This is a genomic window from Paenarthrobacter sp. NPDC089322, from assembly GCF_040684895.1.
Classification (GTDB): Bacteria; Actinomycetota; Actinomycetes; order Actinomycetales; family Micrococcaceae; genus Arthrobacter.
Genome location: NZ_JBFBGW010000005.1, coordinates 1 through 56,787, shown reverse-complemented (window position 1 = coordinate 56,787; position 56,787 = coordinate 1). Strand labels below are relative to the sequence as shown.

Below are 56,787 nucleotides of genomic sequence, written 5' to 3'. Positions count from 1 at the left end.
AGATTGCAGGAGGCGTTCAAGGCGAGTCTGGCCGAAGCCGGGATCGTCGACGTCCGGATCCTGGCGCAGGACCCCGTGTTTGGAGTGCCCCGCCTTGTGGCCGAGCAGCGGGCTTAGCCCCGCGTCCGCGGACGCAGTTTGACGCCGGGCAGCGGCGGAGCCGGAATGCGCCCGGCTTCCGGTCCCGCGTCCGGCCCGTGGCCGTGGACGTAGCCGAAGCGTGAGTTGGCGGCAGCGTCGTCGTCGAGCAGGCCTTCCGCCTCCCACTCCTCACGTGCCTGTTCGACTTCCTCATGCGTACGGCCCACGAAGTTCCACCACATCAGGAGGTCCTCCCCGAAGGGTTCGCCGCCCAGGAGCATGAAACGTGTGTCGGGTTGCGCCTCGACAGACAGGGTTGGCCTCCCGGCACCAAGGTAGGCGAGAGGTCCGGGCTCGATGTCTTCACCGTCGATGACCAGATGGCCGTCCAGAACCAGCACCGCGTGTTCGAAGTCCGGCCGCAAGGGGAGCTGCAGCGCACCGGAACCGGTGATGTCTGCTCCGACGATCGGGCTGAACATCGTTGCCGGGGAGCGCCTACCCGCAAACTCACCCACCATGACGGTTGCTGTGTAGCCTTCGCCAACGGCCACCGGCAGTTCCCGATGCTGTTCGAAGGACGGCTCCCGATGCCGGTGTTCGTCGGGGAGGGCTACCCACAGTTGGAGTCCGCGGGAGAGGGGAATTTCCGGCTCCGCCGTACGGGACCCATCCGTGCCCGCGGTGGCAGAGGCAGCGGGGATGACCGAAAATTCAGAATGCGAGATACCGTTGCCCGCGGTCATGATGTTCAGTTCGCCAGGCCTGACAATGACGTCGCTGCCCACGCTGTCCCGGTGCCGGACGGCTCCTTCCAGCGGCCAGGTCACGGTCTGGAGGCCGCAGTGCGGGTGGGGGAGGACGCTCATGGCCACACGGTCCGGACCAAAGCTGTCCAGGAAGCACCAGGCACCAACCGTCGGCAAGCCGCGCTGAGGCAAGGTGCGGAACACATTCATCGCACGGACGCCGCCCAGCGGCACTTCCCGCTCCGGCCATAATTGGACGCACGGTCCCTGTCCTTCGGGGGCGGCAGGACAGACCTGTTCGGCAGGAGCTGTATCCAGATTGGTCATGTGTTCGTCACCTGTGCATAAATGTTGGAAATTGAGCTAATCTGTTCCGTGTGAACAACGCCCTCTTGAGCTACCACGACGCCGTCCTCTACCGTTCGGGTGAACCGTACCGCATCCTCGCCGGAGCCATCCACTACTTCCGTGTCCACCCGGAGTTGTGGCAGGACCGGCTGCGTCGGCTCAAGGCCATGGGGGCCAACACTGTGGACACCTACGTCGCGTGGAACTTCCACCAGCCTAAGCGTGATGAGGCGCCGGACTTCACAGGATGGCGGGATCTTGGCCGCTTCATCGATCTCGCCGCCGAAGAGGGGCTGGACGTCATTGTCCGGCCCGGCCCCTATGTTTGCGCAGAGTGGGATAACGGAGGCTTTCCGTCGTGGCTCACGGGAATCCCCGGCATCGGTTTGCGCTGCATGGACCCGTTATTCACCTCCGCCATCGAGCAATGGTTCGATCAGTTGCTTCCCATCGTCGCTGCCCGGCAGGCATCCACCGGTGGCCCCGTCGTAGCCGTCCAGATCGAGAACGAATACGGCAGCTACGGGGACGACCACGACTACATCCGCTGGAACCGCCGGGTCTTGGAGGAGCGTGGAATCACGGAATTGCTCTTCACTGCCGACGGCGGAACCGACTACTTCCTTGACGGCGGCTCCGTCGAAGGCACGTGGGCCACCGCAACACTTGGCAGCCGTGGCGACGAAGCCATTGCCACGTGGCAGAGGCGCCGCCCGGGCGAGCCATTCTTCAACGTGGAATTCTGGGGTGGCTGGTTTGACCACTGGGGCGAGCATCACCACCGCCGCGATGCAGAGGATGCCGCCGCAGAGGCACGCAAGATGCTGGATTTGGGCGGGTCCCTCTGCGTGTACATGGCGCACGGCGGGACGAACTTTGGCCTCGGATCAGGAAGCAACCACGACGGCGCCGTGCTCCAGCCAACAGTGACGAGCTATGACTCCGATGCGCCCATTGCCGAGAATGGTGCCCTCACGCCCAAATTCCATGCGCTGCGCCGGGAGTTCTTCCGTGCCCAGGGCATCGATGAACTACCCGAGCTCCCTGCCGGGTTGCTGGCTGAGCCACCGGTTCTCCCGGCGGCGTCCCTCAAGCTCACGCCAGGGCGCGAACTCCTGGACCTCGTGCGGGAAGCAGGCAAACCGGTCGCCAGCGTGAAGCCGCTCACCTTCGAGCAGTTGGGGCTCGACGGCGGTATGGTCCTCTATGCATCCGAGGCCATCCTGCCGGGACGCGCTGATGCACCTGCCGAAAGCCGCCTCAAAATCGCCGGACTTAATGACCGCGCCTATGTGTGGGTCGATGGCGACTACCGTGGAGTGCTGGACGACGTGAACGCGGCGGAGGGGCTGGCCGTCACCGGAACAGGCGTGCCCGCCAGGGTGGAGATCCTGGTGGAGAACCTGGGTCGCATCAACTATGGGCCGCTGACCGGACATGGCAAGGGAATACTGGGCGGCGTCCTCATCAACCAGCGCTACACCTTCCACTGGACGCAAACACCCGTCGCCCTGGCCGAATGGACCCCGGATGACCTCGACGGCTTGGCCGGCGCGGAATTCGATGCAGCCGCACCAGCGGATACGTACATTGCCCTCCCCGATTCGGGCAAGGGATTCGTCTGGCTCAACGGCTTCCTCCTGGGACGGTACTGGGACAGGGGTCCGCAAGTGACCTTGTACGCTCCGGCGCCCCTGGTAAACGCCGGCCGCAACAGCATCAAGGTGCTGGAACTTGGCAAGGCGGGGACCGTCGTCGAGCTTCGCCAACAGCCGGACCTTGGTCCGGCGGAGGCCGGCCATATAGCTGCAGCTGATCTTCAGTAGTGGCTGTGCGCGCCAAGCAGCGAACTAAGCTGGCACCATGAGCCTCCAATTCGATACGCGCCCCGCTGCCTACGCCGTCATCATCGAGGAAGGCCGGATACTGCTCGCCTATTGGAAGCAGGACGGCAAGGAAGGGTGGACCCTGCCGGGCGGCGGACTGGATTTGGCAGAGCACCCGGTGGACGGGTGTCGACGCGAAGTGTTCGAGGAAACCGGTTACGTGGCCCGCATCGAGCGCATGTTGGGCATCGACGTCGGCCACTGGCCCAACGAGGAGCGCGCGGACGGCACGGTCCGGGACTTCCAGGCCCTCCGATTGGTGTACGAAGCCACCATCGTTGGCGGGGAACTGACGCACGAGGTGGATGGCAGCACCACCCACGCGGCATGGATCTCCTTGGACGACATTGAAAAGCTCAACCGGGTCTCCCTGGTGGATGTCGCGCTACGGCTGCACCACGAACGTCCCGCGGACGGGAAACTCACGGAGGAACACGCCCCAACGCCCTAGCCAAGGCCACAGCGTTTGGCTACGCTGTAAACCGTTGCCGGCTCATTTCGTTGCCGGCCCGGATGCCAAGGAGGTGGATTTGATGATTGTCAGGATTTCGCGCGCCCTGCACGCAGTTGCGGCGCACCGTCAGCTCATCACCATCCCCGTCCCGGCATCCGCCTGCCACAGCTAGGCGGCCGGGCCTCAGCAGAGGCTACCCCTTGAATACTTCCGCCGCTTCAGGCAACTCTTCACTTACTTCCACCTCCGCAAGCACCCTCAACGGGCCATCGGAGTACGGCTTCACCGCAACAACAGCGGACTTGTTCCTGGCGAACCCGGCGCCGCATGGCCAGCATGGCAGCAGCCCCGGCCGCGTGGTCCGCCTCGACAGGAACCGTGTCCTGGTCGCGTCGAACAGCGGCCTGGTGCACCTTCCCTATCCGGACCACGGTCTGGTGCCGGCGACGGGAGACTGGGTGTGGCTGGGCCACAACCGCGCGGGCGAGCCGGCCGTCGTCGAGGTCCTTCCCAGGCATTCGGCACTCAGCCGGAAACGGGCGTTCGAATCCTCCTCCGAGGAGCAGATCCTGGGCAGCAACATCGACGTCGTAGCAGTTGTGGTCCCCATGGACCGTCCCCTTACCCACAACCGCCTGGAGAGGACGCTCGTGGCCGCCTGGGATTCCGGGGCCACGCCACTGGTGGTCATCACCAAAGCGGACCTCGCCGATGTTGCCGACGACGTCGTCAGTGAGGTGATTCTCCAAGCGGCCGGGGTGGACGTCATTACGACGTCTGCGGAACAGGGCGATGGCCTGGATGAGCTCAGGCAGCACATCCCCGCAGGGGCCACCCTCGTCCTGCTCGGACCCTCGGGTGCCGGAAAGTCCACGCTCATCAACGCGCTCGCGGGCCGGGACCTCCAACAGACGGGCGCCGTCCGTACCGGCGACGGCAAAGGCCGCCACACCACCACCTCACGGGAGCTGGTACCGCTGGCAGACGGGGCTGTGCTCATGGACACCCCGGGGGTGCGCGGCTTCGGGCTCTTCGACGCCGAGGATGGTGTGGACGAGATGTTCGGTGATCTCGATGAATTGTTTGCCCTGTGCCGGTTCGGCGATTGTTCCCATCAATCCGAGCCCGGCTGCGCGGTGCAGGACGCGCTCGTGGACGGGACCTTGGATCAGCGCCGTTGGCAGAGCTACCTCAAACTGCAGCGGGAACTCGCCGCCCTGAGCCGTAAGCATGATGCCGCAGCGCGCCGGGCCTACCAACGCGAATGGCACCAGAAGGTCATGTCCGCCGACAGGGGGCAACGCGCTGTGGAACGCTACCGGCATGACCAGGCAGCTGAGCGGAGCGGCAAACGGCGTAAACGTTGAACATTGCCGATTCATTACGGAATCCGCGCCGTCGCTGACATCGTCGGTGCCGCTGGCTACGCTGGGTGAAGATCGGCTTTGGAGCCTGTAAATAAGCGTGCTTATGATCGTTTGGCTCTATCCACCGATGTCGCCGACCACAGATAGGTAAGCCCGGTATGGCCGAAGCCATGATTGAGTTCCAGAGCGTGACCAAGCGGTACCAGGGCGGACAGCCGGCGGTGGACAACCTCAGCATGTCCATCGACAAGGGTGCCATCACGGTCTTCGTTGGTCCTTCAGGCTGCGGCAAGACGACGTCCCTGCGCATGATCAACCGCATGGTGGAGCCAAGTGCAGGGACCATTACCGTTGCAGGTGAAGACGTGTCACATGTCCCGGCGCCGCAGCTTCGCCGCTCCATGGGCTATGTCATGCAGTCTTCAGGCCTGCTGCCGCACCGCTCCGTGCTGGACAACATCGCCACCGTCCCGCGGCTCAACGGCGTTTCGAAGGCCGATGCACGCAAACGCGCAGCGGAACTCCTCGACGTCGTAGGGTTGGCTGCCGGTCTCGGCAAACGGTACCCGTCGCAATTGTCGGGCGGCCAGCAACAGCGCGTAGGCGTGGCGCGGGCCCTGGCCGCCGATCCGCCCGTGCTGCTGATGGACGAGCCGTTCAGTGCAGTGGATCCCGTGGTGCGCGACGAACTCCAGCAGGAACTCCTCCGACTCCAGCGTGAGCTTGCCAAGACCATCGTCTTTGTCACCCATGACATCGATGAAGCCACGGTCCTGGGGGATAAGGTGGCCGTCTTCGCCGTCGGCGGCAAACTTGCCCAGTACGCCGCGCCGGAGGAGATCCTGCGGGCGCCGGCCAACGATTTCGTCGCTGCTTTCGTGGGCCGCGACCGCGGCTTCCGGCACCTCGCCTTCGATGTCGCGGACTCCGTTGAACTGCACCCGGTGCCCATGGTGGGCCTGTCCGATGGTCATCAGGCGGGCCACCACACCGGCGAATGGGCCTTGGTGGTTGATGACGACATGCGGCCGCTGGGATGGTCGTCTCCCCGGGATGGGGCCGGCCTGATCCCTGGCGGTTCGCTCTTCCGCAAGGGCGATACGCTGCGCCGCGCCCTGGATGCAGCGTTGTCGTCACCCTCGGGACTGGGCGTAGCCGTGGACGACGACGGCAGGGTTGCTGGAGTGCTGAAAGCGCCGGAGGTCCTTGCCCTCATCGAGGAAGTGCGGCATCACAGGGAGGATGCCACCTGATGGAGTGGTTCCTCGATAACAGCGGCATGGTGTTCGGATTGGCCGGCCAGCACTTGGTGCTGGCCGTTATCCCCATGCTTCTTGGCCTGCTGATCTCGATACCCCTGGCTCAGCTTGCCCGGAGGAACAGTACGTTGCGGTCCGTGGTCGCCACAGCCACATCTTTGCTTTACACCATTCCCTCCCTGGCCTTGTTCATCATCCTGCCGACGATCCTTGGCACCCGCATCCTCGATCCCCTCAACGTGGTGGTGGCACTGACGATCTATGCCGTCGCCCTGCTGGTCCGGGCCGCCATGGATGCCTTTGACTCCGTTGACGACGATCTCCGCAGCGCCGCCGTCGCGATGGGGTTCAAACCCCTGGCACGCTTCTTCCAAGTGGATCTGCCCTTGTCCCTCCCGGTGCTCTTTGCCGGACTTCGCGTGGTTTCCGTCAGCAACATCTCGTTGGTCAGCGTTGCGGCCCTCCTGGGCGTAGGAAACCTCGGCATCCTGTTCACGGACGGCTTGCAGCGGACATTCGTCACCGAGGTTGTTGTGGGGATCGTCGCCATCTTGATTCTGGCCTTGGTCATGGACGCGGTGTTGGTTGTCCTGGAACGGCTTTTGACGCCGTGGACCCGGGCGGCAGGCAGCGGGAGCGACCGCAGGGACGGCACGGCCCTGCTCACTGAACCGAAGTCCGGCCCTGGGCATCCACAGGCTTCCGCCGTCCCACCAAGTGCTGCCCGTCCGGATCCGGGGGTGTCGGCATGAGCAACGTTTTTACGGACACCATCGCCTGGCTGACCGACCCCGCGCGCTGGTCAGGGAGCGGTGGCATACCCACCCGCCTTTTCGAGCACTTGCAGTACAGCGCTCTGGTACTGGTCATTGCCGCAGCCATTGCTGTTCCCGTGGGGCTCTACATCGGCCATACAGGCCGGGGTCGCGTAGTTGCCGTTGCACTCGCGGGTGCCTTGCGTGCTCTGCCCACCCTTGGCTTGCTGGTTCTCTTCGCCCTTTTGGCAGGGAGCGGTCTGATGCCGCCTGTGTGGGCCTTGGTGATCCTGACCGTGCCGCCGCTGCTGGCAGGAACCTACGCAGGCATCTCCAGCGTTGACCCCACCGTGGTGGATGGCGCCCGGGCCATGGGCATGACGGAACTCCAGATTCTTTTCCGCGTAGAGCTGCCCAACGGCCTCCAGGTGATGTTCGGCGGCATCCGTACCGCGGTGCTTCAGGTGATCGCCACGGTCTCGGTGGTTGCTTACCTGCCACTGGGCGGCTTGGGCCGCTACCTTTTTGATGGCCTGGTCCTGCAGGACTTCCCCCGGATGCTCGGTGGTTCGCTGCTCATTGCAGCCCTTGCCATCGCCGTGGACCTTATGCTTGCCGGCATCCAACGCCTCGTCCTTTCACCCGGCCTCACCCTCGACTCAAGCGGACGCCACACGGCGGCCGACGATCTCACAGCCACAGCTCCCCCAGGGGCTGCCGTTCAAGGAGGTACAGCATGAAAAACCCCGTCCCCATGACTCTCACCCGCCGTGGACTCGGTGGCCTGGCGGCAGGCCTCGGTGTCGCCCTGGCCTTGAGCGCCTGCGGTGGCAGCCCCCTTGCGACGCCATCCACCTCTGCCGGTACCGGTTCCGCCGCCGGCGGCTCGCTCGTGGTGGGGTCAGCTGACTTCCCGGAGAGCCAGGTCATCGCCGAAATCTACGCCGGAGCCCTCACCGCGGCCGGCGTCACAGCCACCACCAAACCGAACATCGGTTCCCGCGAAATCTACTTCAAAGCCGTACAGGACGGCTCGGTGGACCTTGTTCCGGACTACTCCGGGAATCTGCTTTCCTACGTGGACACCGAAGCCACGGAGGTCTCGGCCGAGGACGTCTACAAGGCACTTCCGGGCAAGCTGCCGGACGGGCTGGCTGTCCTCGAGCCGGCGAAGGCCGAGTCCAAAGACGCCATGGTGGTCACCAAAGCCACCGCTGAGAAGTATCAGCTCAAGTCCATCGAGGACCTGGCCAAGGTCTGCAAGGAGCTGACCATGGCAGCTCCCGCCACGTTCGAGACCCGGGCCTACGGCTTCCCCGGGCTGAAGAAGAACTACAACTGCGAACTCAAGGGCCTGCAGCCGTTCAACGACGGCGGTGGAAACCTGACGCTCCAGGCCCTGTTGGAGGACAAGGTCCAAGTGGCAGATATCTACACCACCACCCCCTCCATCGCGGACAACGACCTCGTGGTGCTTGAAGACCCCAAAAACAACTTCAAGGCCCAGCAGGTCCTTCCGCTGTACAACGAGTCGAAGATGACGGACCAGGCCAAGGACGCCCTCAACAACGTGTCCAAGATCCTGACCACGAATGACCTCATCAACCTCAACCGCGCCGTCAGCGGCGACCAGAAGCAGAGCCCCAAGGACGCCGCGGCCGCGTGGCTGAAGGAAAAGGGCATCGTCAAGTAGCGCTTGACGCAAACCGCGTACGACGGCGGTGACGGACCCGTGCGGGCCTGTCACCGCCGTCGTCGTCTCTGTGAGTTAAGTCTCAGCGGAAGTCCATCACCTCTATGGCATATTTGATGAATGGCGAATTTCAAGCAGTCCACTAAGCTTCATAATGTCCTTTACGACATCCGTGGACCGATTCTTCAGGCCGCCCAACAGATGGAGGCGGAGGGTCACCGAATCCTCAAACTGAACATCGGGAACCCGGCGCCCTTTGGCTTTGAAGCGCCTGACGCCATCTTGGTGGACATGATCCGGCACCTGCCCAATGCCCAGGGGTACAGCGATTCGCGGGGCATTTTCTCGGCGCGCACCGCAGTTTCGCAGTACTACCAGACGCGCGGCATCCAGAACATCCACGTGGACGACATCTACCTCGGCAACGGGGTCAGCGAGCTGATCACCATGTCCTTGATGGCTCTGCTGGAAGACGGTGACGAAGTCCTGATTCCCACCCCGGACTACCCGCTGTGGACGGCATCCGTGGCTTTGGCAGGCGGCCGGCCGGTGCACTACCTGTGCGACGAGGACACCGGATGGCAGCCCGATCTTGAGGACATGGAATCAAAGATCACTGCTCGTACCAAGGGCATCGTGGTCATCAACCCGAACAACCCCACCGGTGCGGTATACCCCGAAGAGACACTGAAAAAGATTGTGGCGTTGGCCGAGAAGCACGGGCTGGTGCTGTTCGCCGACGAGATCTACGAAAAGATCCTCTACGAAGACGCAATTCATGTGAACCTCGCCGGACTTACGGGAGACGACGTTCTCTGCCTCACGTTCAGCGGGCTCTCCAAGGCCTACCGTGTCTGTGGCTACCGGGCGGGCTGGATGGCCATTTCCGGTCCCAAGAAGGACGCTGCCGACTATCTCGAAGGCATCAACCTGCTGGCCAACATGCGTTTGTGTGCCAACGTCCCGGCCCAGCACGCCATCCAAACCGCGCTCGGCGGCTACCAGAGCATCAACGACCTCATCCTTCCGGGCGGCAGGCTCTTGGAGCAGCGCAACAAGGCTTACGACTTGTTGAACGCCATTCCCGGCGTGAGCACCCAGCAGGCCAGGGGCGCACTTTACCTGTTCCCCAAGCTGGATCCCGAGGTCTACCACATCCGGGATGACGAGAAATTCGTCCTGGACCTGCTGAAGGAACAAAAGATCCTGGTCTCCCACGGGCGGGCTTTCAACTGGGTACGTCCGGACCACTTCCGCATGGTGACGCTGCCCAACGTCAAGGATATTGAGGAAGCAATCGGCCGCATGGCGGACTTCCTGTCGAGGTACCCCGGCAACTAGCCTGTGATCCATGGCCTTGCCATGTGGGCGGGTCCCGGCAGAAAGGAAGTCCATGGCTATCGCCGTTGAGTTCGCCAAGAGTCCATCCGAGGTCTTGAGGATCAAGCAGGGATACACGCTGGAAAGCGTGGACCCCGAGTCCACCCCCGGCTACACAAGTGTCAAAGCCGACGGCCAGGCATTGCTGTCGGCACAGGACGACAGGCTCGCGGAGCTGCAGGAGATGCTCTTCGCCTCCGGCAGGTTCGGCAGCGAGAAGCGGTTGCTGCTGATTCTGCAGGCGATGGACACCGCCGGCAAGGGTGGGATTGTCAGCCACGTGGTGGGGGCCATGGATCCCCAAGGAGTGCGCCTGCACGCCTTCAAGGCGCCCACGGATGAAGAAAAGGCACACGATTTCCTGTGGCGGATCGAGAAGGAAGTCCCCGCTGCGGGCATGGTGGGCGTCTTCGACCGTTCCCACTACGAGGACGTGCTGATTCACCGCGTGCACGGATGGGCGGACCAGGAGGAACTGGAGCGCCGTTACACGGCAATCAACGACTTTGAAGCCCGATTGGCTTCCCAAGGCACCACCGTCGTCAAGGTCATGCTCAACATCAGTAAGGATGAGCAGAAGAAGCGGCTGATCGCCCGACTGGATGATCCTGCCAAGCACTGGAAGTACAGCCAGCGAGACCTTGCCGAGCGTGCCCACTGGGACGACTACATGAAGGCGTACAACACAGCCTTCCAGAAGACGTCCACGGATATCGCCCCGTGGCACGTAGTACCGGCGAACAAGAAATGGTACGCGCGCATTGCCGTGCAGCAGCTGTTGCTGGATGCCTTGGAACGGATGTCGCTGGAGTGGCCCAAAGCAGACTTCGATGTCGCCGCTGAGCGCGCACTTGTTCAGGAGTCTTGAACTGCCAGGTCCTGGACCGCGGGTTCCTTTGCACCCCTACTGGGAGCCGGCGGCAGCTCCGCCGTCGTTCGATGTGTCACGGGCGTTCGCGAGGCGCTTGCGGGCGCCTTCCAGCCATTCCTCGCACCGCTTGGCCAAGGCCTCACCGCGTTCCCAGAGCGCCAGCGATTCTTCGAGGCTGGCACCACCGGCCTCCAAGCGGCCAACCACGGCGACTAGTTGTTCCCGGGCTTCCTCATAGCTGAGCGCGTCCAGGGTTTCCGGCGTCTGGGGAGCGGCGTTGCTTTCGGTCATTGGTTTTCCTTAGCGTTCGGGGGTTACGGGCGTCTTGGTGTCCAGCGGATCTGTTAGCGCTCCGCCAGCTGTCCTTGGCCGGTGGACGTTGCCCTGAAACGGCCCTCCGCCACGCGAATGGCCAGCGCGGTGCCGTCCGGGGTTTGCTCTGGGCTGCTGACTACCGTGTGCCCTTGATGGTCGTCACCGACGATCTGGACCACGGCATATCCGCGGTCCAGGGTTTTTTGCGGTGACAGCGCCCGGACCTGGGCGCGCAAGTGGTGCACTTGGTCCAAGGCCCTTACGATGGCGGTGCTGACCGCGGCATGCGCCCTCCGCTGCAGGCGGGTGATGTCTTCCGAACGGGCAGCAACCATCGAATCAGGAGTTGCCAGGACAGGGCGGGACCTCAAAGCATGAAGCCTGTCTGTCTCCCGGTCTACCATTCGTCCAATGCTCCTGCGGAGATGGTCCCTTGCCTGGCGGACCATGGCCAGTTCCTCTGCGACGTCGGGAACGATGCGCTTGGCCGCGTCGGTGGGGGTCGACGCGCGAAGGTCCGCGACGTCGTCCAAAATAGGCCGATCGGCCTCGTGGCCGATGGCGCTGACCACCGGAGTAGTCGCCGCTGCCACCGCACGGATCAAGTCCTCGTTGCTGAAGGGGAGCAAATCCTCCAGTGCTCCGCCGCCCCTGGCGAGGACAATGACGTCCACATGCGGATCGGCGTCGAGTCTGCGGAGGGCGGCAATGATCTGCGCGACGGCTGTGTTGCCTTGGACAGCGACCTCGCGTACATCGAATTCGACGGCGGGCCAGCGAAGGGCGGCATTGCGAAGGACGTCCTTCTTGGCATCGGAGTCGCGGCCGGTGATGAGGCCAATGCGATGCGGGAGCAGTGGCAGTTTCCGTTTCCGGGAGTCGGCGAACAGGCCCTCCGCTGCGAGGGCGTGGCGGAGACGTTCGATCCTCACCAGCAGATCGCCCAGGCCCACGGGACGGATGTCCTTGACCGACATGTTGAGACGGCCGGTCTTGACCCAGAAATCCGCCTTGACCAAGGCGACGACGCGGGAGCCCCGCTCCAGGGGAGTTTTCTGGCGGTCAAGGACTGTGGACCACACGGAAGCCGGGAGGGAGATCTCGGCATCGACGTCACGTAGAGTCAGGAAGGCATTGCCTCCACGGCGGTTCATTTCGATGACCTGACCCTCGATCCACGCGGCGGGGGCACGCTCGATATGCGCCTTCAGCTTTCTTGAAAGCAGTTGCAGGGGCCAGGGATTGTCCGGGCTGGTCTCGGCAGCCGTGGCCGGCAGCGTGGACTCCGGCATTGCGTCAGCTGCCATGAACAATCCGTGCTGTTACCTGCATGTGTACGTCCTCGCTAGTTGTGCGGGCCTCTGTCCCAGGTCGGTCTGTCTCCGGCCGGCCTTCCAACTCTATCCATAGCTTTAGCACTGGGTCCCGACATTTTTCCTATCCTGTGGACAGACCTAGGATGGTGGCACAGCCCCGACAACCCCAAGGATGTCCTTTGCGTTCTTTCGTTTCCGCGGTGGCCGTGGTCCTCGCGGTGTTGCTCACGGCCATCGCGGTTCCAGCCGCGTGGGTGGACATGAACGTGGTCAAGGAGGACGGGTTTGTCCGTATTGCCGGCTCCCTGGGAAACGATCCTGATTTCCAGCGCCGCCTTGCCACCGCGGCCGCGGCAAACTTCCAATCTTCCGTGGATCTGCCGGAGCCACTCAAATCCCTGGCTGCGGACGCCTTGGGTGAAGCCGCCTCCGGAATGCAGTCATGGAGCGACTATCCGCAGGCTTGGGAGGAAACGGCGCGCAACAGCCACCGCCTCAACTTCGCGGACGCCAACCAGCCAGAGGAAGCTGTCACTCCCACCGCTTTGCTCCTGGATATCGGGCCTCTTGTCCGGCTCATCCGGGACCATTTTGCGTCATCGAGCGGAATCAGGATCGAGGTTCCTGCGGAGAGCCTCGTGACACTGGGCGAACCTTCGCAGCGGCAGCTGGTGGAGCGGGTCACCGCCTTCGCACCTCTGTGGTGGGTAGCCGCATTGGGAGCCGTGGTGTCGGCGTTGCTGGCGCTTGTCGCAGCGCAGCGCCGTTCCGTGGTTCTCGTATTCCTCGGGCTGGGCGGTCTGGCGCTTGCTGCAGTGTGGACAGCCGGGGCGGATCTGGCAGGTGGCATGGTGGGCAGTTTCTCACGTGGCGACGGTGTGGCAGATCTCTTCAAACAGGAGTTCTTTGCTGCGGCGAAGGCCGGCTTCGGCGAATGGATCACTTTCAGTGCCGTTGCCTCCGGCGGGCTGGTGGTGCTGGGCGTCGCAGCCTGGATCCTGGGAGCGAGACGACGGTCACCTTCTGCCTGAGGCCGGAGGCCGGGCCGGTAGCATGGAGGGATGACCAGCACAGCAGTTTCCATTCCGATGCCTACGGTGCCCCGCAGACGGCGGTCGCCGGAAGAGGTCCAGGCGGCGGCTCCGGTTGCGGGCCCCAAGAAGGTTCTGCTGGCGGCTCCGCGTGGCTATTGCGCCGGCGTGGACAGGGCCGTCATCGCCGTGGAGAAAGCGTTGGAACACTATGGACCGCCCGTGTACGTCCGTAAACAGATTGTTCACAATGTCCACGTCGTCAGCTCCCTGGAAGAGCAAGGCGCCATTTTCGTTGACGAGACCGACGAGGTCCCGGAAGGTGCGCTGGTGATCTTCTCGGCCCACGGTGTCTCCCCGGCTGTGGTTCAGTCCGCGGAAGACAGGGGCCTCCGGACCATCGACGCCACATGTCCGTTGGTCACCAAAGTCCACCGGGAAGCCGTCCGCTTCGCCAAGGAAGACTACGACATCCTGCTCATTGGCCATGACGGCCACGAGGAAGTCGAAGGGACGGCAGGCGAAGCACCGGACCACATCCAGATCATCAACGGTCCTCACGAGGTGGACAAAGTCACTGTCCGCAACCCGGACAAGACCATCTGGCTTTCCCAGACCACCCTTAGTGTTGACGAGACCATGGAAACCGTTCGCCTGCTCAAGGACCGTTTTCCGACTCTCCAGGATCCGCCCAGCGACGATATCTGCTACGCCACCACTAACAGGCAGGTGGCCATCAAGAAGATCGCCCCGCAGGCCGATCTGGTGATCGTTGTGGGCTCTGCCAATTCCTCAAACTCGGTGCGCCTCGTGGAAGTTGCCCTGGAATACGGTGCCCGCAAGTCATACCGGGTGGACTTTGCCAACGAGGTTGATGAGGCCTGGTTCGAAGGTGTCGCCACAGTGGGTGTCACATCCGGTGCCTCCGTTCCTGAAGTCCTTGTCCAGGACGTACTGCGCCTCCTGGCGGACTACGGCTACGGCGAAGTGCAGGAGGTCGTCACTGCCGAGGAAGACCTCCTCTTCTCGCTGCCCAAGGAACTCCGGGCAACGCTCAAGAAGGCAGGCGACGTCAGCCGTGCGTTGGGCGGCCGCGGGAATCGGCCTACGTCGTAGAAGACTCTTACTGGAAGCCGACCCGGCTGGGCTCTCACCACGTTCGTGATGACAACCCAAGTCGGGTCGGCTTCCTTTTAGGCTGACTTGGTCAAAACCCGGGCTGCTTTCAGGCCGCGGACTCTCGGTCTTCGTGGTCCTTACGGTCCACGTGTGGCTCCCGCTCGGTGCGGCCCTCCACGGCGAGAAGCTCTGGCGCTGCGAGTGCACGGGGGACTGTTTCCACTGATGGGGGCGCAAGCAGCCCGGCATCGTCCATGGTGTTGAGCTTGCGTGCAGTCGGCAGCACCCGGGCTTCGAGCGTGCCGACCATCGCGTTGTACCGGTCAACGGAGGTCTTGAGGGAACTCCCGAGCTTTCCAACGTTTTCGCCCAAAGTGCCCATCCGTTCGTAGAGCTGTTTGGCCAGTTCGAAGAGTTCATGAGCGCTGTCCGTGAGGACATCCTGCCGCCACGTGAAGGCCACGGATTTGAGGACCGCCAACAGCGTGCCGGGCGATGCCAGCACGACGTTTTTGGACAGAGCATGCTCCAGTAGGCCCGCGTCCGCTTCGAGGGCCGATGCAAGGATGGATTCAGCCGGCAGAAAGCAGATGACGAGTTCGGGGGAGTGGCCCGGAATGTCCCAGTACTTCTTGGCGGCCAAGGCGTCGATATGAGCCTTGAGGGCTTTGGCATGCTGCGCCAGGAGGGTCTTGGAATCCTGGTTGATGGTTTGGGCAAATGACTCGCCCAGCACTCCATTGCCATGGACCTGTTCCTGTGCGGCCAGGTAGGAGGCCAGGGGCACCTTGGCATCCACGACGAGTTGCTTGCCACCGGGCAGCTGCACCACCAAGTCCGGGCGCAGGTTGTTCTCACCTCCGCCCGCATGGACCTGCTCTTGGAAGTCCACGTGGCGGAGCATTCCGGCTGCCTCGACAACCCTACGCAGCTGCACCTCTCCCCACTGACCGCGGGCGCTGTTGGATCGAAGCGCTGACGCCAAGGCATGAGTCGATCTCAACAGCTGTTCGTCCGACTGTCGCGCGTCCTGGAGCTGCTGGGCAAGCTGACCGTATTGCTCCACACGGTCTCGTTCCAGGAGCGAAACCTGCTGTTGTACCGCCGTGAGCTTTTCGGCTACGGGCGCCAGCGCCCGCAGTACGCTGCCGTCCGAGTTTCTGGACTCACTCAGTTCCCGGTTCTGTGAAAACAAAAGCCGCCGCTCGGCGTCGGCGGCTGCAAGCTGGGCAGTCACCTCCGAAAGGCGAGACGAAACGGCGTCGAAGTCTTCTTCCAAGCCAGCACTCCTGCGCCTGAACACTACGTACGCCGAACCGAGCCCGATAGCGGCGCCGATCAGCAACATGAGCAAGGCCAGAATCAATCCAAATCCATCCATGGGGTAACCCTGTCACAGGGCTACGACAGTTTTAGCGCGGGTCCGGCTCGAGCCGTCCGACGGGAGCATGAACAAGCGTGGGTACTGCTGCAACAGGTAGAATCAATGCTCGTGGCTCTTACTATTGGCATCGTCGGACTGCCCAACGTCGGCAAATCAACCCTTTTCAACGCATTGACCCGGAACCAGGTGCTCGCTGCGAACTATCCCTTCGCAACGATTGAACCCAACGTCGGTGTGGTTAACCTGCCCGACCCCCGCCTGGCGAAGCTGGCGGAGATCTTTGGTTCGCAGCGATTGTTGCCGGCACCCGTGTCCTTCGTGGACATCGCCGGGATCGTGAAGGGTGCTTCCGAGGGTGAGGGTTTGGGCAACAAGTTCCTCGCCAACATCCGCGAGGCCGAGGCCATCGCACAGGTGGTCCGCGTCTTTGACGACCCCGATGTCATCCACGTAGACGGCAAGGTTGACCCGCGCTCCGACATGGAGACCATCAACACCGAGCTGATTCTGGCCGACCTTCAAACCATCGAGAACGCAATTCCGCGCATCGAAAAAGAAGTCAAGATCAAGAAGCGCGAAGCTGCCGAGTTGGCCGCCATCAAGGCGGCTCAGGCTGTACTGGAGCGTGGCGATACGATCTTCTCCTCGATCAAGAGCGACAAACTCGAGATGGGGTACCTCAAGGAACTTGGACTCCTGACCGCCAAACCCTTCATCTACGTCTTCAACGCCGATGAAGGCATCCTCGGCGATCCTGCGAAGCAGGAAGAGTTGCGGGCCCTGGTTGCCCCTGCGGATGCTGTCTTCCTCGACGCCAAGCTTGAAGCCGACCTCGTTGAGCTGGACGAGGAAGAAGCACGTGAGATGTTGGAAATGAACGGGCAGAGCGAATCCGGCCTGGACCAGCTGGCGCGCGTCGGATTCCACACGCTCGGGCTCCAAACGTATCTGACTGCCGGCCCCAAGGAAACCCGTGCATGGACCATCCGCCAGGGTGACACCGCACCGCAGGCGGCGGGCGTGATCCACTCCGACTTCCAGCGTGGCTTCATCAAAGCCGAGGTTGTCTCCTTCGACGACCTCGTCGAGGCCGGCTCCATGTCCGAGGCCAAGTCGCGTGGCAAGGTCCGCATCGAAGGCAAGGAATACGTCATGGCCGACGGCGACGTGGTGGAGTTCCGGTTTAACGTCTAGACGCCACCCGCTTTGGACGGACGCTGGACCAGAGGAGGTGAAGATCGTTGACTACCATTGACTATCTTGCGCCGATTCACCCAGGTGAAGTTCTCATGGAGGATCTCATTGAGGGTTTTGGCGTCACGCAGAACAAGCTCGCCGTGGCGATCAAGGTGCCGCCGCGCCGAATCAATGAGATAGTGCACGGCAAGCGTGCAATCACAGCCGTCACTGCACTACGACTCGGCAAGTATTTTGGAACGTCGGCCCAGTTCTGGCTCAACCTGCAGACGCATTACGATCTCGACCTCGCCGAAGACCGTGCGGCCGAGCAGATCGCTACCATCACGCCTCTCAAGGTTGCGTGAACAGAGCGGTAGCCGAGGGCACGGATCGTCCCGGCAGCGACCTCGACATGGTGGTCACACACGCTCGCCTGGTACAGGTCTGTTGACGGTGGCCGCCTTCGCCGCAGCGGCCAGCGAGCTGTTGGGCGTTGAAGTCGATGTTGTGACGGACGGGCCTGCGCTCCGATCATGAGATCCTGACATCCGGGCCGCTGACATCCGTGGAAACTGCTGCCTGATTCAGTCGGCGGGTTTGCGTTAGACGCTCGACTCGACTCGCCCAAGAGCCCCGGTTCACCTGACCATTCAGCTGCAACCGGGGTTCTTTTATGCCGGAAAACAGTCTTGTCCTGCTGTCAGACAGCGAATGTTACCACCGGGTAGCTTGTGACTTGAAATTCCCGCCGTTTTGCGCATCGAGAGGTTGCGGAACGGTTACAGTTTGGCAATCCGGTCCCAACATCTGGACACAATGTGGGTAGGCTTACACACACATGTAGGCAACGTCACAGTAGGAAACTGTGCCTGCGCCTGGGGAGATCACGAATTTTCCCTGCCCAACTCCACGACTAATAGGAGGCGGAATGCGTTTCTCGCGCACTTCCAAAGCTCTAGGTGTAGCGGCGATCATCGCCCTCGCCGTGACCGGGTGCGGCGGCGGCTCCGGTAGCAACACGAACACTTCTGCCGCAGGCGATCCCAACAAGGTCATCACCGCGTACAGCAACGAGCCGCAGAACCCGTTGCTGCCTGCCAACACCAACGAGGTGTACGGTGGCCGCGTCGTCGAACTGCTCTTCGAAGGCCTGCGTGCCTACGATCCAAGCGGCAAGCCCGTGAATGCCCTGGCGGAGTCCATCGAGACCACTGATTCCCAGACATGGACCATCAAGGTCAAGTCGGGCGCCAAGTTCACCAACGGCGAGGCCATCACTGCCAAGACCTTTGTTGACTCCTGGAACTTCGCTGCCTTGAGCACCAACCTCCAGAACAACGGCTTCTTCTTCGAATCCATCGAAGGCTACGCCGATGTCAGCGCCACGACGGAGACCACGTCGGCCGACGGTAAGAAGACCTCCACCCCGGCTCCTACGGCCCAGACCATGTCCGGCCTGACTGCTACTGACGACCAGACCATCACGGTCAAGCTGTCCCAGCCTGAAGCTGACTGGTCCTTGCGCCTGGGGTACTCAGCCTTCTACCCGCTTCCTTCCGAGGCTATTAAGGACCCGAAGAAGTTCGGTGAGAACCCCGTCGGCAACGGGCCGTACAAGTTCGAAAAAGATGGAGCCTGGGTCCACGACCAGTCCATCTCCCTCGTCAAGAACCCTGACTACAGCGGTCCCCGTGCTGCCAAGAACGGTGGCGTGACCTTCAAGTTCTACACTGACCCGGGCCCGGCCTACACGGACCTGCAGGCTGACAACCTGGACGTCACCGATGTCCTGCCGTCCAACGCCCTGAAGACCTACACCACGGACTTCCAGGATCGTAACTCCACCAAGCCGGTTGCCAACAACTCCACCCTGAACATCCCGGGCTACAACCCGAACTTCCAGGGTGAAGCCGGCAAGCTGCGCCGTCAGGCCCTGTCCCACGCCATCAACCGTGAAGAAATCACCAAGGTGATCTTCAACGGAACCCGCACCCCGGCTACTGAATTCACGGCTCCGGTGCTGGATGGCTACAAGAACGACATCCCGGGCAGCGAAGTGCTGAAGTTTGATGTCCAGAAGGCCAAGGACCTGTGGGCCGAGGCTGAGAAGCTCCAGCCGTATGACGCCTCCAAGCCGCTCCAGATTGCTTCCAACACCGATGGCGGCAACAAGGAATGGATTGACGCTGTAGCCAACGGCTTCAAGAACAACCTTGGCATCGACGCTGAAATCCAGCCTTTCGCGAAGTTCGCTGAGGTCCTGGACCTCCGCAAGTCCCAGTCGCTCCCCGGCTTGACCCGTGCCGGCTGGCAGGGTGACTACCCGTCGCTGTACAACTTCCTCGGCCCGGTTTGGGCAACCAACGCCTCCTCCAACTATGAGAAGTACTCGAACCCTGAGTTCGACAAGCTCCTCAAGGAAGGCCTGGCTGCGAAGACCCCTGAAGAGGCAAACGCCAAGTTCAACCAGGCACAGGAGATCCTGTTCGAGGACCTCCCTGGCCTGCCGCTGTGGTACCAGAACCGTCCGATTGTGTGGAGCAACAACGTTGTGAAGGCCGAGACCGGCTGGAACGGCGGCATCCTCTACTACAACATCGAGGCCAAGTAATCCTCAGGATCTGAACTTGCCGTGAGGCATTGGGGCCCGGCCACCACGCCGGGCCCCATTGCTTGCCTCGGCAGGAAGGCAAATATGACACACCGACACCCGTCCAGGGAAAGGAGGGTGAACCGTGGTCCGCTACATTCTGCGTAGGCTCCTCCAGGTGATTCCCGTCTTCCTGGGAACCACACTTCTCGTCTACTACATGGTGTTCGCCCTGCCAGGTGACCCCATTGCGGCCCTCTTCGGCGAACGCCAGCCGCCCCAAGGCGTCATTGACGCTCTTCGCGCCCAGTACAACCTGGATCAGCCGTTCTGGGTGCAGTACGGAATCTTCCTTAAGAACGTCTTCACCTTCAACCTTGGGGTCGACTTCACGCAGCAACCCATCGCTGATGCGCTCGCGCGGGCCTTCCCCGTAACCGCGATGCTCGCGATTGAAGCCCTTATTATCCAAGCAGTCTTCGGCGTAGCCTTTGGTGTCTTCGCAGGCCTCCGCAAGGGCAAGCTCTTTGACTCCACCGTCCTGATTGTGTCGCTGGTGGTCATCGCCGTCCCCACCTTCGTCCTCGGCTTCGTTTTCCAGTTGGTCTTTGGCGTCCAGCTCGGCTGGGCCAAGCCAACCGTTGGCGCGAATGCTGACTGGGGCAACCTGATCCTCCCGGCAGTCGTCCTGGGCCTTGTCTCCTTCGCCTACGTCCTTCGACTGACCAGGGCATCGGTTGGCGAGAACATGAACGCCGACTACGTCCGCACAGCCACGGCCAAGGGCCTTTCCCGCCCCCGCGTTGTGATGGCCCACATCCTGAGGAACTCCCTGATCCCGGTGGTTACCTACCTTGGCGCAAACCTCGGCGGTCTCATGGGGGGAGCCATCGTCACGGAAGGCATCTTCAACGTTCCCGGAGTGGGCAACAAACTCTTCCAGGCCATCCAGCGCAGCGAAGGCCCAACCATCGTTGCGATCGTTAGTGTCCTGGTTCTCGTTTTCGTTGTCACCAACCTCTTGGTTGACCTCCTGTACGCCTGGCTTGACCCGAGGATCCGCTATGACCAGTAATACTGAACACTTTGTGGCTCCGGTCGATGAGACGCCGCTGCAGGCCACCGACTCCGTGAAGACCGATCAAGCGCCTTTGAGCCTCTGGGCCGATGCATGGCGCAAGCTCCGCCGTCGCCCGATGTTCATCGTCTCTTCGCTCTTGATCCTTCTCCTGACGACGATTGCCCTTTTCCCGGGCCTCTTCACCAGCGTTGCCCCCAACAACGACTGCCAGTTGGCCAACTCCGAGGCCGGACCCACCGAAGGGCATCCCTTCGGGTTCACCCTGCAAGGCTGCGACGTCTATTCGCGCGTTATCCACGGTACACAAGCATCCCTTGCGGTAGGCGTCCTGTCCGTACTTTGCGTCGTCATCATCGGCGTAACGCTCGGCGCCTTGGCTGGCTACTACGGTGGCTGGCTTGACGCTGTACTGGCCCGTTTGGGCGACATCTTCTTCGCGCTGCCGATCATCCTCGGTGCCCTTGTTGTCACCCAGTTGCCCTTCTTCCGGGAGAACCGGGGCGTCTGGACGGTGGTCATCACCATATCCCTGCTGGCGTGGCCACAAATGGCCCGCATTACGCGTGGCGCAGTGATAGAAGTCCGGAATGCCGATTTCGTTACAGCGGCCCGCTCGCTGGGTGTCTCCAGGTTCGGCGCCCTTCTCAAGCACGCACTCCCGAACGCGCTGGCACCGGTCATCGTCCTCGCAACCCTGGAGCTCGGTGTCTTCATCGTACTGGAAGCCACACTTTCCTTCCTGGGTGTCGGCCTGCCCCTGAGCGTCATGTCGTGGGGCAACGACATCTCCGCTGCCAATGCCTCGATCCGCACCAACCCGGGCATCCTGCTCTACCCGGCCGCGGCCTTGTCCATCACCGTCCTGAGCTTCATCATGCTTGGCGACGCCGTCCGCGATGCTCTTGATCCCAAGAGCCGTCAGCGCTAAGGAGGCGAACATGGCTTCTGCCAACATCAGAATTGATGAAGTCACAGCACAGGTGCGGCCGATCCTCGAGATCAAGGACCTGGCCATCACCTTCAAAACCGGCTCGGGTGAAGTGAAAGCCGTCAAGAACGCCCACCTAACCATCATGCCGGGTGAAACGGTCGCCATCGTGGGGGAGTCCGGTTCGGGAAAGTCGACGACGGCGCTCGCCGCCATCGGTCTGTTGCCGAACAATGGACGCGTCTCGGGCGGCCAGATCCTGCTCGACGGCGAGGATATCGCCAACGCGCCGGAGAAACGCATGATTGAGCTCCGCGGCAGCCACATCGGCATGGTCCCGCAGGATCCGATGTCCAACCTCAACCCGGTGTGGAAGATCGGCTACCAGGTACGGGAGACGCTGCGGGCGAACGGCCGCCCGGACGGCCCGGAGGATGTGGCCCGTGTGCTCGCCGAGGCGGGCTTGCCGGATGCCGCGCGCCGCGCAAAGCAGTATCCGCACGAGTTCTCAGGTGGCATGCGCCAACGTGCCCTGATCGCGATCGGTCTGAGCTGCCAGCCGAAACTCCTGATCGCCGATGAACCGACGTCCGCTTTGGACGTGACGGTGCAGAGGAAGATCCTGGACCACCTCGACACCATGACAACTGAACTTGGTACGTCGGTCCTGCTCATTACGCACGACCTCGGCCTCGCCGCCGAACGCGCGGACAAGGTGGTCGTGATGTACCAGGGCAATGTGGTTGAGGCAGGTCCGTCGTTGGAACTGCTGCGCAATCCCCAACATCCGTACACGAGGCGCCTCGTGGAATCGGCTCCGTCGCTGGCATCGCGCCGCATCCAGGTTGCCAAAGAACAGGGCGTGGAGTCCGATGACCTCCTCGCTCCGGTGGAGGCAGCCGAAAAGCGGGCGGCTGACGACGTCCTGCAGATCAGGAACCTCCGCAAGATCTACAAGCTGCGCCAAGGCCTGGGCCAAGCGGCGGATTTCGCTGCCGTGGACGACGTCAGCTTCAACGTGAAACGCGGAACCACCACGGCGATCGTGGGGGAGTCCGGCTCGGGTAAGTCGACGGTGGCCAAGATGGTTCTCCAGCTGGAAAAGCCAACGGAAGGCCAGATCGTCTTCGACGGCGTCGATACTGCCGGGCTCAAGGGCAAGGACATCTTCAAGTTCCGGCGACGTGTTCAGCCGATCTTCCAGGATCCCTATGGTTCCTTGGACCCGATGTACAACATCTTCCGGACCATTGAGGAGCCCCTGCGCGTCCACAAGATCGGGAACAAGGCCAGCCGTGAAAAGAAGGTCCGGGAACTGCTGGACCAGGTGGCCTTGCCCCAGTCGATGATGCAGAGGTACCCGAATGAACTTTCGGGCGGCCAGCGCCAACGCATCGCCATTGCGCGTGCCTTGGCTTTGGATCCCGAAGTCATCATCTGCGACGAAGCGGTCTCCGCGCTGGACGTCCTGGTCCAGGCCCAAGTGCTGAACCTCCTGGCCGACCTCCAGGACAACCTCGGCCTGACGTACTTGTTCATCACCCATGACCTCGCAGTCGTGCGCCAGATCGCGGACCACGTCTGCGTCATGGAAAAGGGCAAGCTCGTGGAGACCGGCAGCACGGACGATGTGTTCGACAACCCCCGCGAGGCCTACACCCAGGCCCTCCTGGACGCCATCCCCGGCGGTTCATTGCTGCTGCCCCCGGCGGTGGCCTGACCGGCGTCGTACATCACGCGAGACTGAACAGTGAAGAACCGGTGGTCCCCACAGAAGGGAACCACCGGTTCTTGCCGTTGTGGGGCCTGCTTTACGCGCTAAGCCCGGGGCGAAGCGCGCAGAGCGGGCCCCGCACCGTCCTTACTGGGCTGGATAATCCGGGCGGGGCGCGAGGCCCAGCACCGCAAGTTCAACTGCGAGAACATCCCCTAGCTTCTTGTGTCCGGAAGCTTTCATATGGACCCCGTCCTGAAGGTCCTGGACAGCGTCGTGGCGGGTCAGCCAGTCGCCCGCGCTGACAAACGGGACGGTGTGTTTGGCAGCGATCCGGCCCAGCAGGGCATCCACCTCGGTGCGGCGACCACCGCCGTTCGCCGCTCCGCGGGCCAAGGTTCCGATCATGGCAAGGCGGGCACCGGGGTAGCGCTTTTTCAAGGCTGCGAGAAGACGCTCGGCATTACTGGTGATCTGCGCATCGGTGGCATGTTGGGAAGCATCGTTGCCGCCGCCCTGGACCACGATCAGGGGCGGGTCGCCATAGGGCAGGACCCAGTCACCGCGTTGGAGGGCGTCAATGTAGTTGCCCGTTGTGCCGTTGGACGCAACGAACCCCGTGCCGCCCATGCCCACCACATGGAGTTTGTACCCAAGCGCGGCGATTCCCCGTTGCGGCCAGGAATCCTTGGGCATCGACTGGGAATCGCCAATCAGGACTGCGGTGTGCTGCACATCGGCCAGAACCAGTTCGTTGCGGTTGTTCGCGGGGTTCTTATATAGGGAGCCCACCGGCAGGTCGAGTGGACTGGGCGCCGGAGCAACCCGCAACGGTTTGTCCGCGGCGGAAGTAGGCGCGGGCGCGCCGGGCGCTGCCGCCGCGGAATGCGTCGGTACGGGCGTGGGGGAGGAAGGGCCTGCCCCGCAGCCGACCACTAGGACGCCGACGGCGACCATGGGTGCGAGCAGGCGGAACGCGGCCGAGGCTTGGCGCATCGATGGTCTCCGTGTGGCACTGGTTTCTGCAGCAATCATGGGGCACAAAGCCAGGAAAATCCAGCAGTTGGACTTACGGTTACTGAAGCGTAACCGGGCTGTGAGCAGAACCACATCCGCGGCCGAAATTGCTTGCTTTTTAGGCTGATAAATGCAGGTGCGTTTAGACTTGCTGTAGGTGCCCTGTGTCCCGGGGTCTTTTCGTTGTGTGTTCCGATCAGGAGATCAGGTATGCGCGCGGATACAAACAGCTGACTTCACCACTGAAACGAGTCATAAACGCATGTCTGAAACCATCACCAACACTGCGTCGCGGAGCGATCTGCGCAACGTCGCGATCGTCGCACACGTTGACCACGGCAAGACCACCTTGGTCGACGCCATGCTCAAGCAGACCAACTCCTTCGCTTCCCACGGTGAGGTAGAGGACCGCGTCATGGACTCCGGTGACCTGGAGCGCGAAAAGGGCATCACCATCCTCGCCAAGAACACCACGGTTGCCTACAACGGCCCGTCGTCCAACGGCGAGACCATTACCATCAACGTTATCGACACCCCCGGCCACGCCGACTTTGGTGGCGAAGTTGAGCGCGGTCTGTCCATGGTTGACGGCGTTGTCCTGCTGGTGGACTCCTCCGAAGGTCCGCTGCCCCAGACCCGCTTCGTGCTCCGCAAGGCCCTCGCGGCCCACCTGCCAGTCATCCTCCTGGTCAACAAGACGGACCGCCCCGATGCCCGGATCGACGAAGTTGTCCACGAGTCCATGGACCTGCTCCTTGGCCTTGCTTCAGACCTCGCGGATGAAGTTCCGGACCTGGACCTGGACAAGGTTCTGGAAGTTCCCGTTGTCTACGCCGCAGCCAAGGTCGGCCGGGCGTCCCTGGAGCAGCCTGCCAACGGCTCCGCTCCGGAGAACGAGGACCTTGAGCCGCTCTTCAAGACGATCATCGAGCACATCCCCGCTCCGACGTACAACCCGGACGGCGTGCTGCAGGCCCACGTGACCAACCTTGACGCCTCGCCGTTCCTCGGTCGCCTGGCTTTGCTCCGCATCTACAACGGCACCCTCCGCAAGGGCCAGCAGGTTGCCTGGGCCCGCCAGAACGGTGAACTCAAGACCGTCAAGATCACCGAACTCCTGGCCACCAAGGCACTGGAGCGCGTCCCGGCCGAGTCCGCCGGCCCCGGTGAGATCGTGGCTGTCGCAGGTATCGAGGACATCACCATCGGTGAAACCCTCACGGACGTCGAGAACCCCGAGCCGTTGCCGCTGATCACCGTTGACGATCCCGCGATCTCCATGACCATCGGTATCAACACTTCCCCGCTGGCCGGCAAGGTCAAGGGCGCCAAGGTTACTGCCCGCCAGGTGAAGGACCGCCTGGACAAGGAGCTGATCGGTAACGTCTCCATCAAGGTTCTGCCCACCGAGCGTCCGGATGCCTGGGAAGTCCAGGGCCGTGGCGAGCTCGCCCTGGCGATCCTCGTGGAGCAGATGCGTCGTGAAGGCTTCGAGCTGACCGTCGGCAAGCCGCAGGTAGTCACCAAGACCATTGACGGCAAGCTGCACGAGCCGATGGAACACATGACCATCGACGTTCCGGAAGAGTACCTCGGCGCCGTCACCCAGCTCATGGCCGCCCGCAAGGGCCGCATGACCAACATGGCCAACCACGGCACGGGCTGGTGCCGCATGGAATTCATCGTTCCCGCACGTGGCCTGATCGGCTTCCGTACCCGGTTCCTCACGGACACCCGTGGTGCCGGCATCGCCGCTTCCATCTCAGAGGGCTACGAGCCGTGGGCAGGCCCCATCGAATACCGCACCAACGGTTCGATGGTTGCCGACCGCGCCGGTGTGGTGACCCCGTTCGCGATGATCAACCTGCAGGAACGCGGTTCCTTCTTCGTGAAGCCCACGTCCGAGGTCTACGAGGGCATGATCGTGGGCGAGAACTCCCGCGCCGACGACATGGACGTCAACATCACCAAGGAAAAGAAGCTCACCAACATGCGTGCCGCTTCCTCCGACTCTTTCGAGAACCTGACCCCGCCGCGTGAGCTCACGCTCGAAGAGTCCCTCGAATTCGCCCGCGAGGACGAGTGCGTCGAGGTGACCCCGGAAGACATTCGCATCCGCAAGGTCATCCTGGACGCCAACGAACGCGCCAAGGCCAACCGCGCCCGCGCCAAGGCCTAGTCCGTTCCGGTCAAGACTGTATGAGTAAGGGAGCCGCCAGCGCTGCCCGTGGCATTGCCGCGGGGGTGCTGGCGGCTCTTCTCGTTGCTCCGGCAGGTACGGTACTGCACCGGCAGGCGGTGGTGATTTCCGGCGTCGACGTCCCTTGGGGCGTCTGCGCGGCGCTGCTGCTGCTTGCCTCGGTCCAGTTGTGGTTGGCGGCTTGGTCCCGCTCGGTGGTCCCGACGGCGGTAGCCGGCCTTGTTGGTTATGCCGCCGTGGGCTTGTTCTCGTCTGCGGGACCCGACAAACAGCTGGTGCTGGGCGACGTCGCGGGCAACGTGTGGGTTTTCGGCATTGCAGGCGTGACGTTGCTCATGCTGGCGGTAGCCCATCGTCTGCGGGCCCGCCGCCCAACCGCTGTTGAGCCCAGCGCCGGCTAGAGCGGCTTCTGCCGGCTAAAGCGGCTTCCGACGTGGAGGCGGAGGTGGGACTTCTTTTGCGGCGATAACGTGCGTCAGCGGAATTTCGACGTCGGACGTCCGCGTCCGTACGGTGCAACTGGTCTCCGAGCTGGTCACCAAGTACCCAAGCGCATCCGTCAGTCCGTCCTCAATCCGGTACCGGACCACGATGCGGGTGCCCGGTTCTGCTGTACGCAGGAATTGGCGCGGAGGCAAATGCGGGGGAGTCACCGTTTCATACTAAGACGCCGGGCTAGGTTGGCGTTGCGGCACTGTTGGATAATAGGCTCGGAAGTTGAATGTCCGGCATGCTGCCGGCAGTGTTACCCGGCCGTCGCCGGGACAAACCGTTGAGAGGTCTGGGACGTGACGTACATAATCGCGCAGCCGTGTGTGGATGTCAAGGACAAGGCATGTATTGAAGAATGCCCTGTCGACTGCATTTACGAAGGCGAGCGTTCCCTCTACATCCACCCCGATGAATGCGTCGACTGCGGCGCGTGCGAGCCTGTGTGCCCGGTGGAAGCCATCTACTACGAGGATGACACCCCGGAAGAGTGGGCCGACTACTACAAGGCCAACGTCGAATTCTTTGACGATCTCGGCTCGCCGGGCGGCGCCGCCAAGATCGGAAACACCGGCAAGGACCACCCGTTCATCGCCGCGTTGCCCCCGCAGAACCAAGACCACTAAGGGCGGTTGCTCCGTTGATTTCCGCGGCACCGGCCTTTGGCCTCAATCTGCCCGACTACCCGTGGGAGGCCATGGCACCCTATGCTGCCACGGCTGCCAAACACCCCGGGGGTGCTGTCAACCTGTCCATCGGCACGCCCGTGGACCCTACACCCCAACTGATCCGTGATGCCCTTGCTGCGGCCTCCGATGCGCACGGATACCCCACAGTTCACGGAACGGAGCCCCTGCGGCAGGCTGTGGTGGACTGGTTCGCGAGCCGCCGCGGTGTTCCGGGCTTGGATGCCCGCGACGTCATGCCCACTGTCGGTTCCAAGGAACTGGTGGCGTGGCTGCCGTTCCTGTTGGGATTGGGATCCGGGGACGTCGTAGTGCGGCCAACGGTTGCCTACCCCACGTATGACATTGGAGCGACGCTGGCGGGCGCAACTGCTGTGGCAGCGGACAACCTCGATGAGCTGGATGCCGCCACACGAGCCAAAGTGCGTTTGGTCTGGATCAATTCACCCGGCAATCCCACGGGCAGTGTCCGCGGCGTGGAATCGCTCCGCGAGATCGTCAGCCAGGCACGCGAACTCGGCGCAGTGGTTGCCTCCGACGAATGCTACGCGGAACTGGGCTGGGGCGAATGGGACGCGCAGCGCGGGGGAGAAGCTGTCCCGAGCGTCCTTGATCCGCGCGTTTCCGGTGGTTCCACCGAGGGCCTGCTCTGTGTCTACTCCCTCAGCAAGCAGTCCAACCTGGCCGGCTACCGCGCTGCTTTCGTCGCGGGCGACTCCGCGATCATGGCCAACCTCGTGAACAGCCGCAAGCACGCCGGAATGATCGTGCCCTTCCCTGTCCAGGAAGCCATGCGCGTTGCATTGGGCGATGCCGACCATGTCCTGGCGCAGAAGGACCTTTACCGTGGCCGCCGCGAGAGGCTTGTGCCCGCGCTTGAGCAGTTTGGATTGAAGATCCACGAGTCCAAGGCCGGCCTGTACTTGTGGTCCACTGCCGGGGAAGCTACCTGGGACACAGTGGGCCGCTTCGCCGAGCTTGGCATTGTGGTGGGCCCCGGCGTTTTCTATGGAGATGCGGGCAACGGATTCATCCGCGTGGCGCTCACCGGCAGCGACGAACGGATCAATGCAGCTGTGGAGAGGTTAAACGCGAGCTGATAACAATGCTGTGACTTGCGCCACAAGGCGCGTCATTCCGCCAGTAACCGGACGGAACGGATTAGTTCCGGCGGGTTACTGGCGGTAGCTTTTTAACTGACTATCAATGGTGGCCTTCAATAAGAAAGCACTTCGGCCGTTGGAGCCCTGCAACAGTGGGGTCGAATGCGGCGTCACCTGAAGTTGGTTGGACAAGCGTTCTATAGAGGCCCAGAGGCCTCATGAAGGGGACTCCATGACTGAGACCACCAGCGCGACACTGCGCCATGCCGGCGGCGAACTCGAACTGCCGCGCATCCAGGTTGTAGAAGGAAACGAAGGTTATGACGTTTCCAAGCTGCTGAAGCAGACGGGCGCCGTTGCCTATGACCCCGGCTTCATGAACACCGCGGCCACTACCTCGGCCATCACCTACATCGACGGTGACGCAGGCATCCTGCGCTACCGCGGCTACCCGATCGAGCAGCTCGCCCAGCACTCGAACTTCCTCGAAGTTTCCTATCTGCTGATCTACGGCAACCTGCCCACCCCCACGGAGCTGGAAGAATTCGATCAGCGCATCCGCCGCCACACGCTCCTGCACGAGGAACTCAAGGGGTTCTTCGGCGGCTTCCCGCGCGACGCACACCCGATGCCCGTGCTTTCCTCGGCCGTCTCAGCGCTGTCCACGTTCTACCAGGACTCGCTGGATCCCTTCAACGCCGAGCACGTGGAAGTTTCCACCATCCGCCTCATGGCCAAACTTCCGGTCATTGCGGCTTACGCCCACAAGAAGTCCATCGGCCAGCCCATGCTGTACCCGGACAACTCCATGAACCTCGTGGAGAACTTCCTCCGCCTGAGCTTCGGCCTCCCGGCAGAGCAGTATGAGCTGGACCCGGTTGTCGTCAAGGCACTGGATCTCCTGCTGATCCTGCACGCGGACCACGAACAGAACTGTTCCACGTCCACCGTTCGCCTGGTGGGTTCCTCCAACGCGAACCTCTTCGCTTCGGTTTCCGCAGGCATCAACGCGCTCTTCGGCCCTGCCCACGGCGGCGCCAACGAGGCCGTGCTGAAGATGCTTCGCCAGATCCAGGCCGAGGGCATCAAGCCCGAGGACTACATGGAGAAGGTCAAGAACAAGGAAGACGGCGTCCGCCTCATGGGCTTCGGGCACCGCGTCTACAAGAACTACGATCCCCGTGCCAAAATCATCAAGGCGACGGCCCACGAGGTCCTCGGCAAGCTCGGCGGCAACGACGAACTGCTGGACATCGCCATGCGCCTCGAAGAGAAAGCCCTTGCGGACGACTACTTCATCCAGCGCAAGCTGTACCCGAACGTCGACTTCTACACGGGCCTCATCTACAAGGCCATGGGCTTCCCCGAGAAGATGTTCACCGTTCTCTTCGCCATTGGCCGCCTCCCGGGCTGGATTGCCCAGTGGCGTGAAATGATCAACGATCCCCAGACCAAGATCGGCCGCCCGCGGCAGCTCTATACGGGATCGCCGGAGCGCAACTACCCGGCCAACTAGCAGTACCAAGGCAATAACGACGGCGGCCGCCCACCTCGCGCGAGGTGGGCGGCCGCCGTCGTTGGTCGCCGCTGGCGCCGGACGTTCGAGGCGCGGCGGGCGCTCGAGGCGCCGGGCGCTCGAGGCGCCGGGCGCTCGTGGCGCCGGCCTTTAAGCGTTGCCGGCAGTGGCCGGTTCGGCGGCGTTGTAGCCGTAGGGGTTGTTCTTCTGCCAGCGCCAGTGGTCCTCGCACATTTGGTCCACGTTCTTGGTGGTGGACCAGCCAAGGTCCGCGAGGGCGGAGGAGGCGTCTGCCCAGAAGGCGGGAAGATCGCCTGCGCGACGGCCGGTGATCTCGTAGGGGATGGGCCGGCCGACGGCCTTCTCGAAGGAACGCAGGACTTCCAGGACTGATGAGCCCTTGCCGGAGCCGAGGTTCCAGCGGCGTACACCGGGGCGGGTCGCGATGTAGTTGAGGGCGGCGACGTGGCCGTCCGCGAGGTCGACTACGTGGATGTAGTCACGTTGGGCTGTGCCGTCGGGCGTGTCGTAATCCCCGCCGAACACCATGAGCTTTTCGCGGCGTCCCACGGCAACCTGCGCGATGAACGGGACGAGGTTGTTCGGGATGCCCTGCGGGTCTTCACCGATGCGGCCGGACGGGTGTGCGCCCACGGGGTTGAAGTAGCGCAGCAGTGCTATGTGCCAGCGATCGTCTGCGTGGCCAAGGTCGGAGAGGATGTCCTCAATCTGTTCCTTGGTACGGCCGTAGGGGTTGTTTGCGCCGATCTCCATCTTTTCGATGTAAGGGATCGGGTTGTGCTCTCCGTAGACGGTAGCGGAAGAGCTGAACACGATGGAGCGGACATCGTGCTTGTCCATGGCGCGGAGGAGGTTCAGCGTGCCCACGATGTTGTTGTAGTAGTAGGCCAACGGTTCCTGCACCGATTCGCCGACGGCCTTGAGCCCTGCAAAGTGGATGACGGCGTCAATGCGGTGCTGGTCGAACACGGCCTCGACGGCGGGTTCATCAACGAGGTCCACCTGGTGGAATGCAGCGGTCTTGCCGGTAAGCTCGGAGACCCGGCGGAGGGACTCTTCACTGGAGTTCACGAGGTTATCGAGGACGACGACGTCGTGGCCGGCTTCCTGGAGGGACAGAACGGTGTGCGAACCGATGTAGCCGGTGCCACCCGTGACAAGGATTTTCATGGTGTCTACGCTATCGGAAATCGGAGGCACGCCGCCTAGTGTTGAGGGGTGATGAAGCACGTTCGTGCTAAAAACTAGTGGTGCCCAAAATTGTTGATGCCGAAGCCCGGCGCCAGGAAGTTGTCCAAGCCGTCTTCAGGATCATTGCAAGTGACGGTTTGGAGCGGGCATCACTGCGGGAAGTAGCCGAGGAAGCCGGGCTTGCCGTCGGTTCCGTCCGCCACTACTTTGCAAGCAGCGACGAACTCCTGGTCTTCTCCTTTGCTTCGGTGATCTATCGCATCACCGGCCGTCTCGAGGCAGCCCTGCCCGCCGTGGAGGGCGAGGCCCCCGGTAGCGAAGAGCAACACATCGCCGTGTTGAACCTCCTGGGTCAACTCCTGCCTCTCGACGAAGAACTGGCAGTGGATGCCTGCGTGTGGATGGCTTTCCGCCACGCTGCCCGCATCAAGCCCGTCCTGCAGGAGGAAGCCGAGCGGAGCCACAGGACCATCGCTGCCTTGGTAGGACGCTTGATCATTCTCCTTAGCCCCGGCCAGGCGTCCGATCAGCAGGCCCTCGTGACGGAAGCCGAAAGGCTGCTGGCCACCATGGACGGCCTGTGCATGCATGCACTGCTGCATCCGGAGTGGATGACTGCGGCGATGTGCAGCGATGTCCTGACAGCACATCTGAGGGCATTGGAAGCTGTTCCCGTTGGTTGAGAAGGAGCCGTCCCGCCGTTAACGTGGGGACGCAACGGGAATAGACTGGGACATGTCGGGAACCTGCCAAAGGGAGGAATTCGGATGCATGAGTCAGGCGGCCCGGGATGGCGCATCACCATGGACACGTCCGGGCCGATGCTCATCGCCTTGTATTTGCGCGATGTAGCCGGACTCGACGGTGCCGGAAAACCCCTGCTTTCCCATGCGGCTCCCAAAGTACGCCACGCCGACCATAGCCACCTGACCTCGGATGTGGGTGGCATCGGGGCCCTGAAGACCGAATGGGAGGCCTGGTGGGAGAAGCTCGTCAGGTCCTACCCGGAGCCTGCGCAGGAGCTCGCGCCACCCAGCTTCAAGGCCTTCGGTAATTCGCCCGCCCTCCAGAGAGTGCTGCAGGCCCATTTTGGTGCTGCCTTGGGATGGGCAACGGACCGGATCGATGAATACGCGGATCTCGAAGCTGCCCGTGAAGCCAACGGGTTGACACACGTCTTGAACGAGATGGTGGAGGACCGGCTCCTGGAAGTCGGCCGCGGCTCGAGGGACTTCGACCTCACCATCATCGAGTTGCCCCTGAATGAACCGCGGGCCTGGTACTTGGAACCGAGCACCATGATCATGAGCCATAGGCTGTTGTCCGAGCCCGACGTGTTCCGTAGCTACGTCCAGCCAGTGGTTGAACTTCTCGCCTGACGCGTAAACGCAATTCAGGTAGTAGGCGCCGAGACGGTGATGGTGAACGCCTCGGACGGCGCCACCGACGCCGTCCAGCCGTTGCGCTTTTCCCGGTTCCAGGTCCTATCCGCAATGTCCACTTGGGTGATGGCGAGCGACTTGGCGTTGGCCACTGCCCAATGGGCGATGGCCCAGGCCTGCGGTCCCGTCACGTCCAGCCGCACCGTGCGGCCCTCGACGGTGGCCGCCTGGGCGCCGAACGCCGTCGTCAGTTTATCCACGACGGCGGCAGGGTCACCTGCCGCATCCGGCATCCGGAGTTCGCAGTCCAGGGAGGATTCGGACTGACCCGTCAGGGCAGAGGCAAAGGCGCGGGCCATGCCTTCATGTTGGGCGTAGGCGCGCGGAAATGCGGAACGCTGTACGGCCTGCGCAGCTTGCGTGATCTCCATGGTTTCGTAGCCGGGGACCTTGATCAGGCCGTTGTAGAAAGCGTTCGAGGCGTAGACGGGGTCCATGACCTGGGCTTCGGTTCCCCAGCCCTGGGAAGGCCTTTGCTGGAACAAACCACGGGAATCGGGTCCGGCCTCGTCTCCGTAATTGATGTTCCTTAGGCGCGATTCCTGCATGGCCGTGGCCAGGGCAATGCTCGCTGCCCGGGGCGGGAGTCCGCGCTGGACGGATATGGCTGCGATAAGGGAAGCATTCGCGGCCTGGTCGGTGGCGAGATCGTATGCTGCGGAACCGGCAACGGCGACGCAGCGCTCCGTGACCAACGTCTCGGAGCGCTGCAGCACAGCAACTATCGCATAGATGGCGCCTGCTACGAGGGCCAGGGCCAGCACCGCAACCATGGCGCGGCGGAACCGGCGCATCGTTGTCTCCTGCTAGTTGGCGTGAAGTGCCTCGTTCAGTGCCACTGTCTGGCCCTTGCGGGGAAGGACCTCGACCCCACCCGTGGTGGAATTGCGGCGGAAGAGCAGGTTGGGAACGCCGGAGAGTTCAACAGCCTTGATGATCTTGCTGGTGTCCTCGCCGTTTTCGTCCTTGGGGCCCGGAACGCGGACGCGGGTGCCTGCCGTGACGTAGAGGCCGGCTTCGACCACGGAATCATCGCCGATGCTGATGCCCACGCCGGAGTTGGCGCCGAGCAGGACCCTCTCGCCAAGGGCAATCTTTTCCTTGCCGCCGCCGGAGAGCGTGCCCATGATGGACGCGCCGCCACCGACGTCGGTGCCATCGCCGGCAACCACGCCTGCGGAGATACGGCCTTCAACCATGGAAGTGCCCAAGGTGCCGGCGTTGAAGTTGACGAAGCCTTCGTGCATCACGGTGGTGCCTTCGGCAAGGTGGGCACCCAAACGGACGCGGTCGGCGTCGGCGATGCGGACGCCGGTGGGGACGACGTAATCCACCATCCGGGGGAACTTGTCCACGCCGTAGACCACCACGTTGCCGCGCTTGCGCAGGCGTGCCCGGGTCAGCTCGAAGCCTTCCACGGCGGCCGGGCCGAAGTTGGTCCACACAACGTTGGGGAGCTTGCCGAAGACGCCGTCCAGGTTGATGCTGTTCGGCTTGACCAAGCGGTGCGAAAGAAGGTGCAAACGGAGGTAGGCGTCGGCGGTGTCTGCAGGCGCGGCGTCGAGGTCGATCTGCGCGAAGACAACCTTCTGTTCGGTGCCGCGGTCGGCGTCCTTGCCGTCCTCGGCCAGGGCTGTGAGGGTGGGGTCAGCATTCTCGACGTCCCGCAGCGTCGCAGCTGCCTCGCCGAGCGCCGGTGAAGGGTACCAGACGTCCAGCACGGTTGCTTCCCCGGAGGCCGAGGTGGCGATGGTTGCGAGGCCGAATCCGTAGGCGGATCGATCGTTGGTGGGCGCGCTTGCGGGCACAGCAGAGGAAGCAGTTTCAGTCATGGCCCCAGTCTATCGAGCGCCCTGAGCGCGGCTGAAACCGGCGATGACTCAAGGGAGTCGCATTTCCCGGACGCTGCATCCGGCGCCGTGGAGGGAGTCCGGCGGTTAAGGTGGAGGGGTGACCCTTAATCCTGCACCTGCCCTCCTCGACCTGCGCCAGGACGTCGCCGTGCTGACGGCCGCACTCATCGACATCAACAGCGTCTCGGGCAATGAAACCGTACTTGCCGACGCCGTTGAGTCGGCATTGCGCGCGATACCCCACTACTCGGTCATCCGTGACGGTGACGCGATCATCGCGCGGACAGAGCTCGGCTGTTCGGAGCGCGTCATCCTCGCCGGCCACTTGGATACCGTCCCACTGCCTACGGTGGAGGGTTCGCTGGGCACCGTCCCGGCCACGTGGGAATCGGGCGTTCCGGGTGAAGGTGTGTTGTATGGCCGTGGCACCACGGACATGAAGGGCGGCGTCGCCGTGCAGCTGGCCCTGGCGGCAACACTGTTCGACGACGGCCGGCAGCCGGAGCGGGACGTCACCTTTGTGTTCTACGACCATGAGGAAGTTGAGGCCGTCAAGAGCGGGCTGGGGAGGTTGGTTCGCAACCACGGCGATCTGCTTGACGGCGATTTTGCGATCTTGCTCGAGCCCACGCATGGCACGGTGGAGGGCGGCTGCAACGGAACAAGCCGCTTCCATGCCACCACCATCGGTGAAACGGCACACTCCGCGCGGGCGTGGATGGGCAGCAACGCCATCCATGCCGCAGCCCCGATCCTCGCCCGTCTGGCCGCTTATGAGCCCCGGACCATCAACGTTGATGGCCTGGACTACCGCGAGAGCCTTAACGCCGTGAAGATCAACGGCGGGACGGCCGGCAACGTCATTCCAGACCGTTGCGTGGTGGAGATCAACTACCGCTTTGCGCCGGACAAGACACCTGATCAGGCCGAAGCCCATGTCCGCGAGCTCCTTGAGGGGTTCGATGTCGTCCGTACCGATGCCGCTGCCGGCGCGCGTCCCGGACTCAACCACCCCGCTGCCGCGTCCTTCGTGGCCGCAGTGGGTGCCGAGCCCAAGCCCAAATACGGGTGGACCGACGTCGCGCGTTTCAGCGAGTTGGGCATCCCGGCGGTGAACTTCGGACCCGGCGATCCCCTGCTCGCGCACAAGGACAATGAACACGTCGACGCCGATGCTGTCCGTGAGTGCCTGCGTGCACTCAGGACGTGGCTGGGGCAGTAGCCTCTCAACGCGCGCACGGCCCAACTGAGTCGCAATTGTGCGCGTTTTGACCGCTCAAAACGCGCACAATTGCGACCTACTTGGGTGAGTGGGGGCAGACACATGAAAAGAAGGTCCGCAGCCTGGTGGCTGCGGACCTTTCTCTTGGTGCGTGTTGGTTTGGACTACTTCTTCTCGCGACCAGGCACTTCGGTTTCGGAGACGGGAGCGTTCACGTCAAGATCGACTGTCTTGATGGCGGAGGCCATGCCGCCCGCCGCCTTCTTGGAACCGCGGCGTTCAATCCAGATGGCGATCCGTGACACAGTCAGGTTGATCAGGATGTAGATAGCCGCACCTACGAAGAACGCGGGGAAGAGGAAATCCGGGCCCAGGAAGTCGGCCATGATCTGGATTTTCCGCAGGAGTTCCTCGTAGCCCACGATGTAGCCGAGTGAGGTGTCCTTGAGCAGTACCACCAACTGGGCAACCAGGGACGGCAGCATGCGACGGACAGCCTGCGGGAACTCGATGATCATGCGCGACTGAAAGCTGCGCAGGCCGATCGCCAGGCCGGCTTCGCGTTGGCCCCTGGGGAGGGACTGGATGCCTGCGCGCAGAATCTCGGCGAAGATGGCTGCGTTGTAGAGCACCAGGCCCGCGACGACGGCGGTGAACTGCCCTGTGGCGAACACCAGCAGGACGAACAACATCATGAGGACCACGGGCATGCCGCGGAGGAACTCGAGGACAACCTGCGTCGGTACGCGGATCCATGTGATCAAGGAGATGCGGAGCAGGCAGAGGGCGATGCCAAGGGGGAAGGCAATGGCAGCTGCCACCGCTGCCGCCACAAGGGTTGAAACAATGCCCTGCCCGATCAGGCTCCAAACATCAGGAGCCATGGGGCCGTAAAAGATCTCCCAGCGCTCGGCGTCGAAGATGCCTTGCTGTGCCAGTGTCATGACCGCGATGGCCAGGACACCCACAATGATCAGGATTCCGGCTACGGATCCCAGCATCGAGTAGAGGCGGGCCTTGGGCCCGGGGACGTCGTACAGGACCGAGGTCATCGGGCAATCGCCACCTTTCGTTCAACAAAGTGCGCCAGGAGGCCCAGAGGCACGGTGATCAGGAGGTAGAAGAACGCCACGCCGAGCAGGACCCACAGCACCTTGTCGCCGTAGTCGTTGGAGAGCTGGCGGCCGTAGCCAAAGAGCTCAAGCACAAAGAATGCACCGGCTACCGACGAGTTCTTCACCAGGGCGATGACGATGTTGATCAACGGTGGCACCACCGTGCGGAGTGCCTGGGGGAGGACGATGAAGCCGAGGACCTGGGTGAAGGTCATGCCGACGCTTCGGGCGGCTTCTGCCTGTCCCACCGGGACGCTGTTCACGCCGGAACGGACTGCTTCGGCAACAAACGCGGCCGTGTAACTGCTCAAGGCAATGATGGCAGCGACTTCGAACTGGTCGAACTTCACGCCAAGCCGCGGCAGGACGATGGCGGAGAAAAAGAAGATGATCGTGAGAGGGGTGTTTCTTGCGACTTCCACGTAGAACATGCTGAAGCCACGGAGGGCAGCTACGGGAGAAACCCGCATGGCCGCCAAGAGTGTCCCGACAACGAGGGCGATAAGTCCGGAAATGACAGAGAGGTAGAGGGTACGGAGGAATCCGTCCCAGTATTGGGGGAGGCTTTCTATGACGGCGTCCATGGCTTCCTTCGGCTGCAGCTAATCAAGGAACGGGTCCTGGGTTCAGAAACTGCCGCCGTCCAAGGGACGAACGGCGGCAGTTTGCTGGACTCCTGACTAGTAACGGTCGATGGTGGGCAGCTCAGGAGCGGTCTTGATGACCTTTCCAGCCGTTGCTTCCCAAGCCTTCTTGTAGGTGCCGTCCTTGGCGAATTCCTCCAACTGGTCATTGATCCAGTTACGGAAGACGGTGTCGTCCTTCTTCAGGCCGATGCCGTAAGGCTCCTTGGTGAAGGTTTCGTCAGAAGCGAGCTTGAAGGCATCCGGTTCCTTGTCGACGTAGCCGGCGAGGATCACGTTGTCGGTGGTGACAGCTACAACCTGCTTGTTGCGCAGGGGCTCAAGGCACGCGGTGTAGTTCGCGGCCGGAACCAGCTCAGCACCGTACTTCTCCACGATGGTCTTGGCCGGGGTGGAGCCGGTGACGGAGCAGACCTTCTTGCCGGTGACGTCTTCAGGCTTGGTGATGGAGTTGTCGTCCTTGTTCACCAGCAGTGCCTGGCCTGCTTCGTAATAGGGTCCTGCGAAGGAGACCTTTTCCTTGCGGGCGTCGTTGATGGTGTACGTGGCGATGACGATGTCGACGCGGCTCTGTTCGATGAACGGTTCGCGGTTCTGCGACACGGTCTCTACCCACTCGATCTTGTCGGCCGTGATGCCGAGCTTGGCCGCGATGGCCTTGCCGATCTCCACGTCGAAGCCGACGGGCTTGCCGTCCAGGCCCTTCTGGCCGAAGAGGGGCTGGTCGAACTTGGTGCCGATGGTGATCTTCTGGGCCTTGTTCAGTTTCTCCATCGTGGTGCCGGCCTCAAAGGTGGCAGACGCGACGGGGGGTGTGGTGGAGCCACTGCCCCCACCACAAGCGCTCAGCGAGAGTGCCAGTGCAGCAGATGCGGCCACCAGGAGCGACTTCCTCCGGGTAATAAAAGCCTTCATGACATTCCTTTCATTGGTTGGCCGCTGTCGGCCTGGGTGCGGTCCTTGCGGGCCTGGGTGCGGGTCAGCAAGGAGCTAGTGGGTCAGAAGCTTGGACAAGAAGTCCTTGGCACGGGTGCTCTTGGGATTCGTGAAGAACTCTTCAGGTGTTGCGTCCTCCACGATCTGGCCGTCCGCCATGAATACGACGCGGTCGGCTGCCTTACGGGCAAAGCCCATCTCGTGCGTGACCACGATCATGGTCATGCCTTCCTTTGCGAGTTGGATCATGACATCCAGGACCTCGTTGATCATTTCGGGGTCCAAAGCGGAGGTTGGCTCGTCGAACAACATCACCTTCGGCTTCATGGCAAGAGCACGGGCAATGGCCACGCGCTGCTGCTGGCCACCCGAGAGCTGGGCCGGAAGCTTGGGAGCCTGGTGTCCGACGCCCACGCGTTCCAGGAGAGCCATGGCCTCCCGCTCCGCCGTGCCCTTGGCAACGTTCTTCACCTTGATGGGACCCAGCGTGACGTTCTCGAGGATCGTCTTGTGGGCGAAAAGGTTGAAGGACTGGAAGACCATTCCGACGTCGGCACGCAGGTGTGCGAGTTCCTTGCCCTCTTCCGGGAGCTTCTTCCCGTCGATCGAGATGTCGCCGTCGTCGATCGTTTCCAAGCGGTTGATCGCACGGCACAAAGTGGACTTACCAGAGCCTGAAGGCCCGATCACCACCACGACCTCACCCTTCTTGACCTGAAGGTTGATGTCTTTGAGAACGTGCAATTGACCGTAGTGTTTGTTGACGCCATTCAGGGAGACGAGCGCATCGCCGGACACGTGAGTAGTCATAGGACGAATCTAGCGAACAAAGGTCCAAATATGACTACGGTCACGGCAAGTTCCCCCAGATCGTGACTGAACAGAAACCTGCTCCCCAGCTATATACCAGACTGCAATGCAACATCAGGGCCCGTGAAACGGCACACCCTGATATCCGCGCTAGCCTTGGGCAATGAGCATCAGCCAGCACCCAGTTCCCCACCCGGATGCCAACGGACGCGTTGGAAGCAGCAATGTGCCCCTTCCTTCCGAAATTGCGCCTGCCAAGCACAAAGGTCCTTTGGAGCTTCGACGCAAACAGGCAGACACGGGGATGTCCGATCAGCATTTGCTGGACACGAGTGGTGCCGGTCAGTTCATCCACACTGATCCATGGCGCGTCCTTCGCATCCAGAGCGAATTCGTTGAAGGCTTCGGTGCCCTGGCAGACATCGGGCCTGCCGTGAGTGTTTTCGGTTCCGCACGCACCAGGCCCGGCTCCGAATACTACGAGATGGCCGTGGACGTCGGACGCAAACTGGCCGAGGCCGGCGTCGCCGTGATTACCGGCGGTGGTCCCGGCTCCATGGAAGCTGCCAACAAGGGCGCCGTGGAGGGCAACGGAGTTTCGGTGGGCCTCGGTATCGAGTTGCCGTTCGAGCAGGGCCTCAACCAATGGGTGGACCTGGGCATCAACTTCCGGTACTTCTTTGCCCGCAAGACCATGTTCGTCAAATACGCGCAGGGCTTCGTTGTACTCCCCGGTGGGCTCGGTACCTTGGATGAGCTCTTCGAAGCCATGGTGCTGGTCCAAACGCGCAAGGTGACGTCGTTCCCGATTGTGCTGTTGGGCGTCCGGTTCTGGGGTCCGATGATCGACTGGATCCGCGACACGTTGGTGGCCGAGGGCATGGTGTCCGAGAAGGACCTGGACCTGATCCAGTTGGTGGATGATCCTGCCGACGCCGTCCACAGGGTTCTGCATGGGGCTCCGCTGCCGAGCCCCATGGGGGAGCAGCGACCGGAGTAAGGGTCCGTTTCTGGCACGATGGTGGCTGTGAGCTTTTTCCTGGTGTTTCTCGCGATCGTCCTCATCGGTGCCGCCCTGTACCTGGGAGCCGGGATTGTCCGTGGACGGTCGATGGGTGCGGGCCTTGATGAGCCCGTACCCAACCTTCCTCCCGTGCTGCTGCCGGCGGACGCGAAGGCTTCCGACATCGACGGCCTGCGATTTGCCTTGGGGCTGCGGGGTTACCGCATGGACCAGGTGGACCAGGTCCTTGATGAGCTTCGCGACCAACTGAAGGCCAAGGACCGTGAGATTGAGCGGCTGAGCGCCCTGCTCCGGCCTGGACTTGATGACGGCGACACCAAGCGGACTGCGCCGTGAGCCCACCCGCTCCATCCACCACGCCTCCCGGGGGACCCGCCGAGCGGTTATCACGCGGCATCTCAACGGCAACTGCCAAGGTTGCCCGCTGGCCGTGGTGGTTGCAGGTTGCTTTGGTCTTCGTGGCGGCGCGGCTGGTCAGTGCCTGCATCTTCATGGCGGCAGCCGTTCACCAAGGGGTCAATCCCTGGTTCCCGCCGGCGCCCGACTACTGGAACTTCATCACCATTTGGGATGGCCGCTGGTATCAGCAGGCGGCGGAGGGCGGCTACCCTTCGGAATTGCCGGTGGACCAGAACGGGGTGGTCAAGGAAAACGCCTGGGCATTCTATGCCTTGTTCCCACTCCTGGGTCGTGGCCTGGGCGCCATCACAGGGTTGGGTACGCTGCAGGCGCTGACTGCCATCGCCATGGTCGCAGGACTCGGTGCGGCGTTGGTGATCTTCAAGCTCTTCCGGGAAGTCGCGGGCATACGAACCGCGATGTGGGGAGTCGTTTTCGTCTCCACTTTCCCCGTCTCGCCGATTCTGCAGGTGCCCTATGCCGAGTCCCTGAACCTCTTGCTGCTCTCGGCCTCCTTGCTGCTTGTGGTGCGGCGACACTACCTGGCCGCAATTCCGGTGGTCCTCCTGATGTGCTTGTCGCGGCCCACCGGAGTGCCGTTCGCCGCCATGCTGGGTCTCCTCTTGCTGTGGCGGCTGTGGCAACGGTTCGGCAGTCGCGCGTCATCGCCGCTGCGGGACGGGCGTACGACGTCGGCCCGGGGCTTGGTCGCGCTGGGAGCCTTGGTGCTGGCCGCAGGAATCGGAGCATTGGCCTGGCCGGCGATCGCCTGGGCAGTGACCGGGGACCCGACTGCCTACACACGAACAGAGACAGCATGGCGCGGCCACGATCTGGTGCCCTTCAAGCCGTGGTTCGACACCGGCCGGATGCTGTTCGGTCCGGTCCTTGGAGTCCTCGCCCCCTTTGTGTTCGTCGGATTGTTTGTCCTCGTGATGATGTCCGGGCCGGTGCGGGCACTGGGAACAGAACTACGATTGTGGTGCGCCTGCTACATGGGCTACCTGTTGGTGTTCCTGCATCCCCAAACAAGCACTTTCCGGATGCTGTTGCCCCTTTTCCCGCTGGCACTTGGGGCGGCAATGCTTTCAAGGTCGAAAGCGTACCGGGGGACCGTCGTAGTGATGTTCCTCCTGCTCCAGATTGTCTGGGTGGTGTGGCTTTGGGCCTGGGCCCAATTGCCCGGCGGCGGCGACTATCCGCCGTAAGGCAGCGGCCGTAATTACTCCATTGATTCGCTACGGGCGGGTAAGTACGGGATAATGGAATACGAGCAAGGACAAAAGCACGTAAAAGTGCCCGGCCAAGGCGGCCTCCCAAGCGTTGCCGCCGGCTGCAATTGCGACGCTGATCCAGCCCGGCCGGGTTGGGCGTGACTTGGGACAAATGGAGGGGATTTTCCTAATGGCGGCTATGAAACCACGTACTGGCGACGGCCCTATGGAAGTAACCAAAGAGGGACGCAGCCTGATCATGCGTGTGCCGCTCGAAGGTGGAGGGCGGCTTGTGGTCGAGCTCAACGCCACCGAGGCGGAGAACCTCAAGGAATGCCTCGTGGGTGTTACCGAATAGTTTCACAGGGCAGGGCACGGCTGGAGCCGGTGCCCTGCTTTTTTGTTTAAGAACGGTGCCTTTGTTGAGGCACCGTTCTTAAATGGGTGTCGATTTAGTAAATGCCTATTTTTTGACGGCCACCAGGAGGCCATCGCCCGTGGGCAACATTGCCGATGCCAGACGATCGTCATCGCGAATGGATTTGCCTACCTGGCGAAGTACCACCGTTGTGGAGTCACGGGCCGCCGGGTTGGAGACACGGTCTTTGTCCAGCGCGTCATTGATGACCAAGGTCCCACCCGATTTGAGCAGGCGCACCGCTTGTTCCACGTAGCCCGGGAAATTGGGTTTGTCCGCGTCGATGAATACGAGGTCGTAAGCCGAATCCGTCAGGCGGGGCAGGACATCGGCGGCGCGGCCGGAAATGGTTCGGGTCCGGTTGGCGGGGCTGCCTGATTCGAGGAAGGCCTCGCGCGCGGCCTTGAGGTGCTCCACATCGACGTCGATGGTGGTGAGGACGGCCTGGGGACCGAGGCCGCGCAGGAGGCAGACGCCGGAAACCCCTGCACCAGAGCCGACTTCCACGACCGTCTGGGCCTTGGAGGCCGCCGCGAGCACGGTCAGTACTGCTCCAACTCCCGGACTGATGGGTGTTACGCCGAGTTCGAAAGACCTTTCGCGGGCGCGCAGCAAGACGTCGTCCTCAGCAGGCAGATCTTCTGCATAGGACCAGCTGGTGGACTTGTCGGCACTCATGAAGGCTTCGCTTTCCGCGTGTAGGGGTTTCTGTACCAGAGTACTGTGTCCGGCGCTCCACAACGGGCGTCCGTGGACCCTTGGGTGACTGTGTCTGCAGTGGTGTTTCGCCCTGCGTGGAATGAATGCATTAGTCAGGAAATTCCCAGACAAGCTTGGGATGATGATGCTCCGGTCATCCACGCGGTGGGCGGCACCGAACTACTTACGGTGAACCACAGTTTGAGGGGAGTGGACGATGCCGGCATCGCATGCTGCGCCTGTCCAGACATCGGAAAGCCTGGAGGCCGTTACTGACTGGGTCATGCCCAGCTGGGAGGAAGTGGTTTCGAACCATTCCGCCAAGGTCTATCGCCTTGCCTATCGGCTGACCGGGAACAAATTCGACGCCGAGGACCTCACCCAGGAGGTGTTCGTGAGGGTTTTCCGCTCGCTGGAGAACTTCAAGCCCGGAACCCTGGATGGCTGGCTGCATCGGATCACCACCAACCTCTTCCTCGATCAAGCCAGGCGCAAGAGCCGGATCCGCTTCGATGCCCTTGCCGAGGACGCCGAGTCACGGCTGCCAGGCCGTGAGCCCGGACCCGAGCAGAGCTTCGAGCACAACAACCTGGACCTGGACGTCCAACGCGCCTTGGAAGAATTGCCGCCGGACTTCCGCGCCGCCGTCGTTCTTTGCGACCTTGAAGGCCTGTCCTATGACGAAGTAGCTGAGGCGCTCGGAGTAAAGCTGGGTACCGTCCGGTCCCGCATCCATCGCGGCCGCACCATGCTCCGCGAAAAGCTCGCCCACCGTGATCCGCGGTCCACCGAATCACGCAAGCCACGACTCAAGATGCCACGCATCGCCAGTATTCTCTAGGTCGTCGATGATCCGACGCAACCGTCGTCCGGGAGCTTTGACCCGGCGCCCGCTGGCTGCCCTGCGCCATAACAGGACTCCTGAGCATCTGCAGGAGTGCCTGGAATGCCGCATGGCGTTGAATCGCGAACGGCAGTACTTGGAACGCCTCCGTGGTGCGGCCGTACCCGAGGCCAGCCAGGACCTCACCGCACGCCTGCTGCAGCATACGCAGCGCCTCGCGAACCAACCGGACATCGTGCCCTTGCAACCACGCTCCCAAAGTGTTGGGTGGCGGAGCCTGCGCATGGTTGGCGCAGCCGCCGGCACCCTGATCCTCAGCGCTGGTGCCTTGGCCGTGGCAGCCTATGCGGTGGCCGGTGATCCTGCAGCGCAAACGCGCGTGACTGCAAGCGCGGACGCCGCTGCGCTCGCCGGCTCCCTCGCCGGCGGACGCGCCGAGCCCGTTGCAGCTCCCGATTTCCGCCCTGGCAGCCCGGCGACCTTGACCTCCGCGCAGCTGGAAGCGCTGAGGGACCAAGGATGGGCCTGCCCGGAGCTTGCCGGCTTGGGCTTTGAAGTTGTCTCCGCACATGCCACGGTAGTTAACGGCCACCCTGCCGTGGAGCTCAGGCTGGAGAGCAACGGTCACTATGCCACTGTTGTCGAGGAACACCTGGATCCGTCCGGGCCGTCCGGGGAGGCATCTGCTTCGGCCCAGCTGTCTGTTACCCAGGGGACGCCGTGGGAAGCCGTTTACCGGACGTCCGCGGCGGTACTCACGTACGCATCGGACTTACCTGCGGAGAAGGCTGACGACGCCGTGCCGGAGCTCGTCCGGGCCGGGGACTCCATGAACGGCCAAGCTGAGGTGCAGGACACCGAAACATGGTCCGAACGGCTGCTCCGCGGTCTGCGGATGTTGCTCCGCCCCGCTGGTTTATGAGCCCAACCACAGACAAGGTAATCTTCGTAGCGTGTTTGGAATCAACGGCCCGGAGTTCATACTCCTTCTGATTATCGGCGTACTCGTCATCGGTCCCAGCCGTTTGCCCGAATACACGCAGAAGCTCGCCAACCTCGTGAAGGAAGTGCGCAGGATGGCGTCCGGCGCGCGTGAGCAGATCAAGGAAGAAGTCGGCATCGACATCGACGACGTCGACTGGAAGAAGTACGATCCCCGCCAATACGATCCCCGACGCATCATCAAGGATGCCCTCCTGGACGACGATTCCAAGCCGGTTAACGCGGGAGCCCCTGCGGTGGCCGCCGCAGCAGCAGCCGTTGGTACCAGGCCGAAGGCCCCTGCACGGGTCATTGAACGCCTGGCCGAAGGCGAAGCCGCACCTTTCGATACGGAAGCGACCTAAGGGCCTAACGCGGCTGGATCCCCAGAGGCATCCCGGCCAAGCCACGCGGCCGTGTAGCCAGCCTGCCCGCGATGTCGTGCAGCGCTGTCGCTGCTGCTGTTGGGCTCGCGGCGAGCACCACGGGCTTCCCTGAGTCCCCACCTTCGCGCAACTGGATGTCCAGCGGAATCTGGCCCAACAGCGGCACGTCGCTGCCCACAGCGGCGCTCAGCCGCTCAGCCAGGACGGCACCGCCGCCACTTCCAAACAATTCCATGCGACCGCCGTCGGGCATTTCCAGGAAGGACATGTTCTCGATGACGCCGGCCACCTTCTGTCCCGTCTGGGTGGCGATGGTCCCGGCGCGCTCCGCGACATCGGCGGCTGCCGCCTGTGGGGTGGTTACCACGAGGATCTCGGCGTTGGGCAGAAGTTGCGCCACCGAGATGGCGATATCACCGGTGCCGGGAGGCAAATCGAGGAAGAGGGCATCCAGGTCGCCGAAGTAGACGTCGGTGAGGAACTGTTCCAGGGCGCGGTGCAACATGGGCCCGCGCCAGGCGACGGGCTGGTTTCCGGCAACGAACATGCCGATCGAGATGACCTTCACGCCGTAGGCCACCGGCGGCAGGATCATGTCGTCCACCTGTGTTGGCTTCTGCGTGATGCCCATAAGCGCCGGAACCGAAAAACCGTGAACGTCGGCGTCCACAATGCCGACGCGGAGGCCCTGGGCAGCCAGTGCCGTAGCCAGATTAACGGTGACCGATGACTTGCCCACGCCACCTTTTCCGCTGGCCACGGCGTAAACCTTGGTCAAGGAACCTGGCTTCGCGAAGGGGATCCCACGCTGCCCTCCGGGGCCGCGCAGCTGTTCCTTCAGGGCTTCGCGCTGGGCCTGGGTCATGACCTTGAGCTCCACCTCTACACCGGTAACCCCGGCTACACCGGACAACGCCCTGGTGGCGTCCTCGGTGATCGTGTCCCGGAGCGGGCAGCCGGCAATGGTCAGCAGGACCGATACCCGCACGTTACCGTCAGCGTCGGCGGTGAGCGAGTCCACCATCCCGAGCTCGGTAATGGGGCGCCGCAGTTCGGGATCAATGACGGTGGCCAGGGCAGCCTGAAGCGCCTCATCTGATGCAATGGTCATTGGCTCAGGCCCGGCTTTCGGGGTTCTCCGGAGGGGCCGTTTTGGTGCTCGACGGCTGTGTACCGGAACGGCGGGGACGGACCCGGGGGATCTGCTGCGTGCGCGGACTCCGCGATTTGTCGCGTTTCTCCTTGAGCTTTTCCTTGACCTTCTCCGCGGGAGATTCACCGCCCTCGGCAGCGGTCCCGCTCTCGCGGAGTTCCTCCTGCGCATCAATGATGTCTTCCAGCAGGCTACGGAGCTCAGCGCGGACGTAGTCACGAGTGGCCACTTCGCGCAGGGCGATGCGCAGGGAAGCCAACTCCCGGGTCAGGTACTCGGTGTCGGAGAGGTTCCGTTCGGCGCGCTGGCGGTCCTGTTCCAGCGAGACGCGGTCGCGGTCGTCCTGCCGGTTTTGGGCAAGAAGCAGGAGGGGAGCGGCGTAGGAAGCCTGCAACGACAACATCAGCGTCAGGAGCGTGAAGCCAAGTTCCACGCGGTCGAACTGCCAGTCGGTAGGCGCAAACGTATTCCACGCGAGCCAGAACACACAGAAGATGGTCATATAGAGCAGGAACTGCGGCGTGCCCATGAAACGTGCGAAGCCCTCGGTGGCAATGCCGAAGGCATCCGGGTTCGGTGAGAACTTGGGCAGGATGCGTTTGCGTCCGCTCAGGGGAGTATCGAGGCTGCTGCTCGTGCGCCCTGTGGCTTTGGGGGAACGGGTGGCGTTGATATCAGCCAATGCGGCCTCCAAGTCTCCTTATAGGGGCGTCATCCTCGTGGGCGCGCCAGTCATCCGGCAACAGGTGATCCAGCACGTCATCAACAGTCACCGCCCCCACAAGGCGTCCGTCGTCATCGACGACGGGAAGCGAGTTGAGGTTGTAGGTGGCCAGGGTGCGGGCTACTTCGCTGATATGGGCCTGGTCGGAGACCGGCTCCAGGTTCTTGTCCACGAGGTTGCCCAGCGGCTCCGGCGGCGGGAAACGCAAAAGCTGTTGAATGTGCACGACCCCCAGGAACCTGCCCGTGGGTGTCTCCAGCGGGGGACGGGCAATGAAGATCGATGAAGCGAGCGCCGGGGACAACTCCTCGCGGCGCACGTGGGCAAGCGCTTCGGCCACGGTGGCTTCCGGCGGCAGAATCACCGGTACCGGGGTCATGAGCCCGCCGGCGGTGTCTTCGTCGTATTCCAGGAGCCGCCGTACGTCTTCGGCTTCCTGGGGTTCCATGAGCTGGAGCAGTTCCTCGGCCTGGGCGGAGGGCAGCTCGGCGAGCAGGTCTGCAGCGTCGTCGGGATCCATCTCTTCCAGGACGTCGGCAGCGCGCTCGACGTCCAGGGCGGAGAGAATCTCCACCTGGTCGTCTTCGGGAAGTTCCTGGAGGACATCAGCAAGGCGCTCATCCTGCAGTTCGCTCGCAACCTCGAAACGGCGCTTGTCGCTCATTTCCTGCAGGGCTTCTGCAAAGTCGGCCGGTTTGAGGTCTTCGTGCGTGGCGACGAACTGGGTAGCCGCCTGGGGCTCGTTGCGGGCGCCCGTCTGGGCATCGGCCCAGTCAATGATGAGGGTCTCGTTGCGGCGCAAGCGGCTCAGTGGAGACAGCGAGTGGCCGCGGCGGACGAAGAGCTTGCTGACGAACCAGTCCTTGGACCGGTGCTGGTCCATGGCGATGTCTTCGATCGTGGCGTCCCCGCTACCGTCGGCAAGGGTCACCCGGCGGTCGAACATTTCGGCCACCACCAGTGTTTCGGCGCCGCGCTGTTCGAATCGGCGGAGGTTCACCAGCCCTGTACAGATGATCTGGGTCTGGTCGATGGACGTGATGCGGGTCATGGGCACGAAGACGCGCTTCTTGCCGGGAACTTCCACCACGATGCCAACGACGTGCGGTGCTCCACGCGTTCCCCTCGAGAGCACGACGACGTCGCGCAGCCGACCAAGACGGTCGCCCAAGGGGTCGAACACGTCCAGACCGAGTAAGCGCGCGACAAAGACGCGGGAGGGATGTGAGCTCATGTTTACAATCTACCGAGTCTGCTCTCTTTTAGCTGAATTCCAGCCGCTTCACATGTCAATGCGACACAATGGGGCTATGTCTAACATTTTTGGTGCTCCCAAAGCAGTTGAGGAATCCCGCAGTGTCCCCCAAGGCGACACCGTGGGCTCATACACCTCGTATTTGGACGCCCAGAAGGCGGTGGACTACCTGGCGGACCAGCAGTTCCCGGTCCAATTGGTGTCGATCGTAGGCAATGACCTCAAGATGGTGGAACGGGTCACCGGGCGCCTCAGCTACCCGCGCGTTGCCCTGTCCGGCGCCTTGAGCGGTATGTGGTTCGGCCTCTTCGTGGGTGTCATGCTCTCCTTCTTCACTCCCGCGGGAGGGCCCTTCTCCATCATCACCTCGGTCCTGATGGGTGCTGCTTTCTTCATGCTGTTCGGCATCGTCACGTACGCCACACAGCGTGGAAAGCGTGACTTCACGTCCACCAGCCAGGTGGTAGCCACCAATTACGACGTCATCGTTGCCTTCGAGGCAGCGCATGAGGCACGCAGGTTGCTCCAGCAACTTCCGATGAACCCGTCGCAAGCAGCCGCCGGCCAGATGCAGAACTACAACCCGCAGAACTTTCAGCAGCCCGGCCAAGGACCCGAACGCCCCTCCACCTGGAACGACCCCTACGGCCAGCGCGGCAACGGTGAGGCAGGCGCGCAGAATTCGTCCAATGGCCAGACGGGCCCGCAGCCGGACGGCCAGGCTCCCGCCGGTGGACAGCCGGCCCACACCCCTGCTCCTTCATCCATGCGCTACCCGGACCTGCCGGACGGCCGCCCGCAGTACGGCGTCCGGGTGACCGAGGGCCAGAACACCCCGCAGCAGGACGGCCAGCAGCCCGCCAACGGCGACGCGTCGAAGCAGTAGCGCCAACAAAAAGAAGGCCGTCGGAGCTTGAATCACAGCTCTGGCGGCCTTCCCTTTTATGGGGGAGTGCGCTTAGCCCTGGGCGTCCTGGTAGATGCCGGCCATCCACGACTCGACGTCGTCGGCCTTGCGGGGCAATGCTGCGCTCAGGTTGACGGGGCCGTCTGCGGTCATGAGGATGTCGTCCTCGATCCGCACGCCGATGCCGCGGTACTCCTCCGGAATCGCGAGGTCCTCGTTCTTGAAGTAGAGTCCCGGCTCGATGGTGAACACCATCCCCTCGGTCAGGACACCGTCAAGGTACAGCTCACGCTTGGCCTGTGCACAGTCGTGGACGTCCAGTCCGAGGTGGTGGCTGGTGCCGTGCGGCATCCAGCGGCGGTGCTGCTGTCCTTCAGGGCTGATGGCCTCTTCAACGGAAACCGGAAGGAGTCCCCACTCGGCGAGCCGCTCGGCGAGGACGGTGGTAGCGGCGGTGTGGATGTCGCGGAACTTCACGCCGGGGCGGGCAGCTGCGAACCCGGCGTCCGCGGCGTCCAGGACTGCTTCGTAAACCTTGCGCTGCACGTCAGTAAACGTACCGTTGGCAGGAAGAGTGCGGGTGACGTCTGCCGTGTACAGGGAATCGGCTTCCACACCGGCGTCCAGCAGCAGGAGGTCACCGGCGTTGACTTTGCCGGTGTTGCGGTTCCAGTGCAACACAGTGGCGTTGTTGCCGGAGGCTGCGATGGTGTCGTAGCCGAGTTCGTTGCCTTCCTCACGGGCGCGGGCAAAGAAGGCACCTTCCACCACGCGCTCGCCCCGCTGGTGCGTGAGCGCACGGGGAAGGGCCCGGACGACGTCGGCGAATCCCTCCACGGTGGAGGCAACGGCGATCTTCATCTGCTCGATCTCCCACTCGTCCTTGATGAGGCGCAGTTCGGAGAGGGCCTCGGAGAGCTTCTCATCCAGGGCATCAAGTTCGCCCAGGTCAAGGTTCTCGGGATCCTTTGCAGTGTTGTAGCGTGCCGTGTCCACGAGGGCGTCGATGTTCTCGTCAACCTTGCGGACCAGGCGGATGGAAATACCCCCGATCTCCGGTGCGCCTACGTTCTTGGTGATGGCCACCTCAAGTTCGGAGATGTGCGCGGTGGCCAGGCCGAGCCGGGCTTCGAACTCAGCCAGCGTGGGGCGGGGACCGATCCAGAACTCACCGGCACGCGAGTCGGCGTAAAACTGTTCGGTGTCCCGGCCAGCCAGGGGACGGAAGTAGAGAGTGGCAGTGTGGTGCCCGCCGTCGTCGCCCTTTCCTTCAGCCACCGGCTCAAGGATCAACACAGCGTCCGGTTCGTGGTCCAGGCCAAGGCCCGTAAGGTGAGCGAACCCGGAGTGCGGACGGAAACGGTAATCGCAGTCGTTGGAGCGGACCTTCAGTGGACCTGCCGGTATGACGAGCCGTTCGCCCTTGAACAGTTCGGAGATGGCACGACGGCGGCGTGCGGCGTGGTCTGCGACGGCGTCACGCGCAGGGGTCACCTGCGGGGCGGGCGCCCAGTTGCTCGCCATGAATGCCTTGAAGGCATCGGACGTTGGCCTCTGCGAACGGTTGTTGACGCGTTCCTGCAGGGGCTGGGAATCTGTGGTTTCGGCGTATTGGGTGTTTTCGGCATCGTTCACCGTTACATCGTCCCACCAGTTCCATGAGGAGGCCAACGGCGCAACACAGCAACCGGGCGCACATCCCATAGGCTGGGAAGGTGAGGATAGACCTGCATGCGCACTCGAATGTTTCCGACGGAACCGAGACACCCGCCGGGGTGATCATTTCGGCTGCCACCGCAGGCTTGGACGTCGTGGCGTTGACGGACCATGATTCCACCGACGGCTGGGAACAGGCCGCCGCCGCTGCGAAGGAACATGGTGTTGCGTTCGTCCCCGGCATGGAAATTTCCTGCCGCACGGATCAAGGGATCAGCGTGCACTTGCTGAGCTACCTTCACGACCCCACGCACCCCGGCCTCCTGGAAGAGATCACCAAATCCAAGGATGCCCGTCTGACCCGTGCCGAACGCATGGTGACATTGTTGTCGGAGGATTACCCCTTGACGTGGGACGACGTCATCCACCACGTTACCCCCGGTGCCACTGTCGGGCGTCCGCATATTGCTGATGCCTTGGTGGCGGCCGGCGTGGTGTCGGACCGCTCCGAGGCGTTCACCACCATCCTCACTTCACATTCGCGCTACTTCGTGCAGCACTATGCGCCTGACCCGGCTGTCGCCGTCGAGCTTGTCCGTGCTGCCGGCGGCGTGCCGGTGTTCGCCCATCCGGTGGCATCCTCGAGGGGCCGCATCGTGGGGGAGCGCACCTACCGGGAGATGATCGACGCCGGATTGCTGGGACTGGAGATCGAGCACCGGGACAACCCGGAGGAGGGACGCCGGTTCCTGCGCGGCTTGGCGTCTGAACATGACCTGCTCATCACCGGTTCATCCGACTACCACGGTGCCGGCAAGCCGAACCTGCTGGGAGAAAACCTTACTTCGCCGGAGGCCATGGCCCGCATCGAGGAGCTGGCGACCGGAAGCACGGTCATACGCTGAACTGTGCTTATTCCGTGAACTGCGGTGCCGTTTGGTGAAACGCCGCTTTGCTTCCCAAGCGCTTGCGCATGACCTCAATCGCTTGCTCGTTCTGGTCCACGCAAACGAATTTCCGGCCGAGCTTTCCTGCGACAGCGCCCAGTGTTCCTGAGCCGGCGAAAAAATCGAGGCACCAGTCCCCTTCGCGGCTTGAGGCGGTGACGATCCTCCGGACCAGGCCTTCAGGCTTTTGCGTCGGGTACCCGGTCTTTTCGCGCCCGGTGGGCGAGACGATGGTGTGCCACCAGACGTCCGTGGGCAGTTTGCCCAGTTCGCGTTTCGCCGGTGTGACCAGCCCCGGAGCCATGTAGGGTTCCCGGTCCACTTCGGCGTTATCGAAGTGGTACTTGGCGGGATTCTTCACGTACACCAGGATGTTGTCGTGCTTGGTGGGCCAGCGGTTCTTGGCACGGGCGCCGTAGTCGTACGCCCAAATAATCTCATTGAGGAAGCACTCCCGGCCAAAGATCGCGTCGAGCATCACCTTGGCGTAGTGCACCTCGCGGTAGTCCAGATGCAGGTAAAGGGTTCCGTCCTCGGACAGCAGCCGCCACGCTTCCACGAGTTTGGGTTCCAGGAAGGACCAGTAATCGCTGAAAGCGTCGTCGTAGCTATGCAGGGCGCCTTTGATGGTGTCATACGAGCGGCCTTTGAAGCCCACGCGGTCACCGTCGCCGTCCGCGTTGCGGACCATGCGGGTCTCCTGGCGCCGCTGGACCCGTCCAGTGTTGAAAGGCGGATCGACGTAGATGAGTGTGAAGGCGCCGTCCGGCAGCGTAGGGAGGAACTCGGCATTATCCGCGTGCACCACCATGTTGCCGCCGTCCGGCGCCCAAACAGTTTCAGTCATTGACGGCTTTAGGCCTCGCCGGTGCCCGACTGGGCGCTTGCGGACCCTCCGGACACCACTTCGCCGTTGCGGCGGCGGGTGCGGGTACGCCGTGTCCGTGCAGGTTTCTCGGCGGCGTCTGCCGTTGCGGTGCCGGCAGAACCGTTGGCAGGGGCTGCTTCGGCATCGGAAGTACGACGCCGGCGTGTGCGGTTGCGGCCGCCCTCGCCCTTTGTCTCGGTGCCGGCTTCGCTGGACTTGCCCGAGCGTTCACGGCCGCCGTCCCGTGAACGGCCACGACCGCCGTCGCGGCCTGAACCGCCGGACCGGGAGTTCTTCTTGCCGGTCTCGCCAAGGTCCTCCAGTACTTCGGCCTCGACCCCTGCAAGCGTGCGCTTGCTGCGGGGGAGCCGGCCCTTGGTACCTTCGGGGATGTCGAGGTCCGTGTAGAGGTGCGGCGAAGATGAATAGGTTTCCACGGGCTCCGGAACATTGAGTCCCAGGGCCTTGTTGATCAGCGCCCAGCGGGGAACTTCGTCCCAGTCCACGAACGTGACGGCTGTGCCCTTGTTGCCTGCACGGCCTGTGCGGCCCACGCGGTGGAGGTAGATCTTCTCGTCTTCCACGCACTGGTAGTTGATGACGTGCGTGACGTCTTCGACGTCGATGCCACGCGCGGCGACGTCGGTGGCCACCAGGACATCCACCTTGTTGTTCCGGAATGCCCGCAGTGCCTGCTCGCGGGCACCCTGCCCCAGGTCGCCATGGATGGCCGCGGCTGCGAAGCCGCGATCCACGAGTTCCTCGGCCACCTTGGCGGCGGTGCGTTTGGTCTTGGTGAAGATGACGGTCCGTCCGCGGCCCTTTGCCTGCAGGATACGCGCCACAACCTCGATCTTGTCCATGCTGTGCGCACGGTAGATGAGCTGGCGGATGTCGCGCTTGGTCATGCCTTCGTCGTTGGGGTCGGCTGCCCGGATGTGGGTGGGCTGCGTCATGTAGCGGCGGGCCATGGCGATGACGGGTCCGGGCATGGTTGCGGAGAACAGGAGCGTTTGACGTACTGCGGGAGTGCCTGCAATCAGCGTCTCGACGTCGGGCAGGAAGCCAAGGTCCAGCATTTCGTCGGCCTCGTCGAGGACAACCATCTTGACATTCTTGAGGCTCAGGTGCCGTTGCTTGTAAAGGTCGATCAAACGGCCCGGCGTACCAACAACAACTTCCACGCCCTTCTGCAATGCCTCGATCTGGGGCTCATAGGCGCGGCCTCCGTAGATCGTGGCGATGCGGGCGTTGCGTTTGCGGGAGGCTGTCTGGAGGTCGTTGGCCACCTGCACGGCGAGCTCGCGGGTAGGCACGATGACCAGGGCCTGGGGTGCGCCCTGGACAGCGAGCTTGGCGTAGCCGGGATCGTCGCGTCCTTCAACCCTCTGCAAGGCCGGAATGCCGAAGCCCAGCGTCTTGCCGGTACCGGTCTTGGCCTGCCCGATGATGTCGTGGCCGCTAAGGGCCACCGGCAGGGTCATGGCCTGGATCGGGAAGGGGTGCGTGATGCCGGCGTCAGCCAAGGACTCGACGATGTCCGCGCGGACGTTGTAGTCGGCGAACGTTTTTTCCTCGATCTCGTGGGGCGTCTCGTCCGAGGTGATGGTTTCCTCGGGCTCGATGGACTCGGTACCGGTGGCGTCCGTCAGGACTTCATGGGTGTGCAATTCACTCACAGGGAGTTTCCTTATTCATTTGGGCATTGGCGCTCCATGCTCAACGGGGCGGCGGAGCCTGACCGGAGCACGAACGGGCGCGCAAGCATTTCCAGTGGAAGCCGATCGCGGGCTATCTAAGTACTGGCACTGGGGACCAGCGGGCACATCTCAAGATCGCGTAGGGGCGGGCTTGTTGAGTTCAAAAATTAACTGAATCAACGACCGGGCATCCATTACTACAGGGCCAGTCTATCCTCTGCTGGTCCCAAACCCCGGATCGGAGGCCGTGGCACCCGCCAGGCGACGTTACGGGAGCAAGGCGAAACGTATCTCCCGGCTGGCGATATCGGCCTTCAACAGACGAACCCGGACCTTCGTTCCGGACTCCAGCTCACCGTCGCAGCGGGCGGTTACGGCAGGTTCGGCCAACTGGATGACCCCGTACGGCCCACTGCCGTTCCCGTTCCCGTTGCCGTTGCCGTTGGAGGGCTTCGATCCGGAGATGACGACGGCGTCGAATTCCTCACCGATGTGGTTGGCCACCAGGGCCGCTTCCACCGTGTCCAAGGCCAAACGTTCCAGCCGTCCTGCCAGCTGATCCGAGGCCGCCATGATCTCCGGTAGGGAAGGCAGGGCTTCACGGGCCCAGCGGGGGATCTCGTGCCCGTTGCTGAGGGCCTCGCAGATCACCAGGACAAAGCGGTCGATAAGGCGCCGCAGCGGCGCGGTCGTGTGGGCATAGGGTGCCCCGATGGCGGATTGGACGACGTCGGCGGGAACGTCGCCATCAAACGGTGTGTAGCCGGCGCCGCGGAACAACGTGCCAGCTGAGTGCAGGATGGCAAGTTGCTTGGGATCGGAGGCATCCAACGTCCGCAGGTATTCGCCGTACGTGATTTCTCCGTCCCAGGGTTTCCCCAGGGCCGTCGTCTGCCGCTTGAAGTGCAGCAAGGACCTCTCGTCGGGTGCCGGCATGGTGCGCAGGATCCCGACTTTTCCGTCCAGCATCAGCTGGGCGGCCGCCATCCCGGTCATCAGGGAAATTTGCGCGTTCCAGTCCTCCACAGGAAGGGAGGGTGCTGCCGCGATCCTGTATCCGCCACCACCGGTTGCCTGGACGATTTCCTGCTCCGGCATGTTGAGGCTTGCACCTCCGCGCCGGCGTTCCAGTTCAACGCGCTTCAGTCCGACTTCCTTAAGGAGCTGCAGAACCTCCGGGGCGGTACCGGCGTCGATTTGTTCCTGGGCTCCCTTGTAACTCAGCTTTGCCCGGCTCCGCACGGCTGCGCGGGCCACCGTCATCGTGGTGACTTCCGCTGCAGCGTCCAGCTCGAAGTGCCAGACGAATGCGCTGCAGTCTTGTTCGGCCAGGAGGCTCCCGGCGTTCTCGCTGATGACTTCCGGGTGCAACGGGATGCGGCCGTCAGGAGCGTAGAACGTCTGTCCGCGCAGCCGGGTTTCGGCGTCCAATGCCCCACCGGGAGCCACGAAGGAGGGCACATCGGCAATGGCGTAAAGGACTTTGTACCCTTCGCCGGCCCGCTCAATGAACAGTGCCTGGTCCAGGTCGGTGGACGTGGCAGGATCGATGGTCACAAAAGGAACATCGCGCAGGTCACGATCAGGCAGTTTGAGTTTTTCCACCGCTTCCCGGGCTTCCTCAACAGCCTCGGCAGGGTACTGGCCCGGCAGCTCCAACTCGGTCCGCAGCGCAGCAAACGCATCCGCCAGCTGGTCCGTGGAATCGTCGACGTTGGGTGCTATCCGATGATGTGACACGAAAGTCAGATTAGCCCGAAATCGGCGGATAGTCTTGGATGCTTCTATATTCGTCAAGTGGCGGACGTAGAATCTTGAGATGGCCTTCAGATCGCTTCTTCCTGGCGAAGTCCTCATTATGAGAACT

Annotated in this window: 55 protein-coding genes (1 of these 55 only partly in view); 35 read left to right on the top strand and 20 right to left on the bottom strand. The window is 62.9% G+C overall.

The window, feature by feature from the left end; translation table 11 throughout:
• Nucleotides 1-117, top strand: partial view of a BadF/BadG/BcrA/BcrD ATPase family protein gene (locus tag AB0N65_RS07470; protein ID WP_364159716.1) — the 3' end only. It extends 816 nt beyond the left edge of the window; 117 of the gene's 933 nt are visible here — the last part of the coding sequence; its start codon lies off the left edge, out of view; the stop codon is at nt 115-117.
• On the opposite strand, the gene AB0N65_RS07465 is transcribed toward AB0N65_RS07470, so the two are convergent.
• Complete coding sequence (locus tag AB0N65_RS07465; protein ID WP_364159714.1) at nt 114-1,157, bottom strand: pirin family protein; 1,044 nt, start codon at nt 1,155-1,157, stop codon at nt 114-116. The genes AB0N65_RS07470 and AB0N65_RS07465 overlap by 4 nt on opposite strands.
• Before the next feature lie 50 nt (nt 1,158-1,207).
• On the opposite strand from AB0N65_RS07465, the gene AB0N65_RS07460 reads away from it, so the two are divergent.
• The 9 genes from AB0N65_RS07460 (at nt 1,208) to AB0N65_RS07420 (ending at nt 10,840) form a co-directional block, all read left to right on the top strand.
• Nucleotides 1,208-3,004 carry a beta-galactosidase family protein gene (locus tag AB0N65_RS07460; RefSeq protein WP_364159712.1) on the top strand — a complete coding sequence of 599 codons (1,797 nt, stop codon included), beginning with the start codon at nt 1,208-1,210 and terminating at the stop codon, nt 3,002-3,004.
• A 37-nt stretch (nt 3,005-3,041) separates the two neighbouring features.
• On the top strand, nt 3,042-3,515 hold the full coding sequence (locus tag AB0N65_RS07455; RefSeq protein WP_364159710.1) for an NUDIX hydrolase: 474 nt from the start codon (nt 3,042-3,044) through the stop codon (nt 3,513-3,515).
• 203 nt (nt 3,516-3,718) lie between these two features.
• Nucleotides 3,719-4,885: a ribosome small subunit-dependent GTPase A gene (gene rsgA / locus AB0N65_RS07450; RefSeq protein WP_364159708.1), complete on the top strand. Its 1,167-nt coding sequence runs from the start codon at nt 3,719-3,721 to the stop codon at nt 4,883-4,885.
• A gap of 158 nt (nt 4,886-5,043) precedes the next feature.
• Complete coding sequence (locus tag AB0N65_RS07445) at nt 5,044-6,138, top strand: ATP-binding cassette domain-containing protein (protein ID WP_364159706.1); 1,095 nt, start codon at nt 5,044-5,046, stop codon at nt 6,136-6,138.
• Nucleotides 6,138-6,896 carry an ABC transporter permease gene (locus AB0N65_RS07440; RefSeq protein WP_364159704.1) on the top strand — a complete coding sequence of 253 codons (759 nt, stop codon included), beginning with the start codon at nt 6,138-6,140 and terminating at the stop codon, nt 6,894-6,896. The genes AB0N65_RS07445 and AB0N65_RS07440 overlap by 1 nt, the downstream gene beginning before the upstream one ends.
• Nucleotides 6,893-7,639, top strand: coding sequence for an ABC transporter permease (locus tag AB0N65_RS07435; RefSeq protein WP_364159702.1), 747 nt, complete (start codon nt 6,893-6,895; stop codon nt 7,637-7,639). The genes AB0N65_RS07440 and AB0N65_RS07435 overlap by 4 nt, the downstream gene beginning before the upstream one ends.
• Nucleotides 7,636-8,592 carry an ABC transporter substrate-binding protein gene (locus tag AB0N65_RS07430; RefSeq protein WP_364159700.1) on the top strand — a complete coding sequence of 319 codons (957 nt, stop codon included), beginning with the start codon at nt 7,636-7,638 and terminating at the stop codon, nt 8,590-8,592. The genes AB0N65_RS07435 and AB0N65_RS07430 overlap by 4 nt, the downstream gene beginning before the upstream one ends.
• A gap of 120 nt (nt 8,593-8,712) precedes the next feature.
• A complete protein-coding gene (locus tag AB0N65_RS07425; protein WP_364159698.1) occupies nt 8,713-9,933 on the top strand; it encodes a pyridoxal phosphate-dependent aminotransferase in 1,221 nt (406 codons plus the stop codon).
• A 52-nt stretch (nt 9,934-9,985) separates the two neighbouring features.
• Nucleotides 9,986-10,840, top strand: coding sequence for a polyphosphate kinase 2 family protein (locus AB0N65_RS07420; RefSeq protein ID WP_364159696.1), 855 nt, complete (start codon nt 9,986-9,988; stop codon nt 10,838-10,840).
• A 36-nt stretch (nt 10,841-10,876) separates the two neighbouring features.
• Here AB0N65_RS07420 and AB0N65_RS07415 read toward each other — a convergent pair whose 3' ends face one another.
• Complete coding sequence (locus tag AB0N65_RS07415) at nt 10,877-11,134, bottom strand: exodeoxyribonuclease VII small subunit (RefSeq protein WP_364159694.1); 258 nt, start codon at nt 11,132-11,134, stop codon at nt 10,877-10,879.
• 53 nt (nt 11,135-11,187) lie between these two features.
• Nucleotides 11,188-12,465 (bottom strand): exodeoxyribonuclease VII large subunit, encoded by a 1,278-nt coding sequence (gene xseA / locus AB0N65_RS07410; protein ID WP_364159692.1) that lies wholly within the window; start codon nt 12,463-12,465, stop codon nt 11,188-11,190.
• A 188-nt stretch (nt 12,466-12,653) separates the two neighbouring features.
• Here xseA and AB0N65_RS07405 point away from each other — a divergent pair, with 188 nt between their 5' ends.
• Both AB0N65_RS07405 and AB0N65_RS07400 read left to right on the top strand, forming a co-directional pair.
• Nucleotides 12,654-13,505 carry a hypothetical protein gene (locus AB0N65_RS07405; protein ID WP_364159690.1) on the top strand — a complete coding sequence of 284 codons (852 nt, stop codon included), beginning with the start codon at nt 12,654-12,656 and terminating at the stop codon, nt 13,503-13,505.
• 30 nt (nt 13,506-13,535) lie between these two features.
• The gene (locus tag AB0N65_RS07400) at nt 13,536-14,621 is read left to right on the top strand and encodes a 4-hydroxy-3-methylbut-2-enyl diphosphate reductase (protein WP_364159688.1); all 1,086 of its coding nucleotides are present in this window, start codon (nt 13,536-13,538) and stop codon (nt 14,619-14,621) included.
• 109 nt (nt 14,622-14,730) lie between these two features.
• Here the strand turns inward: AB0N65_RS07400 and AB0N65_RS07395 are convergent, their stop codons facing one another.
• On the bottom strand, nt 14,731-16,005 hold the full coding sequence (locus AB0N65_RS07395; RefSeq protein WP_364159686.1) for a DNA recombination protein RmuC: 1,275 nt from the start codon (nt 16,003-16,005) through the stop codon (nt 14,731-14,733).
• A gap of 111 nt (nt 16,006-16,116) precedes the next feature.
• Between AB0N65_RS07395 and ychF the strand changes: the two genes are divergently transcribed.
• The 6 genes from ychF (at nt 16,117) to AB0N65_RS07365 (ending at nt 23,506) form a co-directional block, all read left to right on the top strand.
• Nucleotides 16,117-17,202, top strand: a complete 1,086-nt coding sequence (ychF, locus tag AB0N65_RS07390; RefSeq protein WP_364159685.1) for a redox-regulated ATPase YchF — start codon at nt 16,117-16,119, stop codon at nt 17,200-17,202.
• A gap of 47 nt (nt 17,203-17,249) precedes the next feature.
• Nucleotides 17,250-17,552, top strand: a complete 303-nt coding sequence (locus AB0N65_RS07385) for a HigA family addiction module antitoxin (protein ID WP_364159684.1) — start codon at nt 17,250-17,252, stop codon at nt 17,550-17,552.
• Nucleotides 17,553-18,115: 563 nt separating this feature from the next.
• Nucleotides 18,116-19,798: an ABC transporter substrate-binding protein gene (locus AB0N65_RS07380; protein ID WP_364159682.1), complete on the top strand. Its 1,683-nt coding sequence runs from the start codon at nt 18,116-18,118 to the stop codon at nt 19,796-19,798.
• A gap of 124 nt (nt 19,799-19,922) precedes the next feature.
• Nucleotides 19,923-20,852 (top strand): ABC transporter permease, encoded by a 930-nt coding sequence (locus AB0N65_RS07375; protein WP_364159680.1) that lies wholly within the window; start codon nt 19,923-19,925, stop codon nt 20,850-20,852.
• Nucleotides 20,842-21,786 carry an ABC transporter permease gene (locus tag AB0N65_RS07370; RefSeq protein WP_364159678.1) on the top strand — a complete coding sequence of 315 codons (945 nt, stop codon included), beginning with the start codon at nt 20,842-20,844 and terminating at the stop codon, nt 21,784-21,786. The genes AB0N65_RS07375 and AB0N65_RS07370 overlap by 11 nt, the downstream gene beginning before the upstream one ends.
• A gap of 10 nt (nt 21,787-21,796) precedes the next feature.
• Complete coding sequence (locus tag AB0N65_RS07365) at nt 21,797-23,506, top strand: ABC transporter ATP-binding protein (RefSeq protein WP_364159676.1); 1,710 nt, start codon at nt 21,797-21,799, stop codon at nt 23,504-23,506.
• Nucleotides 23,507-23,647: 141 nt separating this feature from the next.
• Here AB0N65_RS07365 and AB0N65_RS07360 read toward each other — a convergent pair whose 3' ends face one another.
• Nucleotides 23,648-24,496 carry an SGNH/GDSL hydrolase family protein gene (locus tag AB0N65_RS07360; RefSeq protein ID WP_364159674.1) on the bottom strand — a complete coding sequence of 283 codons (849 nt, stop codon included), beginning with the start codon at nt 24,494-24,496 and terminating at the stop codon, nt 23,648-23,650.
• Nucleotides 24,497-24,779: 283 nt separating this feature from the next.
• Between AB0N65_RS07360 and typA the strand changes: the two genes are divergently transcribed.
• The 5 genes from typA to AB0N65_RS07335 all read left to right on the top strand — a co-directional run bounded on the left by typA (nt 24,780) and on the right by AB0N65_RS07335 (nt 30,511).
• Entirely contained in the window at nt 24,780-26,696 is a 1,917-nt protein-coding gene (gene typA / locus AB0N65_RS07355; RefSeq protein ID WP_364159672.1) for a translational GTPase TypA, read from the top strand.
• 20 nt (nt 26,697-26,716) lie between these two features.
• Complete coding sequence (locus AB0N65_RS07350; RefSeq protein ID WP_364159670.1) at nt 26,717-27,118, top strand: hypothetical protein; 402 nt, start codon at nt 26,717-26,719, stop codon at nt 27,116-27,118.
• Between the two features lie 387 nt (nt 27,119-27,505).
• On the top strand, nt 27,506-27,832 hold the full coding sequence (fdxA, locus tag AB0N65_RS07345) for a ferredoxin (protein WP_364159668.1): 327 nt from the start codon (nt 27,506-27,508) through the stop codon (nt 27,830-27,832).
• A gap of 14 nt (nt 27,833-27,846) precedes the next feature.
• A complete protein-coding gene (dapC, locus tag AB0N65_RS07340; protein WP_364159666.1) occupies nt 27,847-28,992 on the top strand; it encodes a succinyldiaminopimelate transaminase in 1,146 nt (381 codons plus the stop codon).
• Nucleotides 28,993-29,227: 235 nt separating this feature from the next.
• Nucleotides 29,228-30,511: a citrate synthase gene (locus AB0N65_RS07335; protein ID WP_364159664.1), complete on the top strand. Its 1,284-nt coding sequence runs from the start codon at nt 29,228-29,230 to the stop codon at nt 30,509-30,511.
• Nucleotides 30,512-30,661: 150 nt separating this feature from the next.
• Here AB0N65_RS07335 and galE read toward each other — a convergent pair whose 3' ends face one another.
• Complete coding sequence (galE, locus tag AB0N65_RS07330; RefSeq protein ID WP_364159662.1) at nt 30,662-31,702, bottom strand: UDP-glucose 4-epimerase GalE; 1,041 nt, start codon at nt 31,700-31,702, stop codon at nt 30,662-30,664.
• Between the two features lie 80 nt (nt 31,703-31,782).
• Between galE and AB0N65_RS07325 the strand changes: the two genes are divergently transcribed.
• On the top strand, nt 31,783-32,406 hold the full coding sequence (locus tag AB0N65_RS07325) for a TetR family transcriptional regulator C-terminal domain-containing protein (RefSeq protein ID WP_364159660.1): 624 nt from the start codon (nt 31,783-31,785) through the stop codon (nt 32,404-32,406).
• A gap of 84 nt (nt 32,407-32,490) precedes the next feature.
• The gene (locus AB0N65_RS07320; RefSeq protein WP_364159658.1) at nt 32,491-33,102 is read left to right on the top strand and encodes a hypothetical protein; all 612 of its coding nucleotides are present in this window, start codon (nt 32,491-32,493) and stop codon (nt 33,100-33,102) included.
• A gap of 14 nt (nt 33,103-33,116) precedes the next feature.
• Here the strand turns inward: AB0N65_RS07320 and AB0N65_RS07315 are convergent, their stop codons facing one another.
• A complete protein-coding gene (locus tag AB0N65_RS07315; protein WP_364159656.1) occupies nt 33,117-33,959 on the bottom strand; it encodes a hypothetical protein in 843 nt (280 codons plus the stop codon).
• Nucleotides 33,960-33,971: 12 nt separating this feature from the next.
• On the bottom strand, nt 33,972-34,997 hold the full coding sequence (gene dapD, locus AB0N65_RS07310; protein ID WP_364159654.1) for a 2,3,4,5-tetrahydropyridine-2,6-dicarboxylate N-succinyltransferase: 1,026 nt from the start codon (nt 34,995-34,997) through the stop codon (nt 33,972-33,974).
• A 118-nt stretch (nt 34,998-35,115) separates the two neighbouring features.
• Between dapD and dapE the strand changes: the two genes are divergently transcribed.
• Complete coding sequence (dapE, locus tag AB0N65_RS07305; protein ID WP_364159652.1) at nt 35,116-36,240, top strand: succinyl-diaminopimelate desuccinylase; 1,125 nt, start codon at nt 35,116-35,118, stop codon at nt 36,238-36,240.
• Nucleotides 36,241-36,404: 164 nt separating this feature from the next.
• On the opposite strand, the gene AB0N65_RS07300 is transcribed toward dapE, so the two are convergent.
• The 4 genes from AB0N65_RS07300 to AB0N65_RS07285 all read right to left on the bottom strand — a co-directional run bounded on the left by AB0N65_RS07300 (nt 36,405) and on the right by AB0N65_RS07285 (nt 39,745).
• Nucleotides 36,405-37,292, bottom strand: a complete 888-nt coding sequence (locus tag AB0N65_RS07300; RefSeq protein WP_364159650.1) for an amino acid ABC transporter permease — start codon at nt 37,290-37,292, stop codon at nt 36,405-36,407.
• Entirely contained in the window at nt 37,289-37,939 is a 651-nt protein-coding gene (locus tag AB0N65_RS07295; RefSeq protein WP_364159648.1) for an amino acid ABC transporter permease, read from the bottom strand. The genes AB0N65_RS07300 and AB0N65_RS07295 overlap by 4 nt, the downstream gene beginning before the upstream one ends.
• Nucleotides 37,940-38,035: 96 nt before the next feature.
• Nucleotides 38,036-38,914 carry a glutamate ABC transporter substrate-binding protein gene (locus AB0N65_RS07290; protein ID WP_364159646.1) on the bottom strand — a complete coding sequence of 293 codons (879 nt, stop codon included), beginning with the start codon at nt 38,912-38,914 and terminating at the stop codon, nt 38,036-38,038.
• 75 nt (nt 38,915-38,989) lie between these two features.
• A complete protein-coding gene (locus tag AB0N65_RS07285; RefSeq protein ID WP_364159644.1) occupies nt 38,990-39,745 on the bottom strand; it encodes an amino acid ABC transporter ATP-binding protein in 756 nt (251 codons plus the stop codon).
• A 163-nt stretch (nt 39,746-39,908) separates the two neighbouring features.
• On the opposite strand from AB0N65_RS07285, the gene AB0N65_RS07280 reads away from it, so the two are divergent.
• The 4 genes from AB0N65_RS07280 (at nt 39,909) to AB0N65_RS07265 (ending at nt 42,740) form a co-directional block, all read left to right on the top strand.
• Entirely contained in the window at nt 39,909-40,745 is an 837-nt protein-coding gene (locus AB0N65_RS07280; RefSeq protein WP_364159642.1) for a TIGR00730 family Rossman fold protein, read from the top strand.
• Between the two features lie 18 nt (nt 40,746-40,763).
• On the top strand, nt 40,764-41,105 hold the full coding sequence (locus tag AB0N65_RS07275; RefSeq protein WP_364159640.1) for a DivIVA domain-containing protein: 342 nt from the start codon (nt 40,764-40,766) through the stop codon (nt 41,103-41,105).
• A 59-nt stretch (nt 41,106-41,164) separates the two neighbouring features.
• Nucleotides 41,165-42,376 carry a hypothetical protein gene (locus tag AB0N65_RS07270; protein WP_364159997.1) on the top strand — a complete coding sequence of 404 codons (1,212 nt, stop codon included), beginning with the start codon at nt 41,165-41,167 and terminating at the stop codon, nt 42,374-42,376.
• A 196-nt stretch (nt 42,377-42,572) separates the two neighbouring features.
• Nucleotides 42,573-42,740 carry a DUF3117 domain-containing protein gene (locus AB0N65_RS07265; RefSeq protein ID WP_364159638.1) on the top strand — a complete coding sequence of 56 codons (168 nt, stop codon included), beginning with the start codon at nt 42,573-42,575 and terminating at the stop codon, nt 42,738-42,740.
• Between the two features lie 105 nt (nt 42,741-42,845).
• On the opposite strand, the gene AB0N65_RS07260 is transcribed toward AB0N65_RS07265, so the two are convergent.
• On the bottom strand, nt 42,846-43,478 hold the full coding sequence (locus AB0N65_RS07260) for an O-methyltransferase (RefSeq protein ID WP_364159636.1): 633 nt from the start codon (nt 43,476-43,478) through the stop codon (nt 42,846-42,848).
• 238 nt (nt 43,479-43,716) lie between these two features.
• On the opposite strand from AB0N65_RS07260, the gene sigE reads away from it, so the two are divergent.
• From sigE to AB0N65_RS07245, 3 genes are read left to right on the top strand one after another with little or no spacing between them, the layout of a single operon-like run.
• Complete coding sequence (sigE, locus tag AB0N65_RS07255) at nt 43,717-44,340, top strand: RNA polymerase sigma factor SigE (protein WP_364159634.1); 624 nt, start codon at nt 43,717-43,719, stop codon at nt 44,338-44,340.
• Between the two features lie 7 nt (nt 44,341-44,347).
• Nucleotides 44,348-45,265 (top strand): hypothetical protein, encoded by a 918-nt coding sequence (locus AB0N65_RS07250; protein ID WP_364159632.1) that lies wholly within the window; start codon nt 44,348-44,350, stop codon nt 45,263-45,265.
• A 31-nt stretch (nt 45,266-45,296) separates the two neighbouring features.
• A complete protein-coding gene (locus AB0N65_RS07245; protein ID WP_364159630.1) occupies nt 45,297-45,689 on the top strand; it encodes a Sec-independent protein translocase TatB in 393 nt (130 codons plus the stop codon).
• A gap of 4 nt (nt 45,690-45,693) precedes the next feature.
• Here AB0N65_RS07245 and AB0N65_RS07240 read toward each other — a convergent pair whose 3' ends face one another.
• The 3 genes from AB0N65_RS07240 to AB0N65_RS07230 are packed head-to-tail and all read right to left on the bottom strand — an operon-like array spanning nt 45,694 to nt 48,821.
• On the bottom strand, nt 45,694-46,821 hold the full coding sequence (locus tag AB0N65_RS07240) for an Mrp/NBP35 family ATP-binding protein (protein WP_364159628.1): 1,128 nt from the start codon (nt 46,819-46,821) through the stop codon (nt 45,694-45,696).
• Nucleotides 46,822-46,825: 4 nt separating this feature from the next.
• A complete protein-coding gene (locus AB0N65_RS07235; RefSeq protein ID WP_364159626.1) occupies nt 46,826-47,557 on the bottom strand; it encodes a DUF1003 domain-containing protein in 732 nt (243 codons plus the stop codon).
• A complete protein-coding gene (locus AB0N65_RS07230) occupies nt 47,538-48,821 on the bottom strand; it encodes a CBS domain-containing protein (protein WP_364159623.1) in 1,284 nt (427 codons plus the stop codon). The genes AB0N65_RS07235 and AB0N65_RS07230 overlap by 20 nt, the downstream gene beginning before the upstream one ends.
• A 76-nt stretch (nt 48,822-48,897) precedes the next feature.
• Between AB0N65_RS07230 and AB0N65_RS07225 the strand changes: the two genes are divergently transcribed.
• Nucleotides 48,898-49,728, top strand: coding sequence for a general stress protein (locus AB0N65_RS07225; protein WP_364159621.1), 831 nt, complete (start codon nt 48,898-48,900; stop codon nt 49,726-49,728).
• A gap of 72 nt (nt 49,729-49,800) precedes the next feature.
• Here AB0N65_RS07225 and AB0N65_RS07220 read toward each other — a convergent pair whose 3' ends face one another.
• The gene (locus AB0N65_RS07220; protein ID WP_364159619.1) at nt 49,801-51,384 is read right to left on the bottom strand and encodes an aminopeptidase P family protein; all 1,584 of its coding nucleotides are present in this window, start codon (nt 51,382-51,384) and stop codon (nt 49,801-49,803) included.
• A gap of 80 nt (nt 51,385-51,464) precedes the next feature.
• On the opposite strand from AB0N65_RS07220, the gene AB0N65_RS07215 reads away from it, so the two are divergent.
• Nucleotides 51,465-52,310, top strand: a complete 846-nt coding sequence (locus AB0N65_RS07215; protein ID WP_364159617.1) for a PHP domain-containing protein — start codon at nt 51,465-51,467, stop codon at nt 52,308-52,310.
• A gap of 7 nt (nt 52,311-52,317) precedes the next feature.
• Here the strand turns inward: AB0N65_RS07215 and AB0N65_RS07210 are convergent, their stop codons facing one another.
• The 3 genes from AB0N65_RS07210 to AB0N65_RS07200 all read right to left on the bottom strand — a co-directional run bounded on the left by AB0N65_RS07210 (nt 52,318) and on the right by AB0N65_RS07200 (nt 56,660).
• Nucleotides 52,318-53,199, bottom strand: coding sequence for a DNA methyltransferase (locus tag AB0N65_RS07210; RefSeq protein ID WP_364159615.1), 882 nt, complete (start codon nt 53,197-53,199; stop codon nt 52,318-52,320).
• An 8-nt stretch (nt 53,200-53,207) separates the two neighbouring features.
• On the bottom strand, nt 53,208-54,899 hold the full coding sequence (locus AB0N65_RS07205; protein ID WP_364159613.1) for a DEAD/DEAH box helicase: 1,692 nt from the start codon (nt 54,897-54,899) through the stop codon (nt 53,208-53,210).
• A gap of 288 nt (nt 54,900-55,187) precedes the next feature.
• Nucleotides 55,188-56,660 (bottom strand): RNB domain-containing ribonuclease, encoded by a 1,473-nt coding sequence (locus AB0N65_RS07200; RefSeq protein ID WP_364159611.1) that lies wholly within the window; start codon nt 56,658-56,660, stop codon nt 55,188-55,190.
• Nucleotides 56,661-56,787 lie beyond the last annotated feature (127 nt).

Coding starts and splice junctions, on each gene's coding strand:
- AB0N65_RS07210 (WP_364159615.1), bottom strand. CDS start 53,199: ATGACTGAAACTGTTTGGGCGCCGGACGGCGGCAACATGGTGGTGCAC.
- AB0N65_RS07465 (WP_364159714.1), bottom strand. CDS start 1,157: ATGACCAATCTGGATACAGCTCCTGCCGAACAGGTCTGTCCTGCCGCC.
- AB0N65_RS07295 (WP_364159648.1), bottom strand. CDS start 37,939: ATGGACGCCGTCATAGAAAGCCTCCCCCAATACTGGGACGGATTCCTC.
- AB0N65_RS07370 (WP_364159678.1), top strand. CDS start 20,842: ATGACCAGTAATACTGAACACTTTGTGGCTCCGGTCGATGAGACGCCG.
- AB0N65_RS07275 (WP_364159640.1), top strand. CDS start 40,764: ATGGTGGCTGTGAGCTTTTTCCTGGTGTTTCTCGCGATCGTCCTCATC.
- AB0N65_RS07300 (WP_364159650.1), bottom strand. CDS start 37,292: ATGACCTCGGTCCTGTACGACGTCCCCGGGCCCAAGGCCCGCCTCTAC.
- AB0N65_RS07290 (WP_364159646.1), bottom strand. CDS start 38,914: ATGAAGGCTTTTATTACCCGGAGGAAGTCGCTCCTGGTGGCCGCATCT.
- AB0N65_RS07420 (WP_364159696.1), top strand. CDS start 9,986: ATGGCTATCGCCGTTGAGTTCGCCAAGAGTCCATCCGAGGTCTTGAGG.
- AB0N65_RS07230 (WP_364159623.1), bottom strand. CDS start 48,821: ATGAGCTCACATCCCTCCCGCGTCTTTGTCGCGCGCTTACTCGGTCTG.
- AB0N65_RS07335 (WP_364159664.1), top strand. CDS start 29,228: ATGACTGAGACCACCAGCGCGACACTGCGCCATGCCGGCGGCGAACTC.
- AB0N65_RS07395 (WP_364159686.1), bottom strand. CDS start 16,005: ATGGATGGATTTGGATTGATTCTGGCCTTGCTCATGTTGCTGATCGGC.
- AB0N65_RS07250 (WP_364159632.1), top strand. CDS start 44,348: ATGATCCGACGCAACCGTCGTCCGGGAGCTTTGACCCGGCGCCCGCTG.
- AB0N65_RS07435 (WP_364159702.1), top strand. CDS start 6,893: ATGAGCAACGTTTTTACGGACACCATCGCCTGGCTGACCGACCCCGCG.
- AB0N65_RS07380 (WP_364159682.1), top strand. CDS start 18,116: ATGCGTTTCTCGCGCACTTCCAAAGCTCTAGGTGTAGCGGCGATCATC.
- AB0N65_RS07455 (WP_364159710.1), top strand. CDS start 3,042: ATGAGCCTCCAATTCGATACGCGCCCCGCTGCCTACGCCGTCATCATC.
- AB0N65_RS07285 (WP_364159644.1), bottom strand. CDS start 39,745: ATGACTACTCACGTGTCCGGCGATGCGCTCGTCTCCCTGAATGGCGTC.
- galE (WP_364159662.1), bottom strand. CDS start 31,702: ATGAAAATCCTTGTCACGGGTGGCACCGGCTACATCGGTTCGCACACC.
- AB0N65_RS07265 (WP_364159638.1), top strand. CDS start 42,573: ATGGCGGCTATGAAACCACGTACTGGCGACGGCCCTATGGAAGTAACC.
- AB0N65_RS07365 (WP_364159676.1), top strand. CDS start 21,797: ATGGCTTCTGCCAACATCAGAATTGATGAAGTCACAGCACAGGTGCGG.
- AB0N65_RS07440 (WP_364159704.1), top strand. CDS start 6,138: ATGGAGTGGTTCCTCGATAACAGCGGCATGGTGTTCGGATTGGCCGGC.
- AB0N65_RS07430 (WP_364159700.1), top strand. CDS start 7,636: ATGAAAAACCCCGTCCCCATGACTCTCACCCGCCGTGGACTCGGTGGC.
- sigE (WP_364159634.1), top strand. CDS start 43,717: ATGCCGGCATCGCATGCTGCGCCTGTCCAGACATCGGAAAGCCTGGAG.
- AB0N65_RS07225 (WP_364159621.1), top strand. CDS start 48,898: ATGTCTAACATTTTTGGTGCTCCCAAAGCAGTTGAGGAATCCCGCAGT.
- AB0N65_RS07445 (WP_364159706.1), top strand. CDS start 5,044: ATGGCCGAAGCCATGATTGAGTTCCAGAGCGTGACCAAGCGGTACCAG.
- AB0N65_RS07320 (WP_364159658.1), top strand. CDS start 32,491: ATGCATGAGTCAGGCGGCCCGGGATGGCGCATCACCATGGACACGTCC.
- AB0N65_RS07315 (WP_364159656.1), bottom strand. CDS start 33,959: ATGCGCCGGTTCCGCCGCGCCATGGTTGCGGTGCTGGCCCTGGCCCTC.
- xseA (WP_364159692.1), bottom strand. CDS start 12,465: ATGGCAGCTGACGCAATGCCGGAGTCCACGCTGCCGGCCACGGCTGCC.
- AB0N65_RS07400 (WP_364159688.1), top strand. CDS start 13,536: ATGACCAGCACAGCAGTTTCCATTCCGATGCCTACGGTGCCCCGCAGA.
- AB0N65_RS07260 (WP_364159636.1), bottom strand. CDS start 43,478: ATGAGTGCCGACAAGTCCACCAGCTGGTCCTATGCAGAAGATCTGCCT.
- typA (WP_364159672.1), top strand. CDS start 24,780: ATGTCTGAAACCATCACCAACACTGCGTCGCGGAGCGATCTGCGCAAC.
- AB0N65_RS07360 (WP_364159674.1), bottom strand. CDS start 24,496: ATGCGCCAAGCCTCGGCCGCGTTCCGCCTGCTCGCACCCATGGTCGCC.
- AB0N65_RS07280 (WP_364159642.1), top strand. CDS start 39,909: ATGAGCATCAGCCAGCACCCAGTTCCCCACCCGGATGCCAACGGACGC.
- AB0N65_RS07425 (WP_364159698.1), top strand. CDS start 8,713: ATGGCGAATTTCAAGCAGTCCACTAAGCTTCATAATGTCCTTTACGAC.
- AB0N65_RS07415 (WP_364159694.1), bottom strand. CDS start 11,134: ATGACCGAAAGCAACGCCGCTCCCCAGACGCCGGAAACCCTGGACGCG.
- AB0N65_RS07350 (WP_364159670.1), top strand. CDS start 26,717: ATGAGTAAGGGAGCCGCCAGCGCTGCCCGTGGCATTGCCGCGGGGGTG.
- AB0N65_RS07240 (WP_364159628.1), bottom strand. CDS start 46,821: ATGACCATTGCATCAGATGAGGCGCTTCAGGCTGCCCTGGCCACCGTC.
- dapD (WP_364159654.1), bottom strand. CDS start 34,997: ATGACTGAAACTGCTTCCTCTGCTGTGCCCGCAAGCGCGCCCACCAAC.